At 71.1% G+C, this 56474-nt stretch carries 52 protein-coding genes and 1 riboswitch (1 of these 53 cut by a window edge); of the genes, 38 read left to right on the top strand and 14 right to left on the bottom strand.

Annotated features, from left to right (window positions below; all coding sequences use genetic code 11):
• The 6 genes from benA to ABD298_RS16095 all read left to right on the top strand — a co-directional run.
• Positions 1–860, top strand: the 3' portion of a protein-coding gene (benA, locus tag ABD298_RS16120; RefSeq protein WP_344300808.1) for a benzoate 1,2-dioxygenase large subunit. The gene continues 514 nt to the left of window position 1, outside the view; the window shows 860 of its 1374 coding nt (coding positions 515–1374); its start codon lies beyond the left edge, outside the window; it ends in the stop codon at positions 858–860.
• 5 nt (positions 861–865) lie between these two features.
• The gene (benB, locus tag ABD298_RS16115) at positions 866–1375 is read left to right on the top strand and encodes a benzoate 1,2-dioxygenase small subunit (RefSeq protein ID WP_344300855.1); all 510 of its coding nucleotides are present in this window, start codon (positions 866–868) and stop codon (positions 1373–1375) included.
• A gap of 21 nt (positions 1376–1396) precedes the next feature.
• Positions 1397–2458, top strand: a complete 1062-nt coding sequence (gene benC / locus ABD298_RS16110; RefSeq protein ID WP_344300805.1) for a benzoate 1,2-dioxygenase electron transfer component BenC — start codon at positions 1397–1399, stop codon at positions 2456–2458.
• Complete coding sequence (locus ABD298_RS16105) at positions 2455–3258, top strand: 1,6-dihydroxycyclohexa-2,4-diene-1-carboxylate dehydrogenase (protein ID WP_344300803.1); 804 nt, start codon at positions 2455–2457, stop codon at positions 3256–3258. The genes benC and ABD298_RS16105 overlap by 4 nt, the downstream gene beginning before the upstream one ends.
• Before the next feature lie 135 nt (positions 3259–3393).
• On the top strand, positions 3394–4767 hold the full coding sequence (locus ABD298_RS16100) for an MFS transporter (protein WP_344300802.1): 1374 nt from the start codon (positions 3394–3396) through the stop codon (positions 4765–4767).
• A 57-nt stretch (positions 4768–4824) separates the two neighbouring features.
• Positions 4825–7692: a helix-turn-helix transcriptional regulator gene (locus ABD298_RS16095; RefSeq protein ID WP_344300801.1), complete on the top strand. Its 2868-nt coding sequence runs from the start codon at positions 4825–4827 to the stop codon at positions 7690–7692.
• Between the two features lie 45 nt (positions 7693–7737).
• Here ABD298_RS16095 and ABD298_RS16090 read toward each other — a convergent pair whose 3' ends face one another.
• On the bottom strand, positions 7738–8241 hold the full coding sequence (locus ABD298_RS16090) for a LysM peptidoglycan-binding domain-containing protein (RefSeq protein WP_344300800.1): 504 nt from the start codon (positions 8239–8241) through the stop codon (positions 7738–7740).
• A 75-nt stretch (positions 8242–8316) separates the two neighbouring features.
• On the opposite strand from ABD298_RS16090, the gene ABD298_RS16085 reads away from it, so the two are divergent.
• Positions 8317–8631: an ArsR/SmtB family transcription factor gene (locus tag ABD298_RS16085; protein ID WP_344300798.1), complete on the top strand. Its 315-nt coding sequence runs from the start codon at positions 8317–8319 to the stop codon at positions 8629–8631.
• The gene (locus ABD298_RS16080; RefSeq protein WP_344300796.1) at positions 8628–9056 is read left to right on the top strand and encodes an SRPBCC family protein; all 429 of its coding nucleotides are present in this window, start codon (positions 8628–8630) and stop codon (positions 9054–9056) included. The genes ABD298_RS16085 and ABD298_RS16080 overlap by 4 nt, the downstream gene beginning before the upstream one ends.
• Here ABD298_RS16080 and ABD298_RS16075 read toward each other — a convergent pair.
• Positions 9047–9712, bottom strand: a complete 666-nt coding sequence (locus ABD298_RS16075) for a response regulator transcription factor (protein ID WP_344300795.1) — start codon at positions 9710–9712, stop codon at positions 9047–9049. The two genes, ABD298_RS16080 and ABD298_RS16075, sit on opposite strands and share 10 nt — an antisense overlap.
• A 102-nt stretch (positions 9713–9814) precedes the next feature.
• On the opposite strand from ABD298_RS16075, the gene ABD298_RS16070 reads away from it, so the two are divergent.
• The 3 genes from ABD298_RS16070 (at position 9815) to mltG (ending at position 11557) form a co-directional block, all read left to right on the top strand.
• Positions 9815–10021: a hypothetical protein gene (locus tag ABD298_RS16070; RefSeq protein ID WP_344300793.1), complete on the top strand. Its 207-nt coding sequence runs from the start codon at positions 9815–9817 to the stop codon at positions 10019–10021.
• On the top strand, positions 10018–10254 hold the full coding sequence (locus tag ABD298_RS16065) for a hypothetical protein (protein ID WP_344300792.1): 237 nt from the start codon (positions 10018–10020) through the stop codon (positions 10252–10254). Before ABD298_RS16070 ends, ABD298_RS16065 begins: the two co-directional genes overlap by 4 nt.
• 145 nt (positions 10255–10399) lie before the next feature.
• The gene (gene mltG / locus ABD298_RS16060; RefSeq protein WP_344300791.1) at positions 10400–11557 is read left to right on the top strand and encodes an endolytic transglycosylase MltG; all 1158 of its coding nucleotides are present in this window, start codon (positions 10400–10402) and stop codon (positions 11555–11557) included.
• A 47-nt stretch (positions 11558–11604) separates the two neighbouring features.
• Here mltG and ABD298_RS16055 read toward each other — a convergent pair whose 3' ends face one another.
• The 6 genes from ABD298_RS16055 to ABD298_RS16030 all read right to left on the bottom strand — a co-directional run bounded on the left by ABD298_RS16055 (position 11605) and on the right by ABD298_RS16030 (position 19033).
• The gene (locus ABD298_RS16055; protein WP_344300790.1) at positions 11605–12111 is read right to left on the bottom strand and encodes a hypothetical protein; all 507 of its coding nucleotides are present in this window, start codon (positions 12109–12111) and stop codon (positions 11605–11607) included.
• A 76-nt stretch (positions 12112–12187) separates the two neighbouring features.
• Positions 12188–13681: an alkaline phosphatase gene (locus ABD298_RS16050; RefSeq protein ID WP_344300788.1), complete on the bottom strand. Its 1494-nt coding sequence runs from the start codon at positions 13679–13681 to the stop codon at positions 12188–12190.
• Positions 13682–13830: 149 nt separating this feature from the next.
• Positions 13831–15132: an LCP family protein gene (locus ABD298_RS16045; RefSeq protein ID WP_344300785.1), complete on the bottom strand. Its 1302-nt coding sequence runs from the start codon at positions 15130–15132 to the stop codon at positions 13831–13833.
• 33 nt (positions 15133–15165) lie between these two features.
• Positions 15166–16431, bottom strand: a complete 1266-nt coding sequence (locus ABD298_RS16040; protein WP_344300783.1) for a magnesium transporter MgtE N-terminal domain-containing protein — start codon at positions 16429–16431, stop codon at positions 15166–15168.
• An 81-nt stretch (positions 16432–16512) separates the two neighbouring features.
• Complete coding sequence (locus tag ABD298_RS16035; protein WP_344300782.1) at positions 16513–18210, bottom strand: NRAMP family divalent metal transporter; 1698 nt, start codon at positions 18208–18210, stop codon at positions 16513–16515.
• A 224-nt stretch (positions 18211–18434) separates the two neighbouring features.
• Positions 18435–18613: riboswitch (M-box (ykoK) riboswitch) on the bottom strand.
• A 123-nt stretch (positions 18614–18736) separates the two neighbouring features.
• The gene (locus ABD298_RS16030; RefSeq protein ID WP_344300781.1) at positions 18737–19033 is read right to left on the bottom strand and encodes a hypothetical protein; all 297 of its coding nucleotides are present in this window, start codon (positions 19031–19033) and stop codon (positions 18737–18739) included.
• Between the two features lie 299 nt (positions 19034–19332).
• On the opposite strand from ABD298_RS16030, the gene adh reads away from it, so the two are divergent.
• The 8 genes from adh to ABD298_RS15990 all read left to right on the top strand — a co-directional run bounded on the left by adh (position 19333) and on the right by ABD298_RS15990 (position 29530).
• A complete protein-coding gene (gene adh / locus ABD298_RS16025; RefSeq protein ID WP_344300780.1) occupies positions 19333–20856 on the top strand; it encodes an aldehyde dehydrogenase in 1524 nt (507 codons plus the stop codon).
• A 142-nt stretch (positions 20857–20998) separates the two neighbouring features.
• Entirely contained in the window at positions 20999–22021 is a 1023-nt protein-coding gene (gene adhP / locus ABD298_RS16020; protein ID WP_344300779.1) for an alcohol dehydrogenase AdhP, read from the top strand.
• 5 nt (positions 22022–22026) lie between these two features.
• Complete coding sequence (locus ABD298_RS16015) at positions 22027–22446, top strand: DUF779 domain-containing protein (protein ID WP_344300778.1); 420 nt, start codon at positions 22027–22029, stop codon at positions 22444–22446.
• 147 nt (positions 22447–22593) lie between these two features.
• Positions 22594–25302 (top strand): HAD-IC family P-type ATPase, encoded by a 2709-nt coding sequence (locus ABD298_RS16010; protein ID WP_344300777.1) that lies wholly within the window; start codon positions 22594–22596, stop codon positions 25300–25302.
• An 87-nt stretch (positions 25303–25389) separates the two neighbouring features.
• On the top strand, positions 25390–26064 hold the full coding sequence (locus ABD298_RS16005) for a GTP cyclohydrolase II (protein WP_344300776.1): 675 nt from the start codon (positions 25390–25392) through the stop codon (positions 26062–26064).
• Positions 26061–26555 (top strand): bifunctional diaminohydroxyphosphoribosylaminopyrimidine deaminase/5-amino-6-(5-phosphoribosylamino)uracil reductase RibD, encoded by a 495-nt coding sequence (gene ribD, locus ABD298_RS16000; protein ID WP_425564462.1) that lies wholly within the window; start codon positions 26061–26063, stop codon positions 26553–26555. Before ABD298_RS16005 ends, ribD begins: the two co-directional genes overlap by 4 nt.
• A gap of 112 nt (positions 26556–26667) precedes the next feature.
• Positions 26668–27717, top strand: a complete 1050-nt coding sequence (locus ABD298_RS15995) for a glucose 1-dehydrogenase (protein ID WP_344300775.1) — start codon at positions 26668–26670, stop codon at positions 27715–27717.
• Between the two features lies 1 nt (position 27718).
• Positions 27719–29530 (top strand): glycoside hydrolase family 15 protein, encoded by a 1812-nt coding sequence (locus tag ABD298_RS15990; RefSeq protein ID WP_344300774.1) that lies wholly within the window; start codon positions 27719–27721, stop codon positions 29528–29530.
• 78 nt (positions 29531–29608) lie between these two features.
• Here the strand turns inward: ABD298_RS15990 and ABD298_RS15985 are convergent, their stop codons facing one another.
• From ABD298_RS15985 to ABD298_RS15975, 3 genes are all read right to left on the bottom strand, one after another.
• Positions 29609–30973, bottom strand: coding sequence for an MFS transporter (locus ABD298_RS15985; protein WP_344300772.1), 1365 nt, complete (start codon positions 30971–30973; stop codon positions 29609–29611).
• A gap of 58 nt (positions 30974–31031) precedes the next feature.
• Entirely contained in the window at positions 31032–32009 is a 978-nt protein-coding gene (locus ABD298_RS15980; RefSeq protein WP_344300771.1) for a LacI family DNA-binding transcriptional regulator, read from the bottom strand.
• A 107-nt stretch (positions 32010–32116) separates the two neighbouring features.
• Positions 32117–32899, bottom strand: a complete 783-nt coding sequence (locus ABD298_RS15975; protein WP_344300770.1) for an IclR family transcriptional regulator — start codon at positions 32897–32899, stop codon at positions 32117–32119.
• A gap of 220 nt (positions 32900–33119) precedes the next feature.
• On the opposite strand from ABD298_RS15975, the gene ABD298_RS15970 reads away from it, so the two are divergent.
• The 7 genes from ABD298_RS15970 (at position 33120) to ABD298_RS15940 (ending at position 40716) form a co-directional block, all read left to right on the top strand.
• A complete protein-coding gene (locus tag ABD298_RS15970; RefSeq protein WP_344300768.1) occupies positions 33120–34448 on the top strand; it encodes an MFS transporter in 1329 nt (442 codons plus the stop codon).
• Complete coding sequence (locus ABD298_RS15965) at positions 34445–35689, top strand: CaiB/BaiF CoA transferase family protein (RefSeq protein ID WP_344300767.1); 1245 nt, start codon at positions 34445–34447, stop codon at positions 35687–35689. Before ABD298_RS15970 ends, ABD298_RS15965 begins: the two co-directional genes overlap by 4 nt.
• Positions 35686–36459: an enoyl-CoA hydratase/isomerase family protein gene (locus ABD298_RS15960; protein ID WP_344300766.1), complete on the top strand. Its 774-nt coding sequence runs from the start codon at positions 35686–35688 to the stop codon at positions 36457–36459. Before ABD298_RS15965 ends, ABD298_RS15960 begins: the two co-directional genes overlap by 4 nt.
• 132 nt (positions 36460–36591) lie before the next feature.
• On the top strand, positions 36592–36936 hold the full coding sequence (locus ABD298_RS15955) for a thioredoxin family protein (RefSeq protein WP_344300765.1): 345 nt from the start codon (positions 36592–36594) through the stop codon (positions 36934–36936).
• Between the two features lie 103 nt (positions 36937–37039).
• A complete protein-coding gene (locus ABD298_RS15950; RefSeq protein ID WP_344300764.1) occupies positions 37040–37831 on the top strand; it encodes an IclR family transcriptional regulator in 792 nt (263 codons plus the stop codon).
• Between the two features lie 33 nt (positions 37832–37864).
• Positions 37865–38785: a shikimate dehydrogenase gene (locus ABD298_RS15945; protein WP_344300763.1), complete on the top strand. Its 921-nt coding sequence runs from the start codon at positions 37865–37867 to the stop codon at positions 38783–38785.
• Positions 38785–40716 (top strand): bifunctional sugar phosphate isomerase/epimerase/4-hydroxyphenylpyruvate dioxygenase family protein, encoded by a 1932-nt coding sequence (locus ABD298_RS15940; protein WP_344300762.1) that lies wholly within the window; start codon positions 38785–38787, stop codon positions 40714–40716. Before ABD298_RS15945 ends, ABD298_RS15940 begins: the two co-directional genes overlap by 1 nt.
• Here the strand turns inward: ABD298_RS15940 and ABD298_RS15935 are convergent.
• Positions 40707–41096 carry a MerR family transcriptional regulator gene (locus ABD298_RS15935; protein WP_344300761.1) on the bottom strand — a complete coding sequence of 130 codons (390 nt, stop codon included), beginning with the start codon at positions 41094–41096 and terminating at the stop codon, positions 40707–40709. The genes ABD298_RS15940 and ABD298_RS15935 overlap by 10 nt on opposite strands.
• Positions 41097–41276: 180 nt before the next feature.
• On the opposite strand from ABD298_RS15935, the gene merA reads away from it, so the two are divergent.
• From merA to ABD298_RS15910, 5 genes are all read left to right on the top strand, one after another.
• Positions 41277–42719 (top strand): mercury(II) reductase, encoded by a 1443-nt coding sequence (gene merA, locus ABD298_RS15930; protein ID WP_344300760.1) that lies wholly within the window; start codon positions 41277–41279, stop codon positions 42717–42719.
• Between the two features lie 232 nt (positions 42720–42951).
• Complete coding sequence (locus tag ABD298_RS15925; protein WP_344300759.1) at positions 42952–43509, top strand: hypothetical protein; 558 nt, start codon at positions 42952–42954, stop codon at positions 43507–43509.
• Positions 43506–45713 carry a bifunctional polysaccharide deacetylase/glycosyltransferase family 2 protein gene (locus tag ABD298_RS15920; RefSeq protein WP_344300757.1) on the top strand — a complete coding sequence of 736 codons (2208 nt, stop codon included), beginning with the start codon at positions 43506–43508 and terminating at the stop codon, positions 45711–45713. The genes ABD298_RS15925 and ABD298_RS15920 overlap by 4 nt, the downstream gene beginning before the upstream one ends.
• Positions 45714–45715: 2 nt before the next feature.
• Positions 45716–46537, top strand: a complete 822-nt coding sequence (locus ABD298_RS15915; protein WP_344300756.1) for a CoA transferase — start codon at positions 45716–45718, stop codon at positions 46535–46537.
• 93 nt (positions 46538–46630) lie between these two features.
• A complete protein-coding gene (locus ABD298_RS15910; protein WP_344300755.1) occupies positions 46631–47827 on the top strand; it encodes a M20 metallopeptidase family protein in 1197 nt (398 codons plus the stop codon).
• A gap of 80 nt (positions 47828–47907) precedes the next feature.
• On the opposite strand, the gene dctA is transcribed toward ABD298_RS15910, so the two are convergent.
• Positions 47908–49278, bottom strand: a complete 1371-nt coding sequence (gene dctA / locus ABD298_RS15905) for a C4-dicarboxylate transporter DctA (RefSeq protein ID WP_344300754.1) — start codon at positions 49276–49278, stop codon at positions 47908–47910.
• 57 nt (positions 49279–49335) lie between these two features.
• Entirely contained in the window at positions 49336–50472 is a 1137-nt protein-coding gene (locus ABD298_RS15900; protein ID WP_344300753.1) for a PrpF domain-containing protein, read from the bottom strand.
• A gap of 126 nt (positions 50473–50598) precedes the next feature.
• Here ABD298_RS15900 and ABD298_RS15895 point away from each other — a divergent pair, with 126 nt between their 5' ends.
• The 7 genes from ABD298_RS15895 to ABD298_RS15865 all read left to right on the top strand — a co-directional run bounded on the left by ABD298_RS15895 (position 50599) and on the right by ABD298_RS15865 (position 56460).
• Positions 50599–51552, top strand: coding sequence for a LysR family transcriptional regulator (locus ABD298_RS15895; RefSeq protein WP_344300751.1), 954 nt, complete (start codon positions 50599–50601; stop codon positions 51550–51552).
• A 53-nt stretch (positions 51553–51605) separates the two neighbouring features.
• Entirely contained in the window at positions 51606–51944 is a 339-nt protein-coding gene (locus tag ABD298_RS15890) for a hypothetical protein (protein WP_344300750.1), read from the top strand.
• 127 nt (positions 51945–52071) lie between these two features.
• Positions 52072–54195, top strand: a complete 2124-nt coding sequence (locus ABD298_RS15885; RefSeq protein ID WP_344300749.1) for an MDR family MFS transporter — start codon at positions 52072–52074, stop codon at positions 54193–54195.
• A 5-nt stretch (positions 54196–54200) separates the two neighbouring features.
• A complete protein-coding gene (locus tag ABD298_RS15880; RefSeq protein WP_344300748.1) occupies positions 54201–54797 on the top strand; it encodes a TetR/AcrR family transcriptional regulator in 597 nt (198 codons plus the stop codon).
• 66 nt (positions 54798–54863) lie between these two features.
• A complete protein-coding gene (locus ABD298_RS15875) occupies positions 54864–55133 on the top strand; it encodes a hypothetical protein (RefSeq protein WP_344300747.1) in 270 nt (89 codons plus the stop codon).
• A 13-nt stretch (positions 55134–55146) separates the two neighbouring features.
• Positions 55147–56178 (top strand): aldo/keto reductase, encoded by a 1032-nt coding sequence (locus tag ABD298_RS15870; protein ID WP_344300746.1) that lies wholly within the window; start codon positions 55147–55149, stop codon positions 56176–56178.
• A gap of 99 nt (positions 56179–56277) precedes the next feature.
• Positions 56278–56460: a hypothetical protein gene (locus ABD298_RS15865; protein WP_344300745.1), complete on the top strand. Its 183-nt coding sequence runs from the start codon at positions 56278–56280 to the stop codon at positions 56458–56460.
• Positions 56461–56474: the final 14 nt, after the last annotated feature.

Genomic DNA, 56474 nt, shown 5'->3' with positions numbered 1-56474 from the left:
TGACGGAGCACCTCGGGGAGTCCACCAAGATCATCGACATGATCGTGGACCAGTCGCCCGAGGGCCTCGAGGTGCTCCGCGGCTCCTCGACCTACACGTACGACGGCAACTGGAAGGTCCAGGCCGAGAACGGCGCCGACGGCTACCACGTCTCGGCCACGCACTGGAACTACGCGGCCACCACCGCCCGCCGCGGCACCGGCGAGTCGGCCAATGAGACCAAGGCCATGGACGCCGGCACGTGGGGCAAGCAGGGCGGCGGCTACTACTCGTTCGAGCACGGCCACCTCCTGCTGTGGATGTGGTGGGGCAACCCGCAGGACCGCCCCAACTTCGACAAGAAGGAGGAGTGGACCCAGCAGTTCGGCGCCGAGCGCGCCGAGTTCATGATCGGCGCCTCCCGCAACCTGTGCCTCTACCCGAACGTCTACCTCATGGACCAGTTCAGCTCGCAGATCCGCCACTTCCGGCCGATCTCCGTGGACAAGACCGAGGTCACGATCTACTGCATCGCCCCCAAGGGCGAGTCCGCCGAGGCCCGCGCCAACCGCATCCGCCAGTACGAGGACTTCTTCAACGCCACCGGCATGGCCACCCCGGACGACCTCGAGGAGTTCCGCTCCTGCCAGAAGACCTACCTCGCCTCCGCCGCCCCGTGGAACGACATGAGCCGCGGCCAGGCCCACCAGATCACGGGCCCGGACGAGACCGCCAAGGGCCTGGGCCTCAACCCGATCTCGAGCGGGGTCAAGACCGAGGACGAGGGCCTGTACCCGATCCAGCACGGCTACTGGCGCGAGGCGATGCACGCCGCCATCGCCGAAGAGACGAAGAACGAGACGAAGGAGTTCTCCAAGTGACGCTCATGGCAACGATCGTGCCCGGGACCGTCGGGCTCGAGGACGTCCGCCAGTTCCTCTACCGCGAGGCGAGCTTCCTCGATGACCGCGAGTTCGACCGGTGGGTGGACTGCTACCACCCCGAGGCGGAGTTCTGGATGCCCGCGTGGGCCGACGACGACACCCTCACCGAGGACCCGCAGCGCGAGATCTCCCTCATCTACTACCCCAACCGGGGCGGCCTCGAGGACCGCGTGTTCCGCATCAAGACCGAGCGCTCGGGTGCCACGAGCCTCCCGGACCCCCGCACCGGCCACAACATCACCAACGTCGAGATCCTGCGCCAGGAGGGCGACGTCGTGGACGTCCGCTTCAACTGGTTCACGCTCTACTACCGCTACAACACCGTGGACACGTACTTCGGAGTCTCCTTCTACACGATCGACTTCTCCGGCACGCAGCCGGTCATCACCAAGAAGAAGGTCGTCCTCAAGAACGACTACATCCACCACGTCGTGGACATCTACCACATCTGAGAAGGCCTTCAGGAGACCACCATGACTGCCACGAACCACTCCGTTGCCCTCGCCTTCGAGGACGGCGTCACCCGCTTCATCAGCGTCGCCCCCGGCCAGACCGTCGCGGATGCGTCCTACCGGGCCCGCATCAACATCCCCCTGGACTGCCGCGACGGCGCGTGCGGCACCTGCAAGGCGTTCTGCGAGTCCGGCTCGTACGACGGCGGCGACTACATCGAGGAGGCCCTCGCCGACGACGAGGCCGAGGCCGGCTTCTGCCTCCCGTGCCAGATGACCCCCGAGAGCGACCTCGTGCTGCGCATCTCCGGCACCGCCGAGATGGCCAAGAGCGGCATCGGCCAGTTCACCGCCACCATCGAGAAGCTCCACTGGTACGCGGACAACACCGCGGGCCTGACCCTTTCTGTCGAGGACCGCGAGAAGCTCGCCTACCTCCCCGGCCAGTACATGAACGTCAAGGTGCCCGGCACGGACGAGGAGCGCAGCTACTCCTTCTCGAGCGGCCCCGACGCGGAGAAGCTCACCTTCCTGGTCCGCACCGCCCCCGACGGCGTCATGACCACCTACCTCAAGGAGCGTGCCGCCGAGGGCGACACCCTGACCCTCGAGGGCCCCAAGGGCAGCTTCTTCCTCCGCGACGTCAAGCGCCCCGTGCTCATGCTCGCCGGCGGCACCGGCATCGCCCCGCAGCTGGCGATGCTGGAGAAGATCGCAAAGGCGGCGGCCGACGGCGTCGTCCCCGCCTTCCCGATCCACCTCGCCTACGGCGCGACCTGGGACAAGGACCTCGTGGAGGTCGAGGCGCTCGAGCGCTACGCCGCGGCGATCCCGGGCTTCACCTTCGACACGATCGTGGCCGACCCCGAGTCGGAGCACCCCAAGAAGGGCTACGTCACGCAGCACCTGCTGCCCGAGCATCTCAACGACGGCGACGTCGATGTCTACCTGTGCGGCCCGCCCGCCATGGTCGACGCCGTGCGCCGCTACTTCGACGCCGAGGGCATCGAGCCGGCCAACTTCTACTACGAGCGCTTCGCGGTCGGCGCCGCCAAGGTCCTCGCGACGGCGGGCGCGGCGTGACCGTCCACGCCAACCGCTTCGCGGGCAAGGCGGTCGTCGTCACCGGCGCCGCCCAGGGGATCGGACGAGCCGTCGCCGAGCGCATCGCGGCGGAGGGCGGCGAGGTGGTCCTCGCCGACCGGGCCGAGCTCGTGCACGACGTCGCGGGCGCCCTCCGCGAGGCGGGCGGCAAGGCGCACAGCGTCCCTGTTCACAGCGTCACCGCAGACCTCGAGACGTACGACGGCGCCCTGGCCGCCACCGATGGCGCGCTCGCCGCGGCGGGGCGCATCGACGTCGTCGTGAACAACGTGGGCGGGACCATCTGGGCCAAGCCGTACGAGCACTACACGCCCGAGGAGATCGAGAAGGAGGTGCGCCGCTCCCTGTTCCCCACGCTGTGGATGTGCCGCGCGGCGCTCCCGCACCTCATCGCCCAGCGGTCCGGGACGATCGTGAACGTCTCCTCGGTCGCAACCCGCGGCGTCAACCGCGTCCCGTACGCGGCGTCGAAGGGCGGCGTCCGCGCCATCACCACCGCGCTCGCGCTCGAGGCGGCCCCGCACGGCGTGCGCGTCGTCGCGACCGCGCCCGGCGGGACCGAGGCGCCGCCGCGCGCCGTCCAGCGCGGGCCGCTCCCCGCCACCGAGCAGGAGAAGGCCTGGTACCAGCAGATCGTGGACCAGACCGTGGAGTCCTCGCTCCTGAAGCGCTACGGCACCCTCGACGAGCAGGCCGCCGCGATCTGCTTCCTCGCCTCGGACGAGGCGTCCTACATCACGGGCACCGTCCTGCCCGTGGCCGGAGGCGACCTCGGCTGAGGCCCTCCCCTTCGCGTTGCCGCCCCCGGGCCTGACAGGCCCGGGGGCGGTTTCGGATCACCCCTGTGTGATCAGCGTCACCCATCACTAGCAGTTGTCCAGCTCCAGATCCCAGCACAGACATCGGAGTCTTGCATGTCATCTTCAGCATTGGCTGCGCCCTCGCAGCGACAGCGCACCACCCTGGCCTGGGTCGTCGCCCTCGGTGCGGCAGCCCTCACCTTCGACGGCTACGACCTCGTCGTGTACGGCACGGTCGTCTCGGGCCTCCTGCGCGACCCGAGCCAGATCGGCCAGCTCGATCCCACCACCGCTGGCGCCCTAGGCAGCTACGCGCTCATCGGCGTCATGGTCGGCGCGCTCGCGAGCGGGGCTATCGGCGACTTCGTGGGGCGCCGCAAGGTCATGCTCCTGGCCCTCGCCTGGTTCTCGGTCGGCATGGCAGCCACCGCCCTGACCACGAGCGTCACCCTGTTCGGCGCGTTCCGGTTCTTCACCGGCATCGGCGTCGGCGCCCTCGTGGCCACCGCCGGGGCCATCGTCGCCGAATTCGCGCCCAGGAACCGGCGCAACCTCTGCAACGCCATCGTCTACTCCGGCGTCCCCGCCGGCGGCGTGCTCGCCTCGCTCCTCGCGCTGGGGTTCGGCAACGGGCTCGACTGGCGCCCCCTGTTCTGGATCGGCTCCGTCCCGCTCGTCACGATCCTCCCGCTCGCCCTCGCCAAGCTGCCCGAGTCGCCCATGTGGCTGCTCTCGCGGGGCCGGCGGGAGGAGGCCGAGGAGCTCAGCCGCCGCACCGGCGTCGTGCTCCCCGCGACGGGCCCGACGCCGGCCGCCACTCGCACCGACGGCGCCCCCCGTGAGCGTGCTGGCTTTGCCGGGCTGGCCACACGCCGCTTCGCCCTGCCGACAGCCCTCCTGGGGCTCATGAGCTTCGCGGGGCTCCTGCTGACGTACGGGCTCAACACGTGGCTGCCGGAGATCATGGGCCAGTACGGGTTCGGGAAGGCGTACTCGCTGACGTTCCTGCTCGTGCTCAACGCGGCCGCGATCGTGGGCGGGCTCGTCGCGGCGGCGACCGTGGACCGGACCGGGCCCAAGCGGATCATCGCCAGCACGTTCGCGCTCGCCGCGGTCGCGCTCGTGCTGCTGACGTTCCACATGCCGTTCGCGGTGCTCCTGACGGCCGTCGGCGTGGCCGGGGTCGGCACGATCGGGACGCAGGTGCTCGTGTACGGGTTCGTCTCGAACTTCTACACGACGCAGACCCGCGCCGCCGGTGTCGCGTGGTGCGCCGGGTTCGGGCGGCTCGGCGGCATCCTCGGCCCGCTGGCCGGAGGCCTGCTGCTCTCGGCGGGCGTCACCGGCCAGGCCGCCTTCTGGATCTTCGCCGTGGTCGCGCTGCTCGGCGCGATCGTGACGGCCCTCGTCCCGCGTCCGGCGGCGCACGGGGAGGCCCCCGCCGCGGCCCCGGCGCACGACGGCGAGGCGGAGCCGGCCCTGCGGTGAGCTCGCCGAAGCCGGGGCGATGATGCGCGTCACGTCGGCGGGGGATACGGTCGAGGCATGCTGAATCCCCACGACGGCATGGTCGCGCGCGCCCAGGAGCTGTCCGAACTGGACGCGCTCCTGGGCGCTGCCGCGTCCTCGGGCCCGCAGTGCGTCATCGTCGAGGGACCGTCCGGCATCGGCAAGACCGCCCTGTGCGACGCGTTCGCCGCGCTCCACCCCGGGCTCCCGGTGCGCCGCGCGGAGGGCACGCCGTGGGAACGGGAGCTTCGGGGCGGCGTCCTCGCGCAGCTCGGGGTCGCGTCGCCGCCGCCGGGCTCCGGCCGGCTGGACGAGGAGGGCTACGGGGCCGAGGCGTGGGGACCCGACAGCGACCAGCCCGCGTGGCTGCCCGCGGGCCGCGCCGCGGGGGAGTGGCTCGCGGGGCTGACGGGGGACGGCGGTCCGACGGAAGGCGGCCCCGCCCTCGTCGTGCTCGACGGCCTCGAGGACGCCGACGAGCTCTCCCTCGAAGCCCTCGCCTTCGCCCTGCGCCGGCTGCGCGGCCCCGTCCTGGTCCTCGCCGCATGCGGGCCAGCCGGGACACGCCCGGCCAGCCCCGTCGCCCAGTTCGCCGGCGCCGTCCGGGCCCGACGCCTCCGGCTCGGCCCCCTCACGCACGAGGCCCTGCGCGAGCTCGCGCTCGCGCGCGCCGGGGTGGACCTCGGACCGGACGCCGTGCAGGCGCTCTGGCGCGCGACCGGCGGGAACCCCGGGCTCGCCCTCGAGGCGCTCGCGGACGGAGTGGAGGCCCTCGGGGCGGAGACGCTCGCAGCGGAGGGGCCGCGCGCCGTCGTGCGCTCTGTTGCCGAGCGGGCGGACGCCGCGCTCGCGGGGCTCCCCGCGCCGTCGCGCGCCCTGGTCGAGGCGGTGAGCGTGCTCGGGGGCACCCCGAGCGCCGCTGCGGCCGCGCAGCTCGCCCGGCTCCCCGAAGGCGATGCGGAGGCCCTGCTCGCCGCCGCCGACGCCGCGTGGGCGGCCGGGCTGCTCGAGTGCCGCACCGTCGCCGGAAGCCTCCAGGTCACGATCCGCGACCCGCTGGTCCGCGACGCGGTGCACGCCGGCCTCGGTCCGCTCCGGCGGTCGACGCTCCACGCGCGCGCCGCCGAGCTCTCCGAATCGACCCGGGACAGGGTCCGCCACCTTGTCGCCGCTGCCGCGATGCCCGACGGCGACCTCGCCGCCGCCGTGGACGCCCTCGCCGAGGGGGAGGCCGCCGAGGGCGACTGGGGGGCCGCGGCGGATGCGCTCGTCGCCGCCGCACGGCTCCACGTCGACCCGGCGCTGCGCGAGGACCGTCTTGTGCGGGCGGCGGAGGCGATGATCGGGGCCGGGGACCTGACCCGGGCCGCGCCGCTCGCCCGGCAGATCGAGTCGCTGCCGCAGGGCGCCGAGCGCGATGCCGCGCTCGCCTACCATGCCATCCACACCGGGCAGGCGCGCCGGGCCGGCGCCCTCCTCGCGCGGGCCTGGGAGACGCGGCCGCCCACGGCCCCCGCGGACCTGTCCGCGCGCATCGCCCAGTACCGGGTCCTGGATGCCCTCGGGAACTGGGACGGGGAGGCCATGCTGGCCTGGACCGAGACCGCCGTGCGGATTGCCGGCCCCGACAGCACCGCCGGGATCGAGGCCCGCGCGATGCTCGGGCTCGCCCTCGGCCTCATGGGGCGCCACGAGGAGGCGCGGCGGGCGTACGACGAGCTCTCGTCCTCCGCGCACCTTGCGGGACGGGACCAGCGGCTCCGACTCGGCCGGGGATGGGTCGCGCTTGCCGTCGACGACATGGACACGGCGCGGCTCGAGCTCCGCGCCGCGATCCCGCCGGCGCGGCGGCCCGGCTCGCTGCGCATCGCCCTCTGGGCCCACGCGTGGCTCGCCCGCGCCGAGTTCGCCGTGGGCCGCTGGGACGACGCGCTGGCGACGGCGCGTGCCGGGCTCGCGCTCAACGATCCCGTGGGGATCAGCCTCGTGGAGCCGGTGCTGCGCCTGACCGCCGCGCAGGTCTGCGCCCTGAGGGGCCAGGGCGCCGAGGCCGCGGAGCACAGCCAGCACGCCCAGTCCGGGCCCGAGGCCTACCCCGTCATGCGGCTCAGCGGCGCGATGGCGGCCGCGGCCGTCGCGGAGAGCGCCGGGGACTACGCGGCCGTGCTCCGCGCCTTCGACCCCATCGTGCACATGGACCGCACGCCGTGGGTCGACGAGCCCGGATTCTGGCCGTGGCAGGACGTCTACGCCAACGCCCTCGTGATGGCCGGGGACCTCGCGCGCGCCGATGCCTTCCTGGCACCGCTCGAGGAGGCCGCGCGGGCCGCCGGGCACCGGAGCACGACGGCGCGGCTCGGCTCCGTGCGCGGGCGGCTGCTCGGGGCGCAGGGCCGGCTGGACGAGGCCGTGGCGGTGTTCGAGGAGTCGCTGGCCGCGATCGAGGGGCTGCCGCTGCCCTGGGGCGCCGCCCGGGTGCGGTTCGCCTATGGGCAGACGCTGCGCAGGGCCGGGCGGCGCCGCGACGCGAGCGGCGTCCTCGCGGCGGCCAGGGATGCGTTCGCCGTGCTGGGCGCGAGCGTGTACGTGGCGCGGTGCGAGCGCGAGCTGCAGGCTGCCGGGACCGGGGTGTTCCGTTCGCGGGCCGGTTCCCGTGCCGAGTCCGAGGACACGGGGGCGCATGCACCGGTTCCCGCCCCCACCGCGTTCACCGCGCAGGAGGAGGCCGTCGCCCGGCTCGTGGCAGGCGGCCGCAGCAACCGGGAGGCGGCACGCGAGCTGTTCGTGTCCGTCAAGACGGTGCAGTACCACCTCACCCGGATCTACGCGAAGCTCGGGATCGGGTCGCGGTCGGAGCTCGCGGCCGTGTACCGCGGGGGAGCGGGGGAGGAGGAGGCGCTGTGAGCGGAATGTGTCGCACAGGAGCCGCGCCCCCGACGACCTGCCCCCTCAGGCCAGCGGGACCCGCAGCGCCAGGCCCGGATAGATCACATCGGGGTCGAAGACGATGTCCCGGTTCGCGGTGAAGATGAGCCCGTACTTGCCCGCGTCGCCGTAGTACTGCTGCGCGATCCCGGAGAGGGTGTCGCCGTTGGCGACTGTGTGCAGCGAGAACCCGGAGTAGGTGCCGCCCATGAGCTGCCGCCCGAAGGTGACCGGGACGGTGACGGATGCGTCGTTCTCGGGCAGCCCACTGGGATTGGCGCCCTGGACCGTCACGGTGCCCTCCGGCGTCGTGGGCGAGCCGAGTCCGAACGCGGCGTGGAACAGCGAGAAGCCGTTGCCGCCGCCCAGGAGGTGCGATTCGGCGACGACGTGCCCGGCGGCGTCGCGCACGATCACCGAGCCATAGACGCCTTCGAAGGCGGAGCCCAGGCCCGCCACGACCACCTGGGCGCCCAGGATGTCGAAGGGGAGGGGAGTGCGGAGGCTGATCTGCGGCAGGATCGACATGGCACCAGTGTCGGCGGTCGTCTGAACGCTGTCACCGGCTTGATCTGTCGGATTTTTCCGACGTATAGTGGCTCCATGCTCCCCGACGTCTTCGGTGCCCTCGCGAACTCCGCGCGGCGCACCGTCCTCGACGCGCTCCGCGCCGGGCCGAGAACGGCGGGCGAGCTCACCGGGCTGCTCGACCTCAGCCGCTCCGCCGCGTCCGAGCACCTCGCGGTCCTCCGCGATGCCGGCCTGGTCCGCGAGGAGCGCCAGGGGCGGAACCGCGTCTACCACCTCCAGGCCGCGGGCCTCCTCGAGGTGCAGGACTGGGTGGGGCATTTCGAGCACTACTGGGGCGGGCGCCTCGACGCGCTGGCCGACCTTCTGGACGAGGAGAGAACCTCATGACCGAGAACGACGGCGCCGAGAACACGATCCGCCTCGAGCGGCGCTTCGCCCACCCGCCGGCCGCCGTGTGGGCCGCGCTCACGACGCCGGAGCTCCTCGCCCGCTGGTGGGCGCCCGGCGACATCGCCCCAGCCGTCGGCCACCGCTTCACCATGGACATGGCCGAATGGGGCCAGCAGAAGTGCGAGGTCCTCGCCGTCGAGCCCGGCGTGTCCATCCGCTTCAGCTTCGCCGAAGGCACGCTGGACACGACCATCACGTGGAGCCTCGAAGCGGTCGACGGCGGCACCCTCCTCACGCTCGAACACGCCGGGTTCCGCCTCGACACCCCTCTGGGCGCCCGTGCGATCGAAGGCATGGGGAACGGCTGGCCAGGCGTCCTGTCCCGGATCGACCGCGTGCTCGCGGAGGCAGATCAGGCCTGACGGTCCTGGCGGTCGTCGGTGAGGCGAATACGCCCCCGGTCGGGGCGGAAACCGTGCTCGATGCCCCAGAGGATCGCCTGGCTCCGGTTCGTCACGCCGATCCGGCGGTAGCAGCTGCGGATGAAGGTCTTGACCGAGTTGATCGACAGGTGGGTGCGGCTGGCAATCTCGGCGTTGGTCAGTCCCTGGGTGATGAGCGCGAGGACCTCGGCTTCCCGAGGGGTCATTCCCTCCTCGCGGCCGGGCCAGTCGCCGCCGACCGCCTTCGACGAGCCGTCCCGGGGCGAAGGCGCCCGAGCCTCTCCCCGGTGCACGGCCTGCAGCGCGGTGACCAGGTGCCCCGCCGGGAGGCTCTTGGGCAGGTAGGCGGTGGCCCCGTTGGCCAGAGCGGCGTCCACGAGTCCGGGATCGACGTTCCATGAGTACACCACCACCTTGCCGGCCATCGGATTCGAGGCCAGGCGGCGGACATCCTCGCCGTCGCCCTGCGCCGCGGCGAACGTGTCGTACAGCGTGACGTCGACCGGCTGGGCGACGTTCTTCCTGAAGTCGACCTCGACGATCTGGATCACGTCCCGGTACGACCGGAGCATGCCGATCAGTCCTTGCGCCACGACCTCGTAGTCGTTGACGAGCGCCACACGGATCGCACTCATTCCCCAACTGTAGGCCAAAGGGCTCCTCGCAACTGTGGGCCCCAGGGCTCTTCACCCCGCGGGGTGAAGACGTACCTGTCTACCCGACCATACGCTGGATGCATGTCGTACCCCTCAGCGGATTCCGAGCCAGCCACCGTCCGCGAGCTCATCGTCCAGCTCGCGCAGGTCGAGGACGCCATGCGCCAGGCAGCGGGGGCCGCGCCGAGCGGCGACACCGCCGCGCTTGCCGAGCGCGAGCAGTCCATTGTCCAGGCGCTGCACGAACACGGCCTGCCGTTCCACGCCCAAGGCGTGGAAGGGGCATGAGCCGACCCGACGTGCAGATGGTGATCGTCAGGGAACGCGGCAATGAGATCCACGGGTATGCCGTAGCGTCCGGCGGCGGTCGCGTCTACGTTGTCTGGGAGGTCGCGTCCGGCCGGCGCCGCCAGCGTGGCTTCCGTGCCGAGCACGTCTTCGTGCCGGGAACCGAGCTTCCCTGGAGGGGCCTGCCGATCCCGCCCGACCAGCTCGAGGAGCCCCGCCGGATCCGCCGCTGACCGCTCCGTCTCGTTTCACCGAGCGGACGAAGGGGTACCTTCCCAAAGACCGTGGGGCGGGGCCATGCCCGCCGCGCCGCATCAGGGACAGGAGCTCGGACACGTGATCACCTCAGGGGGTCAAGACCAGTCGTCTTCCGCCCGCGTGCCGACGGCAGTGGGAATCGGCGGCCTCCTGGCCGCCCAGGAGGAGACGGCAGAGCCTGCCGACCACCCGGCTATCGTCGGGGGAGGCCGGGGAGGCCCGCGGCGCCGTCGTCCGCTCCGGACCGCGGCGATTGCCATGGGCGTCGTCATAGCCCTCGTGGTCGCCGGCTCAGTTCTCGTGGCGCTGGTCCTGCGCTCTGCCCTTGGGATGGACAAGGTCGCCGACTACCCGGGCCCCGGAACGGACCCGGTCACGGTCACGGTCCAACAGGGCGATGCCCTTGCCACGGTCGCCAAGGAACTGCAGGAGCAGGGCGTGGTCGCGGACGCCGACACGTTCGTCCGCGCGTTCGGGGACACCGGCGGGAAGGTCCACCCCGGCGACTTCACCTTCAAGAAGGAGATGAAGGCCTCGGACGCCGCGCAGGTCCTGGCGGGCGACGGCTCGAAGGTTATGTACTTCGCGCTGAGCGCTGGGTTGCGCATCAACGAGTCGCTCGACGCGATCGCCAAGTCGGCGGGCGTCGATCGGAAGGAACTCGACTCGCTCAACAGCCAGCCTTCCCAGTTCGGGCTCCCGTCACAGGCCAAGACCCTCGAAGGCTATCTGGCGCCAGGCGAGTACCGCTTCCCGGTGGGGACGCCGGCGAAGGACGTCCTCACCTCGCTCGTCTCGGCGACCCTCGACGAGCTCAAGCAGGACGGCATCACTGACCCGGCGAAGCAGTACGAGGTGCTGACGGTCGCGAGCATCGTCCAGGCCGAGGGCGGCCGGGCCGACTACGGCAAGGTCGCCGGAGCCATCGAGAACCGCCTCAAGCCGAACGATGAGACCAAGGGCCTCATCCAGTCCGACGCCACGGTGACCTACGGTCTCGGCACGAAGACCGTCCAGCTCACCGAGGAACAGAAGGCGGACGGGAACAACCCGTACAACACCTACGTCCATCCCGGCCTCCCGCCGGGACCCATCGGCTCGCCCGGATCGAAGGCGGTCGCAGCAGCGGCGCACCCCACCGCCAACGACTACCTGTTCTGGGTCACCGTCAACCTCGACACCGGCGAGACCAAGTTCGCGAAGACCTACGCGGAGCACCAGGCCTACGTGGAGCAGTACCAGCAGTGGTGCACGGCGAATCAGGGGAAGTGCAAGTGAGGAGGCTCGAGGGACGACGGCGGCGCGTCGCCCACGCGTGAGCGCGCCTACTCGTTGACGAGAACCGGCACTCCGACGGCAACGGAGACTGCCTTGCCCGTGGCGTCGGCCGGCACGGTGATGCTGAACTCCTCGGTCTCGCTCGGCGGCCCGACGTGCCCGTGGCCTGCATCGCCCTCTGCGTGGTGCTCGAACCGGGCCGTGCCGAGGAGCGTGCCGGCGGCATCGTAGAAGCCGGCGACGACGACGAGCTCGAGCAGGTCGCTCACGTCCGAGGTAATCCGCACCGAACCTGTGACCTTCTGGCCGTCGAAGGCGAGCCCGTCGATCTCGAATCGGTTGTCGAACGGACCCGCGGCGCGGACTGCCTGGCCAGGCTGCGGGTGAGCGTCCGCGAGGGACGGGAGGTCAGGCTCCCCGGAGGGCGCCGTGAGGCCGGGCAGCTGCGTCTGGACCGAGGCCGGCTGGGGAGTGGCGGTCTCGGACGGGGCCGGAGCTGCGCAGCCGGCCAGGAGCGCGGCAACGGCGAGGGCGGGGGCGAGGAAGAGCTTCATGGCAGTCCTGATGGGAGGTCGGCGGCCGGGGTGAGGGGCAGTCTGGGGACTGCCCGTCACCCCGCCCGGGAGTGGATCAGCGGAGCCCGAGGGCGTCCGTGACGATGCCGAAGAGGTCGGTGTTGTCCACCGTGCCCTGCAGCTTCTCGGAGCCCGCTCCGTAGGAGTAGACCGGGACGTCCGCGCCGGTGTGGTTGCCCGAGAGGTAGGTCAGCCACAGGCTGGCCTCCTTCGTCCCGTCCGTGACGCCTGCGGGGTCGTCGGCGGTGCGGAACGTGGCCGGAGCGAAGTTGTGCGGGTCGCCCGCGCCGGCGCCGTTCACGATCCCGGTCGAGCGCGACGCGTCCTTCGTGTTGCCGCCCGTGCGGCTCGGCGTGGAGTTGTTCGCGGGGTTGCTGCCGTCGGCGTTGACCGGCGGGTTCGCGGCCTCGGCGTTGGTGAAGCTGCCCTTCTCGATGACGTTGAAGCCGGCGCACTCGTGGTCCGCCGTCACCACCACGAGCGTGTGCCCGTCCTTCTTCGCGAAATCGAGGGCGACGGCGACCGCGTCGTCGAACGCCTTGATCTCCTCGAGCGTCTGCGCGGCGTCGTTCGCGTGCGAGCGCTTGTCGATCAGCGCGCCCTCGACCTGGAGGTAGAAGCCGTTGCCCTTCTCACCCGTGCCGAGCAGGTCGATGGACTTCTTGGTCATCTCGGCGAGCGTCGGCTCCTTGGCCTCCGGCGAGGCGGGGTTGTCCTGCTTGGACTTCTCGACCGTCAGGTTGCCCTTACTGAACAGGCCGAAGACCTTGCCGCCCTGGGTCTTCGCGAGGTCGTCCTCGGTGGCGACGGTCTGCGAGGCCGGCGAGCTGAGGACGTCGTAGCCCTGGTCGCGCAGCGCCTTCTCGTCCGCGGTGTCGAACCGGCTCAGGCCGCCGCCGAGGATCACGTCGGCGGTGCCGTTGCGGGCGATCTGCTTGGCGATGGGGGTCACGCGGAGGTCGTCCGTCGGAAGCTCCGAGCCGGTCACGCCGGTGTCCTGGCAGGACTTGGCCGTGTACACGGGTCCCTGGCAGCCGCGTGCGAGGGCGTGGCTCATCTGGCCGGCCGGGGTCGCGTCGGTGATCTCGGCGGTGCTGACGTTGCCCGTGCGGTAGCCGGCCTGCTTGGCCATCTCCATCACGGTCGGGGCGAGCTCGCCCTTGGCGTTCACGCCGAGGGCGGCGTTGTAGGTCTTCACGCCGGACGACCAGGCGGTCGCGGCGGAGGCGGAGTCGGTGACGTAGTTCGGCGCGAAGCCGGCCTCCCCGGGCTGGCCGGACTTCTTCTCCACGGCGTAGGTGCTCACGAAGCCGTGGGACGGCAGGGTCTCCATGACGAGGCGGCCGTGGGCGCCGTAGAACCGCTCGCGGCCGGCGGTGACGTGGGTGCGGCCCATGCCGTCGCCCAGCAGGTAGATGACGTTCTTGATGCGGCCGTCGTTCGCAGCCGGAGCGGCCGAGGCTGGCTCCGCGGCGCCTGCACCGATCGACGTGGCGATGATCGCTCCGACCGCGCAGGCCGAGGCGAGCGCCGCAATCGTGCGCTTCATGTGGGGTTCCTCCAGGGGGCGAGTGCGCGGCGTCGACTGGCGCCGCGACCGCGACACTAGTTCCGGTGGGCAACGAGCTGCCCATGCCACGGGGAACTCACAGGAAACTGGACATTAACTGAAGGAACGCTGGCAGTCTTGCCTTGCCTCTACTTCACGCAGGGGACTCCGCCGCCGACGAGGGCATCGGACCAATCGCCGGCGTTGAAGGTCGATGACGGCGACGGCGCGGGCGGTGGGGCGGCTTGGGCGGGCGGAGCTGGAGGCGCGCTGGGTGCCGCCGGCTGCGGTTGGGTGGCGGAGGGGGACGCTGGGGCGGCCGGGGCCTTGGGCGTCAGCAGGTCCGCGACCTGCGCACGGACGGCATCCTTGTCCACGATGTTCACGGACTCACCAGCGTCCGACCACCCGAAGTCGACGATGGGCAGTGTCACGAACTTCGTCTTGTTCTCGGTGAGCTGCTTGGCCTTGAGCCCGAAGTCGACGACATTGAGACCTTGGTCCACGGCGATCTTGCCTTTGAGTGCATCGAGGATGCCGTTGACCTTCCCGAGGTCGGTGAAGGTCCCCTTCTGCTTGAGCTGGGTCGCGAGTGATGAGATGAAAGCCTGCTGGCGGCGCGAGCGGTCGAGGTCGCTGAGGAACACCCCCGAGCCGGCGGTGTCACGCCGCTGGCGCACGAAGGCCACCGCCTGTTGGGCGTTGATCTGCTGCTGCCCTGCCTTGAAGTCGGCGCCCGAGTAGGAGTCCTTGGTGCTCTCCTGGAGGCATACGGTGATGGGCGCAACGGCTTTCGCGACCGAAAGGAATGCGGCCATCGTGACCTCGGCAAAGTGGTCGATCTTCACGCCGAGGAAGTCCTCGACCGTCTTGATCTCGGCCTTCCGGCCCTCGTCACGGGCCTGCTGGTAGATCTCGTCGTCGCTCCTGCTGCCCCGCGCGGAGGCGAGCTCCCGCTGGGCCTCGTCCATGCGGTATCCGTAGGCCTGCTTGACCTTGCCCTCCTCCACGCCGTCAGGGTGCCCGGCGAGCTCGACGTAGTCGTCACGGGGGATCGAGAGGACCGTGGCGGTGCTGCCGTCCTTCGGTACGTGCAGGACCATCAGGACGTTGCTGTTGTAGCCGCCGTCGTCAGAGCTTCCGGAATGCAGTGCGTCGTAGTCCTCTTGGGCGAGGGGCTTGCCGTCCTCGTCGAGGCGTGAGTCCAGGCCCATGAGCAGGATGTTGACATCCTGATCGAGGCCCTTTCCGCCCTCGAGGGCCTGGGACCGGCGGATTCCATTCTGGAAGCTGAAGTACGTGGTCAGCGCGTAGACGCCACCGCTGATCACGAGCACGACGGCGAGGAGCCCCGCCAGCACGGCCACCCGGCGTCGGCGATAGACCCAGCGGCGGTCATAGGCGAGTGAGCGCTCGTACAGATTGCGGTAGGGCGCGTCGAATCGGCGCATGCGGCATACCTCTCGAAAGTGGCCGGGCAGGGATCAGGATTCCGGACGGGTCTCGTGGTGGTGAGGCTCACGATTGGACCAGTCATCGGGGATGGCGGCCTCGAGGGCGTCGTCGACGGTGATGGCGCCGAGGATGCGGCGGTCCTCGGAGAGGACGGGCATGGCGAGGAGGTTGAAGTCGGCCATGCGGGTGGTGACGTCGATGACGTCATCGGCGGGCGAGGCAGAGACGACGTCGCGGTCGGCGACCTCAGCCAGGCTCCTGCCGGGGTCGGCTTGGACAGCGTGGACGAGGCTGAGCGCGCCGTCGAGCGTCCCATCCGGTGCAAGGGTGTAGATGACCGTCAGTGCCTGGGGCTGGAGCAGGCTGGCCCCGCGGACGGCCGTGAGGGCGTCGGCCACGGTCGAGGTGGCGGGGAGGGCGAGGAAGTCGGTGCCCATGAGGCCGCCGGCGGTGAGGTCGTGGTACCCCAGAAGCTGGTGGACCCGGGAGCGCTGGGGCTCGGGCAGCAGGCCCAGGACCGGGGAGCGGCGTTCTTGGGGCAGGTCCATGAGGGCGTCGGCGGCGTCGTCGGCCTGCATGCGGCCGAGGACTTCGGCGACCTCCGCGTCGGAACGGTCCTTGAAGAGTTCGGACTGGGAGTCCTCGTCGAGCTCTTCGAAGACGTCGGCCTCGAGCTCTGGGTCGGCGTGGACCTGGGCGAGGAGCTCGTCCTGTTCCCCGCCGGTGGCCTCTTCGATGATGTCTGCAATCTGGGCCGGCTTCAGCTCGGGGATGCGCCCGGTGACGGCCCGAACCCGGGCCGACTCGGCGTGGCCGATGAGCGGTTCGAAGTCCTTCCAGTCGCGCGGGGCATGGGCGGCGTGGCGGGGGCCGAGGCTCAACCAGCGACGGCGGTGGACGTCCAGGCCGGTGGCCGCCCAGCCGTCCAGGACCGGGCTGAGCTGGACGTCGTACGCCTTGACGAACGCGGCGCGGGAGACGTCGATGAGTCGGTGCCCGAGGACATCTTCCGAGAGGAGGACCTCGCCCTCCCGACGGCGGAACTCGCGCACGTCGACCGTGCTGACCCCGAGCTCGATCCTCTCGGGGGCGAGGGCTGCGAGATCCTGGGCCGAGACGAACCCACGTGTGCTCCCGACCGTGACGACTAGGCCGGTCACGAGCGGGTAGTCGTCGCGCCGGAGGCGGACGATGAGATCGGCGAGAGTGCCCATGCGATGCCCGTCGGAGTCCGTAACTGGCTGGCGCAGGAGGGCGGAGAGGGAGAGGGCGGCGGTCGGTGCTGCGGTGGTCATCGAGTGCCTTTCGGTGCACATGGATGCGTCTGGAGGTGACTGTATGCCACCGCCGGACGCCTCAGGGAGGGAAGATTCGGGTCAGGCGACGGCGAGCTGGACCACACGGACGATGACCAGGATCATCGCCACGAGCAGGTACAGGCGGAGGACGCTCAGGCCTGCGCGGCGCGCCACCGACAGCTGCGGCCGTTCGAGCAGCGCCAGCGGGGGCATCCGCCACCGGGAGCGCTGGGAACGGTCCACCGGCTCCTCCGGTACGAGCCTGCCCGTGGCCCGGGCGCGTGCCCGGACCACCACGAGGGCGATGGCGGCCAAGACTGCCAGCGCGGCGCCGCCGCCGAGGATCTCCAGGATGGTGGCTCCGTCGATGTCCGGGAACAGCACCGCGGCGGTGAGCACCACCGACAGGATCACGAGGACGGCGATGACCGCGGACGTGAAGGCGTTCATCGCGCGTCCGTTCACCCACGGGCCCATGACCTGCCGGTCGTTGCACAGCAGCAGGAGGAATACCGTGGCCGAGGGCAGCAGCACCCCGGCGAGGACCTGCACGCCGACCGTGAGGAGGCCGAGGGGGCTGCCCGGGATGACCACGATGACGGCCGATACCAGGATGACCGCTGCGAATGCGGCGTAGAAGCCCTTGGCCTCGCTGGGCTTGCGGTGGAGGGAGTGCTTGAGGCCGAGGACGTCGCCGAGCGCGTACGAGGTCGAGAGGCCAACGGCCGCGGCGCCGATGATGGAGGCGTCAATGAGCGCGAGCGCGAACAGGATGCCGGCGAGGTGGCCCACATACTTGCCCAGACCTTCCGCGACCCCGCCAGCGTCGGTGAACTGGCCGAACTCGGGCTGTCCGGCGAACGCGAAGGCTGTGAAGGAGATGATGGCCGCGGCGCCGAGGACCACGATGACGATCCCGAGCCAGAGGTCCACGCGCTCGTACTTCATGTAACGCGGGGTGATGCGCTTGTCGATCACGTAGGACTGCTGGAAGAACAGCTGCCAGGGCGCGATGGTCGTGCCCACGATCGCGATGATCAGCAGGGTGACATCGGCGATATCGGAGCCTGCCGGGATGCCCGGCACCACGAAGTCGTGCGCCATCTGCCCGTAGTCCGGGCTGCTCATGAAGAACACCGGGACCAGCAGCACCGAGCCTGCGACCAGCGCCAGGCAGACCCGTTCGAAGCGCTGGAATGAGCCGGTGCTTGCCGCACCGACGACGAAGAGCGCCGCGACGACGACTCCGCCCACCTTCGGCACGCCGAGGTAGTCCAAGCCGATCGAGATGCCGATGAACTCCGTGACGATCGTGAGGGCGTTGAGGATGAACAGGTCAATCGCGCTGAACGCGCCCCAGAACTTCCCGAACCGCTCGAGGATGAGCCGGGCGTGGCCCACGCCGGTGACGACGCCGAGGCGCAGCACCATCTCCTGGTTGACGTACAGGACCGGGACCAAGAGGAGCAGGGTCCACAGCAGGGACGTCCCGTAGTTCTGGCCGGCCTGGGTATAGGTGCCGAACGCTCCGGCATCGTTGTCGCCGACCATGACAATCAGGCCGGGCCCGACGATGGCCAGGAGGGTCTTCAGCCGGGCCTTCCAGCTCGCCTGTGCCGAGGAGTCCTCGAGCTGGATGGTGCCGAAGGCACCCTTGATGTCGCCAATGTGCGCGGAATCAAGGACCGCGGAGGCGTTGGCGCGAGTCTGGGAGGCGGGGGGCTGTGTGTCGCGGCGGCCGGGCGGCGCCATCTTGTTCGGGGGGACCGTGGGCATGGTGGCCTGCTTCCTCCCGGCGGTTGCCGGGCATCCATGAAGCGGGCATGCCGGAAGGGCCCGGCTGGGGCGTCGCCGGCATGCGTCGAGGAGGTGGGGCGGCTGGAGAAAAGGTCCAGTCAGAAAGTGCGTCGGCAGGAGGTACTATCGCCGCTCGCCATGGCGAACCACCTCCTGAGCATCGTCATCGCGTGCCTCGGGGGGCTCTGGGCAGACCGCCCAGGATTGCCCTTCCTCGTAAGACCTTTGGCACTTCGCGTCGTGACCTCGGGGCCGGTGCCTCGAGGAGCCAATCGGGGTTGCCCCTTGGATCCGGGGCAGCCTGTCCTGACCCGTGGCGTCTCTCGACGTTTGGGGTCGCTGGCTTCTGTACGCGAAGGAGCCTCAGCTAACGAACGGCACCTTGCGACCGCCATGGTACACGGCGAACCTCCGCGTCAGACACAGGGAACGGGCCCACGTCCCGGCAAGCGTTTCCCGGTTGCGGACTGGCAGGCTGCGGGCGGCAGATGCGCTGCCAGCCGGTTCAGCTTCCTGCGCCGGAGAGGACCATGAGCGGGATGGCCGGCAGCGCGGCGGCCAGGATCAGCGCCAGGAACAGCGTCCCGACGGCGTTGAACCATCTGCCGTTCACGTGCTCGCCCATGTAGTTCCGGTCATTTGCGACGATCATGATCGGGATGTGGGTCAGCGGCAGCGCGACTGCCGAGAGGATCACAGAGACTTCGGTGAGCTGGACCGGGTCGAATGCGGCCAGATTCGCCAGGGCATCGCGGGGCCCGAGCCGCTCCCGGATGACCTCGAAGACTGCTCGCCCGCTCACGGCGGCCACCCGCCCGGACATCTCGGCGTCGCACTCAGGATTCCGAGCGCGACGCCCAAAAGCCTCTTCACCTCCGAGCCTCCTCTCATCGGCCGAGCCGAGGCAGACTCGCGGGATGCTGACCTGACCCCCTCGGAATTTCCGCTTCCGCCCGGGGCAAGCCGATCGGCCTGTGACACCCGCCACACTCGTGCAACCAGTCCGCAACCTCACCGCTCCTACGCTCGGTGCAACGCCGGTCCACCGGCCACCTCGGCCGGCACCACCGGCCACAGGCACAGAGACAAGGGAGTTTCGCCATGACCGTCTACGCATTCCCCGGCACAGAAGGCAGCAAGGTCACCTTCAAGGACCGCTACGAGAACTACATCGGCGGCGAATGGGTCGCTCCGGTCGGCGGGGAGTACTTCGAGAACGTCACCCCGGTCACCGGCAAGGTGTTCTGCGAGGTCGCGCGCTCGCAGGCGGCGGACATCGAGCTCGCCCTCGACGCCGCCCACAAGGCCGCCCCGGGCTGGGGCAAGACCAGCGTCGCTGAGCGCGCGCTCATCCTGCACCGCATCGCGGACCGCATCGAGGAGAACCTCGAGACCCTCGCCGTCGCCGAGACCTGGGACAATGGCAAGCCCGTCCGCGAGACCCTGGCCGCGGACCTGCCGCTCGCCGTCGACCACTTCCGCTACTACGCCGGCGCGATCCGCGCCCAGGAGGGCTCGCTCTCCCAGATCGACGAGAACACCACCGCGTACCACTTCCACGAGCCGCTCGGCGTGGTCGGGCAGATCATCCCGTGGAACTTCCCGCTCCTGATGGCCACGTGGAAGCTGGCCCCCGCGCTCGCGGCGGGCAACGCCGTCGTGCTCAAGCCCGCCGAGCAGACCCCGGCGAGCGTCCTGGTCCTGGCCGAGATCATCGGCGACCTCCTCCCGGCCGGCGTGCTGAACATCGTCAACGGATTCGGCGTCGAGGCCGGCAAGCCGCTCGCCTCCTCCCCGCGCATCCGCAAGATCGCCTTCACCGGCGAGACCACCACGGGCCGGCTCATCATGCAGTACGCGTCCCAGAACCTCATCCCCGTCACGCTCGAGCTCGGCGGGAAGAGCCCGAACATCTTCTTCGACGACATCGCCGCCAAGGATGACGCGTTCTACGACAAGGCCCAGGAGGGCTTCACCCTCTTCGCGCTCAACCAGGGCGAGGTCTGCACCTGCCCGTCCCGGGCGCTGGTCCAGGAGGGCATCTACGAGAAGTTCCTCGGCGACGTCGTGGAGCGGACCAAGGCCATCAAGCAGGGCAACCCCCTCGACACCGAGACGATGATCGGCGCGCAGGCCTCCAACGACCAGCTCGAGAAGATCCTCTCCTACATCGAGATCGGCAAGGCCGAAGGTGCCAAGGTCCTCGCCGGCGGCAAGCGGGCCGAGCTGCCCGGCGAGCTCGCGGGCGGCTACTACGTCGAGCCCACCGTCTTCGAGGGCAACAACAGGATGCGCATCTTCCAGGAGGAGATCTTCGGCCCGGTCGTCTCGGTCACGAGCTTCTCGGACTACGAGGAGGCGCTCGAGATCGCCAACGACACCCTCTACGGCCTCGGCGCCGGCGTCTGGTCCCGCGACGGCAACACCGCGTACCGCGCCGGCCGCGACATCCAGGCCGGGCGCGTCTGGGTGAACAACTACCACGCCTACCCCGCGCACGCCGCGTTCGGCGGGTACAAGTCCTCCGGGATCGGCCGCGAGACCCACCTCATGATGCTCGAGCACTACCAGCAGACCAAGAACCTGCTTGTCTCCTACGCGGAGTCCAAGCTCGGCTTCTTCTAGAGCGCACGGCGGTTGAGCGGAGCGAAGCGGAGTCGAATCCTCCGTGGTTTCGACTCCGCTCAACCACCGGCTCCGCCCAACCACCGGCTCGGCTCAACCACCGGCTCCGCCCAACCACCGCAACATGCAAGGGAGCATGACCATGACCAGCACCTTCAAGGCCGCCGTCGTCCACACCTTCGGAGACCAGCTCTCCGTCGACGAGCTGCAGATCCCCACGCCCGGCCCCGGGCAGGCGCTCGTGAAGCTCATCTCGAGCGGCGTCTGCCACACCGACCTCCACGCGGCCCAGGGCGACTGGCCCGTCAAGCCGAAGCTCCCGCTCGTGCCCGGCCATGAGGGCGTCGGCACCGTCGTCTCGGTCGGCGAGGGCGTCACGGATGTCAAGGAGGGCGACCTCATCGGCAACGCGTGGCTGTGGAGCGCCTGCGGCACGTGCGAGTACTGCCGCACCGGCTGGGAGACGCTGTGCGAGTCGCAGCAGAACGGCGGCTACGGCGTGGACGGCTCGTTCGGCGAGTACATGCTCGTGGACACGAAGTTCGCCGCACGCATCCCCGAGGGCGCGGACCCGTACGAGGTCGCCCCGGTCCTGTGCGCCGGCGTCACCGTGTACAAGGGCCTCAAGCAGACCGAGGTCCGCCCCGGCGAGTGGGTCGTCATCTCCGGCATCGGCGGCCTCGGGCACATCGCGGTGCAGTACGCCGTGGCGATGGGCATGCGCGTCGCGGCCGTGGACGTCGCGGACGAGAAGCTCGCCCTGGCGAAGAAGCACGGCGCCGAGGTCACCGTCAACGCGTTCGCCGAGGATCCGGCCGAGGCCATCCAGAAGGCCACCGGCGGCGCCCACGGCGTTCTCGTCACCGCCGTGCACCCGGCCGCGTTCGGCCAGGCCATCGGCATGACCCGCCGCGGCGGCACCATCGTCTTCAACGGCCTGCCCCCGGGCGACTTCCCGGCCCCGATCTTCGACATCGTGCTCAAGGGCCTCACGATCCGCGGCTCGATCGTCGGCACGCGGCAGGACCTCGAGGAGGCACTCGACTTCTACGCCCGCGGCCTCATCCACCCCACGTTCCACACGCGGGAGCTGGAGGAGATCAACCAGGTCTTCGACGAGATGCACCACGCCAAGATCGACGGCCGCGTGGTCATCAAGTACTGATCACCATGGACCGGGAAGCTCGCACAGTGTCTGCGGCCGCAGCCCTGCACGCCCGGCCGGTGCGGCCGGGGGAGGACTTCTCCCGGGTCGCGCTGACCGAGCCGGCCCTGAACCTTCTGGCGAAGCTCTGGGAACGGCACGGGCCGCTCATGTTCCACCAGTCCGGCGGGTGCTGCGACGGGTCCGCGCCCATGTGCTACCCCGCCGGCGACTTCCTCACGGGCGACGCCGACGAGCTCCTCGGGCTCTTCGACCTCCCGGGCCGGGGCGAGCTTGGGTTCTGGATGTCGAAGGAGCAGTTCTCGTACTGGTCCCACACGCACCTCACGGTGGACGTGGTGGCGGGGCGGGGGAGCGGCTTCTCCCTCGAGGCCCCCGAGGGGAAGCGGTTCCTGATCCGCAGCGAGATCCTGGACGTGCCGTAGGCGCGTTCCTTCCTGCTCGCATTGACTCCCACCAGGCGGCGTGTCGCGGTCGACACGCCGCCTGGCCGCGCCACCTGCCGAGCAACGTGGGCAGGATCGCACGTGCCCTCCTTTGACACCCCTCGCGGGCCGGGCGAAGCTGGCCGCGTGAGCGAGAACCATCACGGCCTGAGCGTGCACGAGGTGGTCCTGCTCCTCGAGACCGACCCGCGCGAAGGCCTCGACGATTCCGAGGTCGGACGCCGCCGTGAGCAGTTCGGCGAGAATCGCCTCCCCGGGGCACGGGGCAACGGGACCGTGCGGCGCGTGTGGGGCCAGATCAACAACCCCCTCATCTACGTGCTCCTGGCCGCCGGGGCGGTGACCACGTACCTCGGCGAGGCCGTGGACGCGACGGTGATCTTCGGCGTCGTGCTCGTGAACATGGTGGTGGGATTCATCCAGGAGTCCCGCGCCGAGTCCGCGCTCGACGCCCTCCGCACCATGGTGGCCACCCCCGCAACCGTGGTGCGCGCCGGCCGGCGGCAGACCGTGCCCTCCGAGGACCTCGTGCCCGGCGACCTCCTCCTGCTCGAGGCCGGGGACCGGGTTCCCGCGGATGCGCGGCTCGTGGCCCACGCCGAGCTGCGCGTCGACGAGTCGGCGCTGACGGGCGAGTCCGAGCCCGTCACCAAGAACGAGACCGTCCTGCCCATCCCCACCCCGGTGGCCGACCGCAGCAACATGGTCTACAGCGGCACCCTCGTCAGCGCGGGCACGGGCGCTGCCGTGGCGGTCAAGACGGGCGCCGAGACGGAGATCGGCCAGATCCACCGGCTCGTCGGCTCGGTCCGCGGCGTCGAGACCCCGCTGACGCAGAAGCTCGCCCGCTTCAGCGCGTTCCTGACCGTTGCGATCCTGGCCCTCGCGGCCGTGACGTTCGCGGTCGGCGTCGTGCGCGGCGAGCATCCCGCGGACATGTTCACGGCCGCGGTCGCGCTCGCCGTGGGCGCCATCCCCGAGGGCCTGCAGGCCGCGGTCACGGTCACGCTCGCGATCGGCGTGAGCCGGATGGCCCGCCGCCGTGCCGTGGTGCGGCGGCTGCCGGTGGTCGAGACGCTCGGCAGCACCACCGTGATCTGCTCCGACAAGACCGGCACCTTCACCGAGAACCAGATGACGGTGCTCCACGTCTGGACGCCCGGCGGCTCCTACTCCGTCACCGGGACGGGCTACACCCCGGAGGGGCAGCTCCTCGACGCATCCGGGCAGCCCGTGGACCTCACGGCGCACGACGGCGGCGGCCCCCTCCACGCCGCCCTCGTCGCCGGGGCGGTGTGCGGCGACGCGACGCTGGCCCTGCACGACGGCGGCTGGCGCGCCTCGGGCGACCCGACCGAGATCGCGATGGTGGTCGCCGCGGCGAAGGCAGGCGTCACGCGCGAGGAGTTCGAGGGCACCCACCCGCGCGCGGCGTCGGTGCCGTTCAGCTCGGAGCGGCAGTTCATGGCGACCGCCCACCACGACCCGGCCGGCGGCGGCGGCATCGTGTTCGCGAAGGGCTCCGTGGAGAGCATCCTGCGCCTGTGCTCGGGCCGGCTCGGCGCGGACGGCACCGTCCAGCCGCTGGACCCGGAGGCAGTGCACGGCATCGCCGCCGGGCGCGCAGGGGAGGGGCTGCGCGTCCTCGCAACCGCGGTGCGCCGGCAGGACGGCGCCGTGCTCGACGAGTCCACCCTGCCCGGATCCATGCTCCTGACCGGCATGGTGGCCATGCAGGATCCACCCCGCACCGCCGTCGCCTCGGCCGTGCGCGCGTGCCGGGAAGCGGGGATCACGGTCAAGATGATCACCGGCGACCACGCGGCCACCGCGACCGCGATCGCCCACCGGGTGGGCCTGCTCGACGGCGAGCCCGGCCACGCCGCCGGGCAGGGCCTTGTCCTCAACGGCCCCGCGCTCGAGGCGCTCGACGGCGCGGACTACGACCGCGCCGTCGAGCGTGCCCGGGTCTTCGCCAGGGTGTCCCCCGAGCAGAAGCTCAGGCTCATCGCCTCGATGCAGTCCCAGGGGAACGTCGTGGCGATGACGGGCGACGGCGTCAACGACGCCCCCGCGCTGCGGCAGGCCGACATCGGGATCGCCATGGGACGCGGCGGGACCGAGGCGGCCAAGGAGGCCGCCGACATGGTGCTGACCGACGACGACTTCTCCACGATCGAGGCCGCCGTCGAGGAGGGCCGCGGGGTCTTCGACAACCTCACGAAGTTCATCGTGTGGACCCTGCCGACCAACATGGCGGAGGGCCTCGTGATCCTCGTGGCCATCCTGCTCGGGACCACGCTGCCCATCCTCCCGACCCAGATCCTGTGGATCAACATGACCACGGCCGTTGCCCTGGGGCTCATGCTCGCGTTCGAGCCCAAGGAACCCGGCATCATGACGCGGCGGCCGCGCGCGCCGGACCGGCCGCTGCTGACGTGGCCGCTCCTGCGGCGCACCGGCCTCGTCTCGGCGCTCCTCCTCGCCGGCGCGTGGGCCGGGTTCCACTGGGCGCTGGGGCAGGGCGCCTCCGACGGCGAGGCCCGCACCCTCGCCGTGAACCTGTTCGTCGCGGTCGAGGCGGTCTACCTCTTCGGCTGCCGGTCGCTGCGCCGGTTCGGGCAGCCGGGTGGGCCGTTCAGCAACCGGTGGCTCATCCTCGGCGTCTCCGTCCAGGCCCTCGCGCAGCTCGCGCTCACCTACGTCCCGGCCATGAACGCACTCTTCCAGACCGCGCCGATCGGATGGCAGGCCTGGCTCGCGATCCTCGCGGCGGCGGTGGCGACGGGCGTCGTGGTCGCCGTGGACAAGAGGGTGGGCTCGGGGGAGTTCTGAGACGCCGACGTCACGAATGCCGCCAATGCTTGATGCCTCAACCAATCTGCCCTAGCATTGATTGAAGATTCAAGCATTGGAGTGTCCATGTCCCAGCCTGCCGCCCTGAACGGTTCCGCCGCCGCGACCGTCCGCACGCGCGTCCGCGTGCCGCTGCGCTTCCCCGACGGCTACGAGACCGTTGCCGACGTCTTCACGTTCCACGGCCTTGCCGATGGCAAGGAGCACCTGCTCCTCGGCCTCGGCGACTGGGAGGCGCATGACGCCGCGGCGGCCGTCCCGCTCGTACGCCCCCACAGCGAGTGCCTCACCGGAGACGTGTTCGGCTCCCAGCGCTGCGACTGCGGGCCCCAGCTCCGTGAGGCCGCCGAGCGCATCACCGAGGCCGGAGGCTTCCTCCTCTACCTCCGCCAGGAGGGCCGGGGGATCGGGCTGTACTCCAAGCTCGACGCCTACGCCCTCCAGGACGCCGGCCTCGACACCTACGAGGCCAACACGGCGCTCGGCCACGGGGAGGACGAGCGCGACTACACGGCCGCCGCCCAGATGCTCGCCGCGGTGGGAGTCGGGCAGATCCGCCTGCTCTCCAACAACCCGGACAAGGCTGGCCAGCTCGAGCGGCTGGGCGTCGCGGTCGCCGAGCGTGTCCCCACGGGCGTCCACGTCTCGGAGTCCAACGTCCGCTACCTCGCCGCGAAGCGGGACCACACCTCCCACAGCATCGACCTCGATACCGCCTTCTCCCTGGGGGTGACCGCGTGACCGAGGTCCTGTCCGCGCCCGAGGCCGCGGCCGGCGTCGTGCGCTACAGCGAGGAGGAAGCGATGCGCCGCGCGCTGCGGCTCGCCGCGACCCCGGGCGTCCCGCTCGGCCCGAACCCCCGTGTGGGCTGCGTGCTGCTGACGCACGACGGCGAGCTGGTCGCCGAGGGCTTCCACCGCGGCGCCGGGACGGCCCACGCCGAGGCGGACGCGCTCGCGCGAGCCGGCGAGGCGGCCCGCGGCACGATCGCGCTCGTCACGCTCGAACCGTGCAACCACACCGGGCGCACGGGACCCTGCGCGCAGGCGCTCATCGCGGCGGGCGTGGACCGGGTGGTGTACGCCCTCTCCGACCCCAACCCGCTCGCCCAGGGCGGTGCTCAGACGCTCCGCACCGCCGGAATCGGCGTCGAGGGCGGCCTGCTCGAGGCGGAGGCGCGCGAGGTCAACGCGGGCTGGCTCGAGAGCATCCGGCACCCCGCTTCGGCCTGACTCCCCGCGCTGCCTGCGCGGAGGCTGGGAATGCGTTTCACCCCACCCCACGCAGGGGAAGGCGTGAGCGTCCGCAAGAGGTGCGAGCGCGATCGTGTGCGAGGTGAATCTGGTGAAGGCATTGGGTGTGACGCCGGGCGTGAAGGACTCCCTGGAACTGCTCGAGATGGACGAGCCTGCCGAGTCGGAAGGGGAAGTCCTGGTCGAGACCCTCGCGGTCGGCCTCTGCGGGACGGACAAGGAGATTGTCTCCGCCCAGTACGGCGAGGCCCCGCCGGGGGCCAAGCACCTGGTCCTCGGGCACGAGAACCTCGGCCGCGTCGTCTCGGCCCCCGAAGGCTCGGGCCTGGCCGAGGGGGACCTTGTCGTCGGGATCGTGCGGCGCCCCGACCCGGTGCCGTGCGAGGCCTGCGCCGCGGGGCAGTGGGACATGTGCCGCAACGGCAAGTACACCGAGCACGGCATCAAGGGACTGAACGGGTTCGCGCGGGAACGCTTCCGGGCCGACGCCGACGCGCTCGTGAAGCTGGACCGGGGCCTTGAGCGGATCGGCGTCCTCCTCGAGCCCACGACCATCGTCGCCAAGGCGTGGCAGCACGCCGAGGCCATCGGCAAACGGGCGTTCTACGATCCGAAGGTCGCCGTGGTGACCGGCGCCGGGCCGGTCGGGCTGCTGGCCGCGCTGCTCGGGGTCCAGCGGGGCCTCGACGTGCACGTCTACGACCGGGTCACGGACGGCCCCAAGCCTGACCTCGTACGGGACCTCGGCGCCACCTACCACACGGATTCCCTCACGGACTCGGGTGTCCGCGCGGACGTGCTCATCGAGTGCACCGGCGTGCCGTCGGTGGTGATGGAGACGATCACGGAGCACGCGCTCGACGCCATCACATGCCTCACGGGGGTCTCCTCGATTGGGAAGACGCTGCCCGTGGACGTCGGGGCGGCCAACCGGGAAGCGGTCCTGGGCAACGACGTCGTCTTCGGCTCGGTCAACGCGAACCGGAGCCACTACGAGGCCGCCGCTGCGGCCTTGGCGAAGGCCGACGCCGACTGGCTGGCACGCCTGATCACGCGGCGGGTGCCGCTCGCCGACTTCGGGAACGCGTTCGAGCACGAGAAGAACGACGTCAAGGTGGTCCTGGACGTCAAGGAGGCCTGAGATGAGCCGGATCGAGGACTACGCGATCATCGGCGACCTCCACACGGCGGCCCTCGTGGCCCGGAATGGGTCCATCGACTGGCTCTGCCTGCCCAACTTCGATTCCCCCGCCTGCTTCGCCGCGCTGCTCGCGGACTCCGAGGCCGGCCGATGGCTGCTCGCTCCGAAGGGCGCCACGACGTGCACGCGCCGGCAGTACCGGGACAACACCCTCGTGCTGGAGACCGAGTGGGAGACGGACGACGGCGCGGTGCGGGTCCTGGACTTCATGCCGCCGAGGGACGGGGTGGCCGACCTTGTGAGGATCGTCGAGGGCATCCGCGGCTCGGTGACGATGGCCCTCGAGCTCGTCCTGCGGTTCGACTACGGGCACATCGTGCCGTGGGTCCGCCGCAGCGGCAGGGGGCTGCACGCGGTCGCGGGCCCGGACTCGGTCTACCTGGCGAGCGACGTGCCGGTCCACGGCGAGCACATGCGCACGCGCGGCGAGTTCACGGTGGGCGAAGGGGACCGTGTGTCGTTCGTGCTCACCTGGGCGCCCAGCCATGCGCAGCAGCCCCGGACGGTGGATCCGGACAAGGTGCTGAAGGGGACCACCGACTACTGGACGGGGTGGTCATCGAGGAGCAGGGCGGGCGGGCCGCACAAGGACGCGGTCCAGCGTTCCCTCATCACGCTCAAGGCGCTCACCTACATGCCCACCGGCGGCATCGTCGCAGCTGCCACGACCTCGCTCCCGGAGCAGATCGGCGGCCCGAGGAACTGGGACTACCGGTACTGCTGGCTCAGGGACGCGACGTGGACCCTGCAGTCGCTCATCGCAGGCGGCTATACCGACGAGGCGGTGGCGTGGCGGAACTGGCTGCTCCGCGCCGTCGCCGGTGATCCCGCGGACCTCCAGATCATGTACTCGCTCCACGGGGCCCGCCGGCTGCCGGAGGCCGAGCTCGACTGGCTCTCGGGCTATGAGGGGTCGAGGCCCGTCCGAACCGGGAACGCTGCCGCAGGCCAGTTCCAGCTCGACGTCTGGGGCGAGGTCCTGGACGGCCTCGCCCTGACCCGCAGCAGCCTCGTGGCGGACCACGACGAGTCGTGGGACCTGCAGACCGCGATCATGGAGCACCTCGAGAAGATCTGGGACCAGCCGGACAACGGCCTCTGGGAGATGCGCGGACCGCGGCGGCACTTCACCCATTCGAAGGTGATGGCGTGGGCGGGCGCGGACCGCATGGTGAAGGGGATCCGGAAGTCCGGCCTGCCCGGTCCCGCGGACCGGTGGGCCGAGCTGCGCGACCGGATCCACGACGACGTCATGCGCCACGGTTTCGACGAGAAGCGCAACACGTTCGTCCAGTCGTACGGCAGCGACGAGCTCGACGCGAGCCTGCTCCTGATCCCGCGCGTGGGCTTCCTGCCCAAGGACGACCCGCGCGTCATCGGCACGATCGAGGCGATCCAGCGGGAGCTCACCGAGGACGGGTTCGTGCTCCGCTATCGGCCCGAGGCCAGCGACGACGGCCTCCCGGGGCGCGAGGGCGTGTTCGTGGCGTGCTCGTTCTGGCTCGTCGAGGCGCTGATCGGCGCAAGGCGGCACGACGAGGCCGGCGAACTCTTCGAGCGCCTCCTGACACTGCGCAACGACGTGGGCCTCTTCAGCGAGGAGTGGGACCCTCAGGCGTCCCGCCAGCTGGGGAACACCCCGCAGGCCTTCAGCCATTTCGCCCTCATCACGACGGCCCTCCAGCTGCACCAGGGCGACGCCCGCGACAGCGACACGCCCGTGAGGAAGAGCCACGGGCAGCAACAGGCCTGACCCCTCAACGTAACAACGTTGAGGGGTCATTTCCCTGCCCTTGCGGGGTCGCGTCCGTGCCCTTGCGGGGTCGCGTCCCTACTTCGAGCCGTGGACCTGGTTGCCCAGCTCGTGGATCGGGGTCCGGTAGGTCTCCCGGGCCCAGAGGGCGCCGATGAGGGCCAGGACGGTCGAGCCGGCGACGATCCAGGCGGCGGGCCCCCAGTTGGCGGCGGTGCCGCCGACGAGCGCGGTGCCGAGGAGCGGCGTGAAGCCAGCGCAGAGGATGCCGATCTGCAGGCCGATCGCCATGCCCGAGTAGCGGACGCGGACGTTGAACAGCTCGGCGAACCAGGCCGGGTAGATCGCATTGGACATCGCGTACGTGCCGGCGGTGATGAGCGTGGAGACCACGAACACGAGGGGGATGTTCGCCGTCGAGATCGCCCAGAAGTAGACGAAGATCAGCGCGCCGGAGCCGATGATGCCGGCGATGAAGATCGGCCGGCGGCCGAACTTGTCCGCGAAGTAGGCGGAAAGCGGCTGGGTGGCGATCGCGATGACGTTCCCGAGGATGCTCACCCAGAGCATGGTCTGGGCGTTGATGCCCACGGAGACGGCGTAGGCGAGGCCGAAGGACTGCATGAACGTGTTCGTGACGGTCTCGAAGGACATGAGCGCGACCTGGAAGAACTGCGCCGGGTGCGTCTTGAGCATCTCCATGAAGGGCAGCTTCACGAGGTCCTTGTGCTGGGCCTTCTCCTCGAAGACCTCGGGCTCCTCGAGCGAGCGGCGCACGAGGTACGCGACGATGAGGACCACGAGCGAGGACCAGAACGGGATGCGCCAGCCCCACGCGAGACGGTCGGCCTCGCTCATCGCGGCGACAGGGAGGAACACGAGGGACGCCAGGACGATGCCGGTCGAGATGCCGCTCATCGCGAAGGACGGGAAGAACGCGCGGCGCCCGACCGGGGACTCCTCCATCGTCAGCGCGGAGGCGCCTGCGGTCTCGGCCCCGGCGGAGAGGCCCTGCAGGAGGCGCAGCGCGACGAGGAGGACCGGGGCGAGGTACCCAGCGGCGTGGAAGTCCGGCAGGACGCCGATGAGGAAGGTCGCCGCCCCCATGAGGACCAGGGTCATGACGAGCGTGTTCTTGCGCCCGATCCGGTCGCCGAGGTGGCCGAACACGATCGCGCCGAACGGGCGGGCCACGTAGGCGAGGCCGAAGGTCGCGAATGCCGAGATCTGCGCCACGACCGGGTCCCCGGCCGGGAAGAAGATCTTGGAGAAGATGAGCGACGCCGCCGTCGCGTAGACGAAGAAGTCGTAGTACTCGAGGGCGCCTCCGAGGAACGCCGCGAGCGCGGCCTTCTTGGCGCGGCGGAGCCGGCGCGCCTGCTCCTCGGGGGTCTTGACGTCCGGGTCGACGATGCCGGACAGGTTGCCTGGCAGGTTGCTCATGTGCTCGCCTTTCATGCGGGGCGGGACGGGAGGGGTGGAACGGAAGGGGGGTGGCCGGTCAGCCGAGCTGGGCCGGCGCGGGGCCAGTGCTGCCGCGGACCACGAGGTCCCCGGACAGGTGGACGGTGCTCGCCGGGCGGTCGGGGTCGCCGATCCGCTCGGTGAGCATGCGGAGGGCGACGGCGCCGCCCCGCTCGTACGGCGTGGTCACCGTGGTGAGGGTTGGCCGGGAGGCCGAGGCCAGCCAGATGTCGTCGAAGCCGACGACGCTGACTTCCTTGCCGACCTCGACGCCGCGGTCGATGAGCCGGTTCATGCACCCGAAGGCCATGAGGTCGTTGTGCGCGATCACTGCCGTGACCGGTTCTGCGAGGACGAGGTCCGCGCCCCGGACGCCGGCAGCGTAGGTCGGCTCTGCGTGGGTGAGCACGCGGAGCGTGACGCCGAGGTGGTCGGCCGCTTCCTCCGCGGCCGCCAGGCGGACGCGGGACGAGTAGTTGTCCTCCCGGCTCGCGAGGTAGGCGATTGCCCGGTGGCCGAGGGCCGCGAGGTGTTCGATCGCCTGCCGCGCACCCTCGGGCGCCGAGAGGATCACCGAGGGGAGGCCCTCGGTGACGTGGTTGATGAGCACGACGGGCGCGACGGCGTCGAGCGCGCGGAGGCGCCCGGCGTCGAGCCTCGGGGCGAAGACGATGGCCCCGTCGACGCGCCCGATGACGCGCTCGAGCTCCTCGGCGTCCGCCTCCGGGTCGTCCTCGCCGTCGACGACGATCAGCGAGAGCGACTGCCGCTGGCAGGCAGCCTGGATGGACTTCACGAGCGGGGGGTAGTAGGGGTTCGCGATGTCCGGGATGAACAGCGCGATGGTTCCGGTGGTCTCGGCCTTGGCGGGGGCGGGCCGGTAGCCCAGGTCCGCCGCCACGGCCAGGATGCGCTCGCGGGTCTCGGCGTTGACCGAGTCGGGACGGGTGAACGAGCGGGACACGGTGGACTTGGAGACGCCGGCGGCCTGCGCGATGTCGGCGATCGTCGCCATGCGAACCTCCTCGTTCGGTCACCTTCAGCTGTGGTCGCTGTCACAGCGACCTTCTAAGAGTGACACCATTTCTGCAACGCGTCAACGTGTTGCAGAAACATGATGCATCAGTGCATCTCTGGGGAGCGGTAGCCGATGGCCTCGCTCGCCTCGCGGGCGGCCCGGGCTACCGCGGGACCGAGCCACTCGACGTCGTCCGGACCGATGCGCTGGAGAGGGAAGCCGACGCCGAGCACTGCGGCCAGATCGCCGAGGTGGTCGTAGACGGGGGCGCTGATCGAGCCGACGTCGCTGTTGCGCTCGCCGAACGCGGCGAAGAAGCCCTGCGAGCGGGCCAGCTCGACCTGCGCGTCCAGCTGCTCCCACGTGCCCGGGGTGTTCTCGGTGAACCGGGTCAGCTCGCTCGCCTCGATGGCCGCCCGCGCCTCCGGGTCGAAGGCGAGGAAGATCTTCCCCGGCGCGCCGGCGTGGATCGGCATCACCTGGCCCACGTAGAACGGGCGGATGACGACGTGCCGGGTCTCGGCGACGGCGACGACCGTGCGGTGGGCGCCGTCGCGCACGTAGAGGCATGCCGTCTCCCCGGTCTCGTCCCGGAGCGCGTGGAGGATGGGCCGGACGGCCCGCACGATGTCCAGCCCGATGGTCCCGGGCGCCGACCACTGCACGAAGCGGATCCCGATCCGGTACCGGTCCCCGTCCCTGTCCAGGAAGCCCTCGCGCACCATGTTCTGGACGAGCCGCTGGCACGTGCTCGCCGGCAGGCCGGTCCTGCGGATGATCTGCTGCAGGGTCGGCTCCGGGTCCTCGAGGGAGAAGCACTTGAGGATCGCGGCGACCTTGACGAGCACGAGGAGCGGCGCGGACGCCGCGCCCGGTTCCTTGGCCATCGGTTCGGGCCTCCTTGCGAAAAACCGTTGACAGCTGGTTTTCGAAATCCGGATTATGGGTACCGGAATCAGCATACGGGTTTGCGCTACCACGACGACGTGGGGGCTGCCGACGGCAACCGCCACCCTCGACCCTGCGACGAGCAGCGGCCTTCTATCCGCATCGAGCACCCACATTTCAGGGCCCGCCAGGCCCCGCATCATGCCACTGGAGGTAGTGATGAGTGCACCAGCAGTAACCCGAGAACAGGCCGTACGGCGCGCCACCTACGCGAGCGTCGTCGGCACCACGATCGAGTGGTACGACTTCTTCCTCTACGGCACGGCGGCCGCGCTGGTCTTCCCGCAGCTGTTCTTCCCCGGCGGCGACAACTTCGCCGGCGTCATCGCTGCCTTCGGCACCCAGTTCGTCGGCTTCGTGGCCCGGCCCGTGGGCGCGGCGATCTTCGGGCACTACGGCGACCGGATCGGGCGCAAGACCACGCTCATGGTCACGCTGTTCCTCATGGCCTTCGGCACGGTGCTCATCGGTGTGCTGCCCACCTACCAGGCCATCGGCGTCTGGGCCCCGATCATCCTGACGGTGCTGCGTGTCATCCAGGGCATCGGCGTGGGCGGTGAGTGGGGCGGTTCGGTCCTCATCGCGATGGAATGGGGCCAGCAGCACCGCCGCGGTCTCTCCGCCAGCTGGCCGCAGATGGGCGTGCCGCTCGGCCTGGTGCTCTCGACCGGCCTCGTCCGCCTTACCTCGGGGGTGACGGGCAGCGACTTCATCACGTATGGCTGGCGCATCCCGTTCCTGCTGAGCATCGTCCTCGTCGGCGTCGGCCTCTTCGTGCGGCTGCGGGTCGTCGAGAGCCCGGAGTTCGAGGCGGTCCGCAAGGCGGACAAGGTCGTGCAGGTGCCCCTGATGGAGGCCTTCCGCCGCCAGCCCAAGGAGATCCTCCTCTCCGCCTTTGTCCGGGCCTCGGAGCAGGCTCCGTTCTACATCTTCATCACCTTTGTCATCACGTACGCGACGAAGCAGTTGAAGACCAGCAGCGACGCGATCCTCGTCGACACCCTGATCGCCGCCGCGCTCGGGCTCATCAGCATCCCTGTCTTCGGCATACTGTCCGACCGCTTCGGCCGGAAGCTCGTCTACGGCATCGGAATCGTGGCCACTGCGCTCTACGCGTTCCCGTACTTCGGCCTGCTCAACACACGCGATGCCCTGCTGATGGGCGTCGCGGTGGTGGTCAGCCTGATCTTCCACGACGTCCAGTACGGGCCCCAGGCCGCACTCATCGCCGAGAGCTTCGACGCGGACATCCGGTACACCGGCGCTGGCATGGGTTACCAGCTCGCGAGCGTGATCGCGGGCGGCCCCGCGCCGCTCATCGCGGCCGCGCTCCTCCAGGAGACCGGCGGGTCCACCGCGATTTCGATCTACATCATCATCTGCGCGGCCGTGGCCATGGTGGCCCTCCTGCTCCTCCCCAAGCGGAGCACCGCGGCGCCCGGGTCGACCGAGAGCCGGACCCACCGCGGCCGGGTGCGCCACGCATGACCCTGCGCGGCACCTCCGTCCGCCCCGACGCCGCTTCTGGGGGCGGCGTCGTGGCGGACGGCCCTCTGAGGGACCTCGTGGTGCTCGACCTGAGCCGCATCCTCTCCGGTCCGTTCGCCACGATGACCCTCGCCGACCTCGGCGCGGACGTGATCAAGGTCGAGCAGCCGGGGCAGGGCGACGACACTCGGCAGTGGGGGCCGCCGTTCCACGGCGGGCAGGCGGCGTACTACCTGTCGGTGAACAGGAACAAGAGGAGCCTCGCGGTGGACCTGAAGTCGCCCGAGGGGCTCGACGCCGTGCGACGGCTCGCGCGGGAGGCCGACGTCGTGGTCGAGAACTTCCGCCCGGGCACCGCCGCCCGGCTCGGGCTCGGCTACGAGGAGCTCGCCGCCGGGAACCCCGGGCTCGTGTACGCCTCGATCAGCGGGTACGGACAGACGGGGCCCGACGCCGGCCGGGCCGGCTACGACGCGATCGCGCAGGCCCGGAGCGGGATCATGAGCGTCACCGGGGAGCCGGACGGTCCGCCCGTGCGGGTGGGGATCAGCAGCGCCGACCTCATTGCGGGGACGTGGGCCGTGATCGGGATCCTCGCGGCCCTGCACGAGAAGGAGCGCACCGGGCACGGCCAGTGGGTGGACATCAGCCTGCTCGACGGCTCGGTCGCGTGGCTCACCTACGTGGCCAGCGGGTACTTCGCGAGCGGCGAGACGCCCCGGCGCTATGGCTCGGCCCACCCGACGATTGCCCCGTACCAGGCGTTCCCGACGGCGGACGGCCACCTCATGCTCGCCGTGGGCAACGACGGGCTGTGGCGGCGCTTCGCCGAGGCGGTGGGCCGGCCGGACCTCGCCGGGGATCCCCGGTTCGCCACGAACCCTCTGCGCGTGGAGCACCGCGGCGAGCTCATCCCGCTCCTCGAGGAGGTCCTCGCCGCCGAGACCACCGGCACGTGGGTGGAGAGGCTCGACGCCGCGGGGGTGCCCGCCGGGCCGATCCAGACGGTGCCGGAGGCGCTCTCCGACCCGCAGGTCCTGGCCCGCGGCATGGTCGCCGAGCTTGACCACCCGGCCGGCGCTCTGCGGACGCTGGCCTGCCCCATCCGGCTCACGCGCACGCCGCCCTCCGTCCGCACCCCGCCGCCCGGCCTGGGCGAGCACAGCGACGCGGTCCTCGCCGCGGCCGGCTACAGCCGCTCGGACATCGAGCGGCTCCGCGCCGCCGGGACGGTGGGGTGACGGGGCCTGCCGTGGAGGCCGCGGGCGGGGTGAGGGTCGACGACGACGGCTCGGTCGCCGTCGTCAGCTTCGGCACCGGGGAGCGCCTCAACGCGCTCCGGTCCGGGCAGTGGGACGAGCTCGGGGAGGCCGCGACCGCGCTCGCTGGGCGCAGCACGCTGCGCGCGGTCGTCTTCCGCGGGCGCGGCGGCGTCTTCAGCTCCGGATCGGACCTGCGGGAGTGGGATGGGGCGAGCTCCGCGGAGGTCGACCGCAGCTTCTGGCGCCTCGAGGCGGCGCTGCGGGCCATCGAGGACCTCCCCATGCCCACGCTGGCGGTCGTCGAGGGGGTGGCGGCAGGAGGGGGCTGCCAGCTCGCCCTCGCCTGCGACGTCCAGCTCGCCGACGCCGCCGCCCACCTTGGCATGCCGATCTCGCGGCTCGGGATCCTCGTGCCCGCGTCGTTCGCGACCCGCATGTCGCTGCGTATCGGGCCCTCGCGGACCAAGGACCTCCTCTACGGAGGACGCATGCTCTCCGCCGAGGAGGCACTGCGGATCGGCCTCGTCACCACGGTGGCCCACGAGGGTGCTCTGGACGACGAGCTGGAGAGGCTCCTCGCGAGGTGGCGCCCGCTCTCGCCGGCGTCGCTGCGGGCGGCGAAGGCCGCCGTCGACCGCGGGCTGGACCCGCTCGTGGCCCCTGTCCGCCGCGAGCCGCCGCGCCCCGCGGCCGATCCCCAGGAGTTCCCTGGCCGGCTCGCCGCATTCCTGCGGCGCCGGAAGGCGTAGGCCCGGGCCCCCCCCGCGCCCCCAACCCGACCACTGGGCGCCCCGATTGATCTCGGCGTGTGCGACATCTAAAATTGAGAAACAGGATTTTGGAGAGGCAGCTCCCAGGGCTTGGCAGGAGGAGGGGTCGAGATGATGTTTCCGCCGAGGATCGAGGTCCTCTACATCGAGGACTGCCCGCAATGGCAGGCGGCCCTTCATCTCGCCCGCTCCGCTGCCCGCTTGGCGGGGGCGGCGGAGGTGGACGTGTTCGCCATCGAGGTCCGCAGCCGCCAGCAGGCCCTTCGCCTGGGCTTCGCCGGCTCGCCCACCATCCTGGTCGGCGGCAGGGACCCCTTCCCCGGCGTGCGGACGGGGCGGCCGGCCTGCCGCGTCTTCCAGACGCCGCGCGGGCCCGCCCCGCTGCCGGATGGCGGGCAGCTCACCGACGCCATCCGCGCCGCGCTCGCCGGGCAGCCCTTCACCCAGAGCGCGTGACGCGCGGCCGGGGCGAAGCGGCCATACCAGGGCCGAAGGCCGGGCCAATTCCCACATCTCGGTGATCGTTGCCACAATGTGAGAATTGTGGCACCATCGGAACATGACCCCGCTCACCCCCGACGAGCCAGCGCCGAAGCCTGGCAAGACCGACATGGTCGGCAAGGCGCTGAGCCTCCTCGTCATGCTCGGAGACGCTCCAGGCGCTACGACGGCAGCGGACCTCTCCCGCCGCGCGGACCTGCCCTTCAGCACCGCCTACCGGCTGCTGCAGTCGCTCCAGCGCGCGGGCTTCGTGGACTTCGAGCCGGAGGGGAAGAAGTACAGCCTTGGCCTGCGCGTGTTCCAGCTTGGCCTCTACGTCGCCAACAGCCTCGGCTTCGCGGGCACGGCGAATCCTGTGCTGACCCGCCTCACCGAGAAGACCCAGGAGGCGAGCATCCTCGCGGTCCGCGACGACGACAGGTTCCTCACCGTCGCGAAGGTTGACGGCCCCAAGGCGTTCCGCGTCACGAGCGACCCCGGCTACCGCGGCCACCTGCACTGCTCCGCCGTCGGCAAGGCCCTCGTCGCGTTCGCCGCTCCCGAGGACAGCGAGCACCTCGTCGAGAGCCTCGAGCTCGCGCCGGTCGCGCCGAAGTCCATCACCGACCGGGGCGCGTTCCGCGCCGAGATCGACCGCATCCGCAGCCAGGGCTACGCGCTCATGGACGAGGAGAACGAGGTGGGCATGCGCGCCGTCGCCGTCCCCGTCCTGGACGAGGCGGGCCGCGCCTTCGCAGCCATCGCCTGCTCCGCCCCGACCGTCCGCATGGGCATCGACGATCTCGTCGACCAGCTGCCCGCGCTCCACGAGGCCGCCGAGGAACTCGCGGCGCGCCTGCCCCGCCACTAGACCCCACGACGGGCAACCGCCCGAAAGGAAACCATGAGCCTCACCACGGAGTCGTACCTGATCGGCCTCATCGGGGACGGTGTCACGCCGTCCCTCACCCCCTCGCTCCACGAGCGCGAGGGCGCCGAGCACGGCCTCCTCTACCTCTACCGGCCCATCGACATCGCCGCCCTCGGCCTCGCCCCCGAGTCCGTGGGGGAGCTCGTGCGCGCCGCCCGGAACCTCGGCTTCAACGGGCTCAACATCACGCACCCGTGCAAGCAGCTCGTGATCGAGCACCTGGACGAGGTCGACCCGGACGCGAGCCGCCTCGGCGCCGTCAACACCGTGGTCATCGGCGCCGACGGCCGCACCGTGGGCCACAACACCGACATGTCCGGCTTCCTCTCCGCCTTCCGTGCCGGGCTGCCCGACGCGGCGCTCGGCAGGGTCCTCCAGCTCGGCGCGGGCGGGGCCGGCTCCGCGGTCGCCTACGCGCTGCTCACCGCCGGGGTCGAGCATCTGGTGATCGTCGACGTCGACCGCTCCCGCGCCGAGGGCCGCGCCACCGAGCTCGCCGCGCTCTTCCCCGCCGCGTCCGTCGAGGCGCGCACGACGGCGGAGCTCGCCTCGCTGCTGGAGGCCGCGGACGGCGTCGTGCACTGCACGCCGGTGGGGATGGCGGCGCATCCGGGAACCCCCTTCGACACGTCGCTGCTGACCCCGCGCCACTGGGTCGCGGACATCGTCTACCGGCCGATCGAGACGCAGCTGGTCCGCGAGGCGCGCGCCGCCGGCTGCCGCGTGCTGGACGGCGGCCGCATGGCCGTGGGCCAGGCCGTCGACGCCTTCCGCATCTTCACGGGCCTCGAGCCCGACGCCGAGCGCATGCGCGCACACTTCCTCGAGCTGATTGCGGCGGAGCAGCGCGCCGAAGCCGAGACGGCGGGCGCGACGACGGCGGGTGCCCGCTGATGCGCACCGGGATCGCCACCGTCTGCCTGTCCGGGACCCTCGAGGAGAAGCTGCGCGCAGCGGCGAAGGCCGGGTTCGGCGGCGTCGAGATCTTCGAGACGGACCTCGTGACCTCGTCCCTGAGCCCCGAGGACGTGAGGCTGCTCGCGGAGGACCTGGGCCTCGGCCTCGACCTCTACCAGCCGTTCCGCGACCTCGACTCCGTACCCGAGGAGCTGTACCGCGCGAACCTCCGCCGCGCCGAGGCGAAGTTCGGGCTCATGGGCCGCCTCGGGATCGAGACGATCCTGGTGTGCTCCAACGTGGGCACCGCGAGCATCGACGACGATGCGCTGCGGACCGAGCAGCTCCACGGCCTCGCCGAGCTCGCCGCGGACCACGGCGTCAAGGTCGCCTACGAGGCCCTCGCGTGGGGCACCTACGTCAACGACTACGAGCATGCCTGGCGCCTCGTCGCCGATGCCGACCACCCCAGCCTCGGGACGTGCCTGGACACGTTCCACATCCTCTCGCGCGGCTGGGACACCGAGCCCATCGAGAAGATCCCGGGGGAGAAGATCTTCTTCGTCCAGGTCGCCGACGCGCCCAAGCTCTCCATGGACGTCCTCAACTGGAGCCGCCACTACCGCGTCTTCCCCGGCGAGGGCCAGTTCGACCTGCCCAAGTTCCTCGGCCACGTGGCACACACGGGCTACAACGGCCCGGTCTCGCTCGAGGTCTTCAACGACACGTTCCGGCAGGCCGACGTGGAGCGCACCGCCGTGGACGCGATGCGCTCGCTCATCTGGCTCGAGGAGCGCACGGCCCAGCACGTGGCGGCCCAGCGCGTCGCCGCGGAGCACGACGGCGCCCTGGCCGCCCCCGCGGCGAAGCCCGCGATGCCCCTGCGCACGCTCCCCGAGGTCGCGCCGCCGTCGGGCATGAACTTCGCCGAGGTCACCGCCGAGGACACGCACCCCCTCGAGCGGCTCCTCGCCCAGCTGGGGTTCGCCTCCCAGGGCGAGCACCGCACCAAGCCCGTCTCGCTCTGGACGCTGGGGGACGCGCGGATCGTCCTGAACCGCCAGCAGGCCCGCGGTGTCGCCCCCGGGATCTCCGCGCTGGCCTTCGACGTGGACGACGCCGTCAAGGCCGTCGCGCGCGCCTCCCAGCTCAAGGCCGTCCCCGTCGCGCGCGCCTCCCAGGCCGGCGAGGAAATCCTCCAGGCCGTCCGCGCCCCCGACGGCACCGAGGTGTTCCTGTGCCAGGACGCCCGCTGGACCCGCGAGTTCGGCGGCGGGGAAGGCGAGGCGGCGCACGACGGCGACCGCTCGCCGTCGTCCGTCGGCTCCGGCGCGCGCGGTGGCCGGGCGAGGATCGACCACATCAACCTCGCCCAGCCGTGGCAGCACTACGACGAGGCCGTCCTGTTCTACTCCTCGACGCTCGCCCTGACGCCGCAGCCCTCGCAGGACGTCTCGAGCCCGAGCGGGCTCGTGCGCTCGCAGGTCATGCAGACCCCGCTCGCGGACGGGGGCCGGGCGGTCCGCCTCGCGCTGAACCTGGCCCCGTGGGTGCGGGCGGACTCGGTGCGCGGGACTGTCTTCGACACGTTCGCCGAGCACATCGCGATCGAGGTCCCGGACCTGATCGCGCACGCCCAGGCCTGCCGCCGCCGCGGCCTGCCGTTCCTGCCCATCCCGGACAACTACTACGAGGACCTCGACGCCCGGTTCGAGCTGCCCCCGGGCAAGCTCGCAGCACTGCGCGAGTTCGACCTCCTCTATGACCGCGACGAGCACGGCGAATTCCTGCACTTCTACACGGCCACGGTGGGCAGCGTGTTCTTCGAGGTCGTGCAGCGGATCGACGGGTATGACGGTTTCGGCGCCCCCAATGCGCCCGTGCGGCACGCGGTCCAGCACGCGGCGCAGCACCGGGGTCAGAGGTAGCTGCAGATCTCCCCGAGCCGGCACTGCTCGGGGCGGACCCCGGCCATGCGCTCCTGCCCCGCAAGGATGGAGGCACGGACCTCGGCCAGATGGGCGAGCTGTGCCTCCACCTCGGACAGCCTCCGGGCGAGGAGTTCGCTCACGTGGGCACAGGGGGCGTCCCCGGACTCGCTGACATCGATGATGTCCTTGACCTGTTCCAGGCTCAGGCCAGCCTCGCGGCTGCGCCGGATGAAGTCCAGCCGCCGCAGCGCGCCCTCGTCGAAGTCCCTGTACCCATTTGCCGACCGTCGCGTGGGCGGCAGGAGTCCTCGTCCCTCATAGAAGCGGAGGGCTTTGGCCGTCATTCCGGCCGCCGCCGCGGCCTCTCTGATCCGCATGTGCGGCCTCCTCATGTCCGAACCTGTCGTCGTGGCTGCCCCGCCAGCTCTGGCTGCCCCGGCGGTCCCTTGCGAGAACGTCGTGCGCCCCGTCACCATTCCGATTCCGGACGCTGGTGGGAAACAGCATCCGCGGACCCTCTTGACCTTCCCCGTGGGGGCAGCTTTGAGACTTGCTGCATGGCAGAAGCGGACGACGTCTACGACCTCATCATCATCGGCTCGGGGGGAGGCGGATTCGCCGCCGCGATCCGGGCGAGCGGGCTGGGGAAGCGCGTCGCGATGGTCGAGCGTTCGACCGTGGGCGGCACGTGCGTCAACGCCGGCTGCATCCCCTCGAAGGCCCTCCTCGCCGCCGCGGAGGCACGGCACACCGCCGTCACGGCGTCGTCCCGCTTCCCGGGCATCGCCGCACAGGCAGGCCGTGTGGACATGCCGGCGCTCATGGCTGGCAAAGCGGACCTCGTGGAACGGATGCGCTCCGAGAAGTACCTCGACCTCATCGACGACTACGGGTGGGACCTGGTCCGCGGGACCGCAGCGTTCTCCGGCACGCCCGATCGGCCGCTCCTGGAGGTCACCGATGCCAACGGCGGGAGGCGGAGACTCGCGGCTGAGCACTTCCTCGTCGCGACCGGCTCGGAGCCGTGGGCGCCCGAGGTGCCGGGGCTGGAACAGATCCCCTACCTGACGTCCACGACTGCCATGGACTTGGAGGTCGTCCCGGATTCCCTCCTCCTGGTCGGCGGCGGGTATACGGCCGTGGAGATGGCGCAGCTCTTCGCCCGCCTCGGATCGTCCGTGACGCTCCTCGTCCGGTCCCGGCTGCTCTCGCAGGAAGAGCCCGAGGTTTCCCTCGCCCTCTCGGCGGTGTTCAAGGACGAGGGCATCGAGGTGCTGCGCCGGGCCGCCCTCACCTCGGTGACGAGGGACCCGGGCACGGGCGAGGTGGTGGCAGCGGCGCAGGTCGCGGGCATTGATCGGGAACTGCGTGCAGAGAAGCTTTTCATGGCCACGGGCCGCCGGCCCGTCACCGACGGCCTCGCGTTCGAGTCGGTAGGTGTGGAGACAGGCTCGCATGGCGAGGTCCTCGTCGATGCCGGACTTCGGACCAGCAATCCCCGCATCTGGGCCGCGGGAGACGTTACGGGCAACCGGGAGTTCGTCTATGTTGCCGCCGCCCACGGGGCCATCGTCGTCGACAATGCGTTTTCCGACGCGGCCCGCACGGTGGACTACCGACACCTTCCTCGCGTCGCCTTCACGAGCCCGGCGGTCGCTGCAGTCGGTCTCACCGACCGGCAGGCCACCGGGGAAGGAACACCGTGCCGCTGCAGGGTCCTGCCGCTCGAGTTCGTTCCCCGCGCGCTCGTGAGCCGTGACACGCGGGGCTTCGTCAAGATCGTGGCCGACGACGACACCGGGCGGATCCTGGGGCTCACGGCGGTGGGGCAGGACGCTGGAGACCTCGCGGCCGCCGGGGTGTACATCCTCGAAGCGGGCATGACCGTCGAGCAGGTGGCGGGCATGTGGGCGCCTTACCTCACCATGGCCGAGGGGATCAAGATCGCTGCCCAGTCCTACAGCACGGACGTGAGCAGGCTGTCCTGCTGCGCGGTCTGACGGATGCCCCGCTTCCATGCGTCGATGGCGCACAGTCCCGTCGTCCTGGCGGCCTACCATGGGATCTCCACGATCACCGAGGTCGCCCGTCAGGCGCGGGTTCCACGGGTGATGTCTCCGACCCGGTGTGGCAGGCTGCTCTGGACGCGGTGTGTAGCGCCGATGACCTTGTAGAGGCCTTCGCGCACATTGGTGACGTGCGACGTGGAGCGTCGCCTAGAATAGGTGCCCGATGACGGCATCCCCTGGACCCCAGACCAGCCCCCTGCCCGTTCTCCAGACCCCGGAACCGGGGCCCGACCCTGCGGTGGGGCCCGTCTTCGTAGACTCCACGGGGCGCCGTCTGCGCCGCGTACGGGCGATCTGGATCCTCGCCCTCGCCATCGTGGCCGCCTATACCCTGCTCCTTGGAGTGGCGCTGCTCGGCGGCCCGAACGTCGCCGCCCCCTACCTTCCCCGCCAAGCCGTCGGCGCCCCCGCGCCCTCCGCCCCGCCATCGCCGGCTCCCTCCTCGGCGGCGACCGCACACGCGCCGGAGCCCTCTTCCGTGGCCCGGACGCAGGCGGCCGCCCATCCCGCGGGCAACGAGCCGGTGGCGGTCCCGCAGCCCGGTGCGGTCCAGGCGCCCGCGACTGCGGCACCGGCTCCCGCTCCCACGGCGGCTCCGGCGGCCCCTGTGCCGGCAGCCACGGCGGCCCCGGCCCCGTCCGCCGCGGCGTCGGCCGTCAACGGCAAGAGCGACACGGCTCCGGGCCAGACCACGCGCCCGACTGCCCCCGCGCACCCATGACGGCGCCGGCACTCGACCCGGCCACGCGGCGTCGTGCGCGGGGCAGCCGCGGCGCGCAGCCGGCCCGAGTCCGCGCGCACTGGCTCGTCCTGGCCATCACGATGCTCGCCCTGGGACTCGCGCTCACGGTCCAGGGGTATGTGGGGCGCTCGGCCAGCTACGCGGAGCAGTCGACGGGCGCCGACGCCGCATCGGCGACGGTGCCAACGGCCGTCTCGCACGGCGGCCCCGTGATCGACGCGCGCGGCGGCGCGGTGCAGACGGCCGGTCCCGCCGACGGCACGATCGCGCTCACGTTCGACGACGGCCCGGACCCCGTGTGGACGCCGCAGGTCCTCGACGTCCTCGCCAAGCACCACGTCCACGCGACGTTCTTCGTGGTCGGCTCGGCCGCGATCGACCACCCCGACCTCATGCGCCGCATCACCGACGAGGGGCACGAGGTCGCCGTCCACACCCTCACCCACGTGGACCTCGGCAACGCCCCCGCCTGGCGCCGTGACCTCGAGATCGAGGGCGCCCAGCAGGCCATCACCGGCGTGACGGGGCGGTCCGCCTCGCTCCTGCGGCCCCCGTACAGCTCGGACAACGAGGCGGTCGGGGACGACACGTGGTCCGCCATCCGCTCCGCCGCCGACCAGGGCTACCTCACCGTCCTCAGCACCCTCGACAGCAAGGACTGGCAGCGTCCCGGCGAGCGGGCCATCCTGCAGAACCTCGCGCTGCCCGGGCCGGACGCGCGGCAGCGCCCGGGCCAGGTCGTCCTCATGCACGACGGCGGCGGGGACCGCGCGCAGACGGTCGCCGCCCTCGACTCCTTCCTCACGGACGCCGCCGCCCGGGGGTACCGGGCGACGACGGCGGGTGACGCCGTCGGCGTCGAGAGCACCCGACCCGCGAGTCTGGCCCAGGAGGTGAGCGGCACGGCCTTCGTGTGGGGCGTGCGGCTGAGCGACTGGGTGGTCACAGCCATCTCTTGGGCCCTCGTGGCCGCCGGCGCCGTGACGTTCGCCCGGGCCGTGCTCGTGATCGGCTTTGCCGCTCGCCACAGCCGCGAGGCCCGGCGGAGGCGGCGGGTTGGGCGCGGCCGCCGCACCGTGGGCGTCCTGAGCCGGCCCGAGGTCACGGAGCCGGTCACCGTGATCGTCCCGGCCTACAACGAGTCGGCGGGCATCGAGGCGGCCGTCCGCTCGATCGCCGCCTCCACGCACCCGGTCGAGATCATCGTGGTCGACGACGGGTCGACCGACGGCACCGCGGACATCGTCGACGCGCTCAGGCTGCCCGGCGTCGTCGTCATCCGGAAGGAGAACGGCGGGAAGCCCTCCGCGCTGAATGAGGGCCTGCTCGCCGCGAGCCACGAGATCGTGGTGATGGTGGACGGCGACACCGTGTTCGAGCCGGACACCGTGCACGCGCTCATCCAGCCGTTCGCGGACCCGCGCATCGGCGCCATCTCCGGCAACACGAAGGTGGCCAACCGCGGCGGCATCCTCGGGGCGTGGCAGCACATCGAGTACGTCGTCGGCTTCAATCTGGACCGCCGGCTCTTCGACCTCGCCGAGTGCATGCCGACCGTGCCCGGGGCAATCGGCGCGTTCCGGCGCGACGCGCTCCTCGCCGTCGGCGGCGTCAGCGACGACACGCTCGCGGAGGACACCGACCTGACCATGGCGCTGTGCCGCCAGGGCTGGCGGGTGGTGTACGAGGAGAGCGCGCGGGCCTGGACCGAGGCCCCCGCGACGCTCGGCGCGCTGTGGAAGCAGCGCTACCGCTGGTGCTACGGCACCCTGCAGGCCATGTGGAAGCACCGCGGCGCCGTCGTCCAGCGCGGGGCGGCTGGGAAGCTCGGCCGGCGGGGGCTCGGATACCTGCTCATGCTGCAGGTCCTGCTGCCGCTCTTCGCACCCATCGTCGACGTGTTCGCCGTCTACGGCCTGGTCTTCCTGGACCCCTTCCGCATCGCGGCGCTGTGGCTCGTCTTCCTGCTGGTCCAGCTGCTCATGGCCGCGTACGCGTTCCGGCTCGACCGGGAGCGGCTCGGTCCGCTGTGGACGCTGCCGCTCCAGCAGTTCGTCTACCGTCAGCTCATGTACCTCGTCGTCATCCAGTCCGTCGTCACCGCCCTCGCCGGTGTCCACCTGCGCTGGCACCGCATGGAGCGCTACGGCAGCCTGACGGTCCCGCCGGCCGCGAAGGCGTAGGCGTGAAGCCGCTCGCGGGCACCACGGCAGTGTGCCTGGCGGTGAACCTCCCCGGCCCACTCGCCGCGGCGCGGCTGGCCGCTCTCGGCGCGCGCGTCGTCAAGGTCGAACCGCCGGAGGGAGACCCCCTCGCGGCCGCCGCACCGGACTGGTACCGGGAGCTGGTGGCCGGCCAGGACGTCGTGGCACTGGACCTCAGGCACGACGCCGGCCGCGACCGGTTCGCGGAGATCCTCGCCGACGCCGGGCTTCTGATCACGGCGATGCGGCTCTCGGCCCTGGCCCGCCTCGGAATCCCGGAGGCGGTGCGGCGCCTCCGGCTCGCCCACGTGGAGATCGTGGGCTTCGCGGGCGACGACGCCGAGCGCCCCGGCCACGACCTCACCTACCAGGCCCTCCACGGCCTGCTGAGCCCCCCGTCGATGCCGCGTGTCCCCGTGGCGGACCTGCTCGGAGCCGAGCGCGCCGTGTCCGCGGCGCTGCTGGCCCTGCTCGAACGGGAGCGGGGCGGTGACGGCGGCCACGTCAGGGTGGTTCTCGACGACGCCGGCCGGGACGCCGCCGCCGCAGTACGGCACGGCCTCACCGCCCCGGGCGGCGTGCTCGCCGGTGGCCTGGCCGGATACGGCGTCTACGCCACCCGCGACGGCTTCGTCGCCGTCGCCGCCCTCGAGCGGCCCTTCGCCCAGCGGCTCGCGGCCCACGTGGGCCTCACGCGTGAGGACCTCGCCCGGCGGTTCACGGGGGAGACGACCGCGCACTGGGTGCGACTCGGCCGCGACCTCGACATCCCGATCGCGGAGGTCCGGGGCCCCGCGGGCTGAAGCTCCCCCGGGCGGCAGCGGACGGGTGCGGCGCGCGGGGACGCTGCCGGGTGCATGATGGGCAGCACGAGAACCCACACGAGGGGAGCCGCTGTGGCCCACGAACACGGTGCCGACCTGGTGGCCCTGCGCCGTGAACTCCACCAGGTCCCCGAGACCGGCCTCGACCTGCCCCAGACCCAGGGCCTCATCCTCGAGGCCCTCCGCGGCCTCGACCTGGAAGTCACGACCGGGACGCGCACGACGTCGGTCACCGCCGTCCTGCGCGGCGGAAGCCCAGATGGCGCCCCGGCCTGCGTCCTGCTGCGCGGGGACATGGATGCCCTGCCGCTGTCCGAGAGCACTGGGCTGCCGTTCGCCTCGCGCAACGGCTCGATGCATGCCTGCGGACACGACCTCCACATGGCCGGGCTCGTCGGCGCCGCCCGGCTCCTGCATGCCCGGCGCGCCCAGCTGCAGGGGGACGTCATCTTCATGTTCCAGCCGGGAGAAGAAGGGTTCAACGGCGCCCAGGTCATGATCGAGGAAGGCGTCCTCGACGCCGCCGGCCCCCGGCCGTCCGGCGCCTACGGTCTCCACGTCGTCTCCGACGCCGTGGCCGGGGTGTTCACCAACCGCCCCGGTCCCTACATGGCGGCCTTCGACCGGCTCGACGTCGTCATCGACGGCCGAGGCGGCCACGGCGCCCGCCCCTTCCAGGCGCTCGACCCGATCCAGGCCGGCGCCGAGATCATCGGGGCGCTCCAGACCTACATCACCCGGCGGTTCGACGTCTTCGACCCCGTCATCCTCACCGTGGGCGAATTCCACGGCGGGACCGCGCCCAACGTCATCCCGGACAGCGCCTACTTCAGGGCCGGGATCCGCTGCTTCACCCCTGAGGTCGAAGACCGCCTGGAGCGCGAGCTCCCCGAGCTGGTCACCGGGATCGCCCACGCCCACGGGCTCCGCGCGCAGGTGGCGTTCCGGCGCACCCTCCCCGCCACCATCAACGACGCCGAGCACGCCGGGTTCTGGGCGTCCACCGCGCAGGACCTCTTCGGCGAGAGCCGCTTCGAGACCCTGCTCAACCCCAAGGCGGGATCCGAGGACTTCTCGAGGGTCCTCCAGGAGGTCCCCGGCTCCTACGGGCACCTGGGGGCCGGGTCGTTGGACCTAGACCCCGCGGACTGGGCGCCGATCCACTCTGCACGGGCGGTCTTCGAGGACAGCGTCCTTCCGGACCACGCCCTCTTCCTCGCGACCCTCGCGGAGCGGCGCCTCCGACTCGCCGCGGCGGCCTCTCCCTAGCACCGCGAACGCCGGAGTGCTCCGGCGCCCTGCGCGGGCTCCGGAGCACTCCATGCTGGACGTCAGTGCGGTGCTGGGCGTCAGTGCGCGGCCGCGGGTACTGCAGCGCCCTGCTTCTCTGCCTCCGCCTCTGACTCAGTCTCTGACTCAGTCTCTGACTCAGTCTCTGACTCCGCCACTGCCTCAATCGGCACGAAGCCCGAGCTGAGCTCGGCCCGCAGGACCTCAGTGTCCAGGGCCTTCTCCCATCGTGCGACCGCGATGCAGGAGACGATGTTGCAGATGGTGCTGGTCAGGGCGCGGGCCTCGCTCATGAAGCGATCGATGCCGACGATGAGCGCGACGCCCGCGACCGGCAGGGTCGGCATGACGGCGAGGGTGGCCACAAGGGCGACGAAGCCGCTACCGGTGACGCCCGCGGCGCCCTTGGAGGTCAGGAGCATCATGCCGAGCATGAGCAGGATCTGGTCCCAGCTGAGGTGGATGTCGCAGGCCTGGGCGATGAACATCGAGGCGAGCGTGAGGTACACGGCGGTGCCCGTGAGGTTGAAGGAGTAGCCGGTGGGGACCACGAGGCCCACGACGCCGCGGTTGCAGCCGATGCGCTCGAGCTTGGAGAGCAGGCGGGGGAGCACCGGCTCGCTCGAGGAGGTGGCCAGGACGATGAAGATCTCGTCCTTGAAGTAGCGGATGACCTGCCAGAGGCTGACGCCGTTCATCTTGGCGAGGATGCCCAGCCCGATCACGACGAAGGCGATGCAGGCAGCGTAGAAGGCCAGGATGAGCAGGCCGAGGTTGCCGATGGAGTGCGCACCGTACTTGCCGACCGTGAACGCCATGGCGCCGAAGGCCCCGATGGGGGCCACCTTCATGAGGTAGCCGAAGATGACGAACAGGAGCTTGTTGAAGCTGTTGACCACATCCAGGGCGAGCTTGCCGGCGGCGCCGAGCCGGGTGAAGGCGAAGCCGCAGAGGAGCGCGATCAGGAGCACGGGCAGGACCTCGCCGTCGGCGAAGGCGCCCACGAAGGTGGTCGGGATCAGGCTCAGGAGGAAGTCCACGGGGGTGTTGTTGTGGATCTGGCTCGTGTACTTCGCCGCGACGCCGGCGTCCAGATGGGCCGGGTCGACGTGCATGCCCGCGCCGGGCTGGAACAGCATGACCGAGGCGAGGCCCAGGGCGAGCGCCAGCGCGGTGAGGGCATAGAAGAGCCCGAGCGAGCGCAGCAGCGTGGGGCCGATCTTCTTGGTGTCCGTCAGGGACGTGATGCCGCTGACGATGGTGCAGAACACGATCGGGGCGATCATGAACTTCACCAGCTTCACGAACCCGTCACCGAGCGGCTTCAGGTCTGCGCCGAGGTCGGGCCACAGTGCGCCGACGAGGATGCCCAGCCCGACGCCGATGAGGACCTGGACGTAGAGGTGCCCGAGGATGGCTTTGATCTTCATTGAACAACTTCCTGGAGTTCTGCCCTGTCCATGATGACAGGGGGCTGGTGATGGGTGCTACGCCGTCTGGGCGAGCGGCCGTGCGACGTCGATGTCGGCGACCGCGAGCTGGCGTGCCGCCCGGTGGAGGGCGACTTCGGTGACGGCGCCGGAGCCGTCGGTGATGGCTTCGGTGGTGATGACCCCGGCCGGCGTGCCGATGCGCAGGAGCCTCGTGCTCCTTCCGGTGTCCACCGGAGACAGGGCGTCGGCCACGACCGATCCGGCCACCGCCCCCGCCAGGGAGACCGCGACAGCCGAGGTCAGGCCGATCGCGGGGTGGGGTGCGAGCATCGAGAGCATCCTCACCCGCACGTCGTGGCTGTCCGCCGCGATCCTGGAGCCGTCGGCCGCCGTGTAGTCCCCTGCAGGGGCCACGACCCCGACCTTCGGGATCGCGTTCTGCGGCGGATCCTCCGGCCTCCGCAGCCCCATGGCGACGCCGGCGGCGGCCCGGGCGGCGAGGAGCTGGGGGAGGTGCTCGGCCAGGCCGGAATCCATCCTGGACAGGTCGATCCCTGCCTCGTCCGCGCGGAGGAAGACGGCGGGAGCCCCGGCGTCGACCATGGAGGCGGTGAGCACGGTGTGGCCGACGGCGAGCCGGTCTGCCGGGCTGCCGGTGGGAAGCACCGCTCCCGTCGTCTGCCCCCACGGAGCGTGGAAGGACAGGCTGACCGGCACGCCGGGAGCGTCGCTGCCCGGCACCGTGGCCCGCCCAGAGGTCGGGATCCGGCGGCCGGGGGTCGCGATCGTCCCCGTCAGGACCGCCCCGGTGTTGAGGTTGCGCATCCGGACCCGCGTGGTGCCCTCCGCGGGGGCGACGAGCCCGGCCTGGACGGCATACAGGGCGATGGCGGTGGCGCAGTTGCCGCAGTTGGAGCCGAGCTCCACGGTCGGCTCGCCGATCCCCACCTGCGCGAACAGATAGTCCAGATCAGCCGGCCCCGCGGGGGTCGCGGTGATGATCGCGGCCTTGGAGGTCGTCGAGGTGCCGCCGCCGACGCCGTCGAGCTGGCGGGCGTCCGCCGCACCGAACGCGTCGGCCAGCAGCCCGACCATCTCCTCGCGGGTGTCCGCGTGCTGGGCCATGTCCTGTGCGTCGAAGAGCCAGCACTTGCTCGTGCCGCCCCGGTACCAGTGACCGTGTAGTCGCACTGCCGTCTCCTTCGTGTCGTGGGGTGTCGCGCCTCACAGCGCCTGCTCCTTCTACGATCGGGGCGCCGAGCCTTCAGCACAATCACGAAGAAATCGACCACTGTCTATTCCTGCTAAGGTCTCTGTATGGCTGACCTCGATCTGCGCCGGCTCCACCTGCTGCGCGAGGTGGCTCGCCTCGGCTCCCTGACGTCCGCCGCGGCGGCGCTGTCCTTCACCACGTCGGCGGTCTCCCAGCAGATCGCCAAGCTCGAGCAGGAGATGGGCGTGGCCCTGCTCGAGCGGCGCCCGCGAGGGGTGGCCCTGACGGAGGCCGGCACGGCACTGCTGCGCTACGCCGACGACATCGACAGGACGATCGACGCCGCCCGGGCCGAGATGGACGAGTTCGCGGGACTGCGGCGCGGGCAGCTCCGGATGGGCACCTTCCCCACGGTGGGCGCCTCCCTCATGCCCGACGTCGTGCTCGCGTTCCGCGCGCGCCACCCCGACGTGGCCGTCACGGTCGTCAGCGCGCGCCGCGGCGGCCTCATCGAGCGGCTGAAGAGGCGTGACATCGAGCTGACGCTCCTGTGGGACTATCCGTGGGAGCGGATCGAGGACGACGAGCTCACGGTCACGCCCCTCATGAGCGACCCCACCGTGCTCCTCGTGCCCCGCGAGCACCCGCTCGCCGACGCCGGGCCCGTGCGCGTGGCAGACCTGCGGGACCAGGAGTGGGTCGTCCGCGACGAGCACCCGGTGGCCGACGTCCTCAGCCGGGTCTGCCGCGACGCCGGCTTCGAACCGCGCGTCGCCTTCGCGGCCAACGACTACCAGGAGACGCAGGGCATGGTGGCGGCGGGGATCGGGATAGCCCTCGCTCCCCAGCTCGCGCTCTCCGCCCTGCGCCCGGACATCGTCTCCGTCCCCATCGAGCGTTCCCCCAACCGTAGGATCCTCCTGGCCCACCTCGCCAGCCGCCGCCTCAGCCCCGCAGGGCAGCAGGCCGCCGTGGTCTTCCGCTCGACAGCGCGGCGCGCCCAGGCCCGCAGGCGGCAGGATCCGCCGCGGCCGGTTCAGCACCCCGGCGCCGGGTAAGCCTTCCGCGGACGGCGCATCCCGGCGTCGTGCGTCGGGAAGGAGGGACTGCGGTGAAGCTGAACAGGAAGGCGTACGAGAACGCGAAGGCGCTCGTGCGCGAGGGCAAGGTGGTGCGGGACTCGCGGGACGACTGGAGCGAGCACGCGCCGTCGGCCAAGGAGCTCAGCGCGTACCTCGACAAGCACGGCGAGGACGAGTACGCGAAGTGGTTCCTCGGCGTGGACGACGACGAGGGCGGCACCAAGGGGCGCTACAAGTTCCCCTTCAGCGATCTGGCGAAGGTGCACCGGTGCGCCGTGATCTCGGGGGAGAGCCGCGCCTCGCAGTACGGCCATGACGACATCCGCGAGGCCCTCGGCGACCTGCTCAAGCGGATCGACGAGGGGTAGCCCCGGCCCGTGGTGACGGATTCTTGCAGAGTGTGTAAACTTGCAGAGTCTGCAAAGTTGCCTCGGCGAACGACTGCGCTCCCAGGCCCCTGACTCCTGAACCCCTCTGACAGATTCGGACACCTCCATGTCTCACGCATCGGCAGGCTCCCCGGCGACAGCCGCGCCGTCGGACGCCGTCATGACCCAGCGGCAGATCATGCTGGTCATCTACGCCCTCATGGCGGGGATGTTCCTCTCGTCCCTCGACCAGACCGTGGTCGGCACGGCGATCCGCACCATCGGGGACGACCTGCACGGCCTCGACCAGCAGGCCTGGGTCACCACCGCGTACCTCATCACCTCCACGATCACGACGCCGATCTACGGCAAGCTCTCGGACATCTTCGGCCGCCGCCCGCTGTACATCTTCGGCCTCGCGGTGTTCATCCTGGGCTCGTTCCTGTCCTCGTTCTCGACCTCGATGATCATGCTCGCCGGGTTCCGGGCGTTCCAGGGCATCGGTGCCGGCGCTCTCATGTCGCTGCCGCTCGCGATCATGGGCGACATCCTCGCCCCGCGCGAGCGTGCCAAGTACCAGGGCTTCTTCCTGGCCGTCTTCGGCGTCTCCTCGGTGGTGGGCCCGCTGATCGGCGGCGTCTTCGCCGATGCGAACCAGATCATGTGGATCTCCGGCTGGCGCTGGGTGTTCCTGATCAACGTGCCCATCGGCATCCTCGCGCTGCTCATGGTCCTCGCGTTCCTGCACCTGCCGAAGTTCCACAAGCACGAGGCGCCGCGGATCGACTGGTGGGGCGCCACCGCCGTCGTCGTCACGCTCGTCCCGCTGCTGCTCGTCGCCGAGCAGGGGCGCGAGTGGGGCTGGGACTCCGCCGCGTCGATCGCCTGCTACGTGATCGGCGGCGTCGGGCTCGTCGCGTTCATCCTCATCGAGCGCGCCATGGGCGCGGACGCGATCATCCCCCTGCGGCTCTTCCGTTCGCGCACCTTCTCGATGGCCACCGTCCTCGGCTTCCTCGTGGGCTTCGCGATGTTCGGGGCCATGCTCACGCTCCCGCTGTACCTGCAGCTCGTCACGGGCCTCACCCCCACCGAGTCCGGCTTCGCGACGCTGCCCATGATCGGCGGCCTCATGATTGCTTCGATTGCCTCCGGCCAGATCGTCTCCCGCACCGGGAAGTACCGCATCTTCCCGGTAACGGGCACACTCCTCGTCGCGATCGGCTACCTCGTCCTGACGTCCATGACGGTCGACAAGCCGCTCTGGTACCTCATGATCGCGATGTTCCTCATCGGGCTCGGCATGGGCCAGCTCATGCAGTCGCTCATCCTGGCCTCCCAGAACTCCGTCACTCCGCGGGACATGGGCGTCGCCACGAGCTCTGCCACCTTCTTCCGGCAGATCGGCGGAACGCTCGGCACGGCCGTGCTGCTCTCCGTCCTGTTCGCGACGATGTCGGCCAACATCAGCTCCGCGATGCAGAACAAGGACGACCTCACGAGCGCCCTCGACGCCGCCCTCACGCCCTCGGTCGCGTCCGATCCCGCGAACAGGGGCGTCATGGAGAAGATCTGGGCCCCCATCGCGGGCCCGGTGAAGGAGCAGGTGCAGTCCGGGCTCGACCAGGGTGCCACCGCCGCCAAGCAGGCCGCTGATCAAGCGGTGACGCAGCAGGTGACCGCCGCGGTGGCGAAGCAGGTCGCCGCAGGGGTGCTCCCGGAGTCCGCCGCCCAGGGGGTGATCGACAGCCAGATCACAGCCGCGAAGCCCGCCGCCGAGCAGCAGGCCCTCGAGACCGCCGCGCAGAAGGCCGGCGCCGCCGTCGAGAACGGCCGCCTCGTGGTGGACTACTCCGACCAGGCGCAGCGGTCCGCGATCGTGGACAGGCTCGTGCCGACGATGGTCGACAAGCTCAAGGACGGGTCCTCGTCCGAGGGGTCCTCGTCCTCCACCACCTCGGACACCTCCTTCCTCAAGGGCGCCGACGCGCGGCTCACCCGGCCGTTCATGGTCGGCTTCAACGACTCCGCCGTGAGCATCTACTGGGTCGGGTTCGGGATCACGGTCCTCGCGTTCGTGCTCTCGTGGTTCTTCAAGGTCCCGCCGCTGCGCCAGCGCTCGGCGCTCCAGGAGCAGGCCGACGCCCGCAGCACCGCAGAGGACCTCGAGTCCGACGCCGCCCTGGCCGCCGCCGAGACCGGCTCCCCGACCGGCCCCGACACCGGCGTGATCCGGGTCCACCGGGGGTGAGCGGGATGGAGGGCAGCGCGATGCGCGAGGACGCGCCGGGAACCCTGCGCGAGCGCAAGAAGGAGCGGACGCGGCGGGCAATCCACGACGCCGCGTTCGCCCTCGCCGCCGAGCGTGGCCTCGCGCAGGTCACGGTCGCGGACGTCTGCGCCGAGGCGGGCATCTCCGAGCGGACGTTCTTCAACTACTTCCCCTCGAAGGCGGCCGCGACCCTGGGGCTCCCCGCCACGGCGCTGTCCGAGGAGCAGGAACGCCGGTTCCTCGAGGCACACAGCACCCTCGTGGACGACCTCTGCGAGCTCGTGGCGGGGATCGCCGGTGGGCCGGAGGGCGATATCCCGCGCATCAAGGAGCTCATGGGCTTTGAGCCGGACCTCCTCGCCGCCCTCCACCAATGGTCCTCGGGGGCGCGCAAGGGCGTGATCCGCCTCGCCGAGCAGCGCACGACGCCGGAGACGGCCCGCCTCGCCGTCGCGCTCGTCTTCGCGGCGCTGATGCTGCACGCCGACGCCGCCTATTCCGCGGGGACGGGCAGGGCGACTCCTGCGCAGCTGCGCGCCACCGTCGCAAGACTCTGTCAGGTCGGGGGGTCCGGCGTTTAGGATCCGACCCATGGGGGTACGCCGACTCATTGGAGCACGCCGATGAGGATCCTAAGGAGGCAGGACATGACTGACGAAGTGCCTGAAGCAGACGCGGTAGAGCAGAGCATTCCCGCGGGTCCCGTCACGCCCGACGAGCCCGCTGCCGGCACCCCGCTGGAGGCCTCGGAGGCCGACTACCTCGAGCAGCGCACCTCGGCCCTACCCGGCGGAGGTGCCCCCTCTGCCAGCGCGGACCCCGAGGCGAACGAGGCTGACCTGCTGGAACAGGCCGAGCCCTTGCCTGACGACGACGACGACTACCCGCCTGCGGGCAACGACGAGTACGAGGACTAGGAAGGGCGCCCGCATGGAGTACCGCACACTGGGACGGAGCGGCGCCGTCGTCTCCGCTTTCGCGCTCGGGACCATGACGTTCGGCGCGGAAGCTGACGAGCCGACGTCGCACGCCCTGCTCGACGACTATGCCGCCGCCGGGGGGAACTTCCTCGACACGGCCGACGTCTACAGCCGGGGCACCTCGGAGGAGATCATCGGGCGCTGGCTCGCGGCCAACCCCGACCGGCGGGACCAGATGGTCATCGCGACCAAGGGGCGGTTCCCGATGGGGGAGGGGCCCAACGACCTGGGAACGTCGCGCCGCCACCTGCGCGCCGCGCTCGATGCCTCGCTGCGCCGGCTCGGCGTCGACCATGTGGACCTCTACCAGATGCACGCCTGGGATCCGCACACGCCCATCGAGGAGACGCTCCGCTTCCTCGACGACGCGGTCTCGGCCGGGAAGATCGGATACTACGGGTTCTCCAACTTCCTCGGTTGGCAGATCACCAAGGCCGCCTACGAGGCCAAGGCCCACGGCTGGGCCGCCCCCGTGACGCTCCAGCCGCAGTACAGCCTGCTCGTGCGCGGCATCGAGTCTGAGATCGTGCCCGCCGCGCTCGACGCCGGTCTCGGCCTCCTGCCCTGGTCTCCCCTCGGCGGTGGCTGGCTGAGCGGGAAGTACCAGCGTGACACCCAGCCCACGGGTGCGACGCGGCTGGGCGAGAACCCGCAGCGCGGCATGGAGGCGTGGGGTCCGCGGAACGCCAAGGAGAAGACCTGGGAGATCATCGAGGGGGTCGCGTCCGTGGCGGGGGAGCACGGCGTCTCCTCTGCCCAGGTCGCGCTGCGGTGGGTCGCGGACCAGCCCGCCGTGACGTCCGTGATCCTCGGCGCCCGCACCCGGGAGCAGCTCGCGGACAACCTCAAGGCCGCAGATCTCACGCTGTCCGCCGAGCAGTCCGCCGAGCTCACGCGGGTCAGCGAGCCCGAGCTGGACGTCTACCCGTACGGGTCCCGGGCGGTCGAGCAGCGCAGCCGCAAGATCGAGGGCGGGCGGTAGGGGCCGTTCCGGGGCAGCGCACCCCTGATTCAGGGTTGACCCGCGCGGTGACGGGTAGCTTCCGGAGGACAGACGCCCCCAGCGGAAAGGAGAACCGGGATGAGCGAAGAGCAGCCTATGGGTCTTCACCCCGACGAGGAGCAGCCCGACGTCGAACGCCTGGACGGGTTCCAGCACGACACCGGCATCGCCTCGGACAAGAACGACGAGAAGGCCAAGGACCTCGAGGAGAGGGCCTACGGCGACGAGGACGACGCTCCCGACGTCCCGCTCCCGGGATAGACCCCGGGTCGCCG

The sequence above is a fragment of the Sinomonas flava genome (assembly GCF_039531875.1).
GTDB classification, from domain to species: Bacteria; Actinomycetota; Actinomycetes; order Actinomycetales; family Micrococcaceae; genus Sinomonas; species Sinomonas flava.
The sequence above is the reverse complement of the archived record's forward strand: the minus strand, read 5'-3'. Positions and strand labels throughout refer to the sequence as shown.

Excerpts from the sequence above, each read along its gene's own strand:
- ABD298_RS15970 (WP_344300768.1), top strand. The coding sequence starts at position 33,120 with ATGAGTGCACCAGCAGTAACCCGAGAACAGGCCGTACGGCGCGCCACC.
- adh (WP_344300780.1), top strand. The coding sequence starts at position 19,333 with ATGACCGTCTACGCATTCCCCGGCACAGAAGGCAGCAAGGTCACCTTC.
- ABD298_RS15980 (WP_344300771.1), bottom strand. The coding sequence starts at position 32,009 with ATGGCGACGATCGCCGACATCGCGCAGGCCGCCGGCGTCTCCAAGTCC.
- ABD298_RS15870 (WP_344300746.1), top strand. The coding sequence starts at position 55,147 with ATGGAGTACCGCACACTGGGACGGAGCGGCGCCGTCGTCTCCGCTTTC.
- ABD298_RS15875 (WP_344300747.1), top strand. The coding sequence starts at position 54,864 with ATGACTGACGAAGTGCCTGAAGCAGACGCGGTAGAGCAGAGCATTCCC.
- ABD298_RS15985 (WP_344300772.1), bottom strand. The coding sequence starts at position 30,973 with ATGAGCAACCTGCCAGGCAACCTGTCCGGCATCGTCGACCCGGACGTC.
- ABD298_RS16080 (WP_344300796.1), top strand. The coding sequence starts at position 8,628 with ATGACCGAGAACGACGGCGCCGAGAACACGATCCGCCTCGAGCGGCGC.
- ABD298_RS15880 (WP_344300748.1), top strand. The coding sequence starts at position 54,201 with ATGGAGGGCAGCGCGATGCGCGAGGACGCGCCGGGAACCCTGCGCGAG.
- ABD298_RS16050 (WP_344300788.1), bottom strand. The coding sequence starts at position 13,681 with ATGAAGCGCACGATTGCGGCGCTCGCCTCGGCCTGCGCGGTCGGAGCG.
- ABD298_RS16040 (WP_344300783.1), bottom strand. The coding sequence starts at position 16,431 with ATGACCACCGCAGCACCGACCGCCGCCCTCTCCCTCTCCGCCCTCCTG.
- ABD298_RS16045 (WP_344300785.1), bottom strand. The coding sequence starts at position 15,132 with ATGCGCCGATTCGACGCGCCCTACCGCAATCTGTACGAGCGCTCACTC.
- ABD298_RS15975 (WP_344300770.1), bottom strand. The coding sequence starts at position 32,899 with ATGGCCAAGGAACCGGGCGCGGCGTCCGCGCCGCTCCTCGTGCTCGTC.
- ABD298_RS16055 (WP_344300790.1), bottom strand. The coding sequence starts at position 12,111 with ATGAAGCTCTTCCTCGCCCCCGCCCTCGCCGTTGCCGCGCTCCTGGCC.
- ABD298_RS15935 (WP_344300761.1), bottom strand. The coding sequence starts at position 41,096 with ATGCGGATCAGAGAGGCCGCGGCGGCGGCCGGAATGACGGCCAAAGCC.
- ABD298_RS15865 (WP_344300745.1), top strand. The coding sequence starts at position 56,278 with ATGAGCGAAGAGCAGCCTATGGGTCTTCACCCCGACGAGGAGCAGCCC.
- ABD298_RS15945 (WP_344300763.1), top strand. The coding sequence starts at position 37,865 with ATGAGCCTCACCACGGAGTCGTACCTGATCGGCCTCATCGGGGACGGT.
- ABD298_RS15955 (WP_344300765.1), top strand. The coding sequence starts at position 36,592 with ATGATGTTTCCGCCGAGGATCGAGGTCCTCTACATCGAGGACTGCCCG.
- ABD298_RS16070 (WP_344300793.1), top strand. The coding sequence starts at position 9,815 with ATGTCGTACCCCTCAGCGGATTCCGAGCCAGCCACCGTCCGCGAGCTC.
- ABD298_RS16005 (WP_344300776.1), top strand. The coding sequence starts at position 25,390 with ATGTCCCAGCCTGCCGCCCTGAACGGTTCCGCCGCCGCGACCGTCCGC.
- ABD298_RS15885 (WP_344300749.1), top strand. The coding sequence starts at position 52,072 with ATGTCTCACGCATCGGCAGGCTCCCCGGCGACAGCCGCGCCGTCGGAC.
- ABD298_RS16035 (WP_344300782.1), bottom strand. The coding sequence starts at position 18,210 with ATGCCCACGGTCCCCCCGAACAAGATGGCGCCGCCCGGCCGCCGCGAC.
- ABD298_RS15895 (WP_344300751.1), top strand. The coding sequence starts at position 50,599 with ATGGCTGACCTCGATCTGCGCCGGCTCCACCTGCTGCGCGAGGTGGCT.
- benB (WP_344300855.1), top strand. The coding sequence starts at position 866 with ATGGCAACGATCGTGCCCGGGACCGTCGGGCTCGAGGACGTCCGCCAG.
- adhP (WP_344300779.1), top strand. The coding sequence starts at position 20,999 with ATGACCAGCACCTTCAAGGCCGCCGTCGTCCACACCTTCGGAGACCAG.
- ABD298_RS16015 (WP_344300778.1), top strand. The coding sequence starts at position 22,027 with ATGGACCGGGAAGCTCGCACAGTGTCTGCGGCCGCAGCCCTGCACGCC.
- ABD298_RS15940 (WP_344300762.1), top strand. The coding sequence starts at position 38,785 with ATGCGCACCGGGATCGCCACCGTCTGCCTGTCCGGGACCCTCGAGGAG.
- ABD298_RS15950 (WP_344300764.1), top strand. The coding sequence starts at position 37,040 with ATGACCCCGCTCACCCCCGACGAGCCAGCGCCGAAGCCTGGCAAGACC.
- ABD298_RS16090 (WP_344300800.1), bottom strand. The coding sequence starts at position 8,241 with ATGTCGATCCTGCCGCAGATCAGCCTCCGCACTCCCCTCCCCTTCGAC.
- dctA (WP_344300754.1), bottom strand. The coding sequence starts at position 49,278 with ATGAAGATCAAAGCCATCCTCGGGCACCTCTACGTCCAGGTCCTCATC.
- ABD298_RS16075 (WP_344300795.1), bottom strand. The coding sequence starts at position 9,712 with ATGAGTGCGATCCGTGTGGCGCTCGTCAACGACTACGAGGTCGTGGCG.
- ABD298_RS15925 (WP_344300759.1), top strand. The coding sequence starts at position 42,952 with ATGACGGCATCCCCTGGACCCCAGACCAGCCCCCTGCCCGTTCTCCAG.
- ABD298_RS16100 (WP_344300802.1), top strand. The coding sequence starts at position 3,394 with ATGTCATCTTCAGCATTGGCTGCGCCCTCGCAGCGACAGCGCACCACC.
- ABD298_RS15965 (WP_344300767.1), top strand. The coding sequence starts at position 34,445 with ATGACCCTGCGCGGCACCTCCGTCCGCCCCGACGCCGCTTCTGGGGGC.
- ABD298_RS15990 (WP_344300774.1), top strand. The coding sequence starts at position 27,719 with ATGAGCCGGATCGAGGACTACGCGATCATCGGCGACCTCCACACGGCG.
- ABD298_RS15920 (WP_344300757.1), top strand. The coding sequence starts at position 43,506 with ATGACGGCGCCGGCACTCGACCCGGCCACGCGGCGTCGTGCGCGGGGC.
- benC (WP_344300805.1), top strand. The coding sequence starts at position 1,397 with ATGACTGCCACGAACCACTCCGTTGCCCTCGCCTTCGAGGACGGCGTC.
- ABD298_RS16085 (WP_344300798.1), top strand. The coding sequence starts at position 8,317 with ATGCTCCCCGACGTCTTCGGTGCCCTCGCGAACTCCGCGCGGCGCACC.
- ABD298_RS16065 (WP_344300792.1), top strand. The coding sequence starts at position 10,018 with ATGAGCCGACCCGACGTGCAGATGGTGATCGTCAGGGAACGCGGCAAT.
- ABD298_RS16095 (WP_344300801.1), top strand. The coding sequence starts at position 4,825 with ATGCTGAATCCCCACGACGGCATGGTCGCGCGCGCCCAGGAGCTGTCC.
- merA (WP_344300760.1), top strand. The coding sequence starts at position 41,277 with ATGGCAGAAGCGGACGACGTCTACGACCTCATCATCATCGGCTCGGGG.